Here is a 57,671-nt window from a genome sequence, read left to right on the forward strand (position 1 = left end):
CTCGGCGACATGCTCGGCGGCGACGACCCCGACTTCGAACAAGCCGAACTCCGCATCGCCCTCGGCCCCGCACTCGCCACCCTCGACGAACGCGAGCAGAAAATCCTCACCCTCCGCTTCTACGGCAACCTCACCCAATCCCAAATCGCCGACCAGATCGGCGTATCCCAAATGCACGTCTCCCGCCTACTCACCCGCGCACTCACCAAACTCCGCGGACAACTCAGCGAGACGTACTGAGCCTCGAGGGAGGGTCCGGTACAGCTAGACGCCGGATGTCAGGGGCCGGGCCAGTATTGGCCCGGCCCCTGACGCGTCGATTAGGACAGGTTGGCGGTGCCCCGGCGTAGGTCAGACAGCCAGCCGGAGGACGGTGTACGTAACCGCCGTCATCGGTCCCCGTCTGCCGTGATGCGTCGTTTGCGTGCCCGGGCGGCACGCAGGTTCGCGACGTTGCCGCACGTGGTGACGTCGTGCCAGACACCACTGCGATTACGCGAGGCGTCGTAGAACGCCGTACGGCAGTCCTCGTTGCGGCACAGCTTGATCCGCGACCAGGTGTCGGACTGCTGAGCGAGCAGCGTCTCCGACCAGAGGGCCGATGCCAGCCAGTCGGGGCCCCGCCCGGTCGGTACGGGTCGCACCACCCCGTCGGCTCCCGGCGCGAGCGTCACCGTGACTCCCGGCACCGCCTCCGCCGGAAGTTCTCCGCTGTCGACGAACCGCTCGAACGTCGCCCGCAGTCGACGCAGGGCGGCGGCGTCCTCGTCCGACAGCTCGCCTTGCGGCACGGCCACTCCCCGGACGGCCGCCCAGTGGCGGATGCTGCCGTCCCACCACTCCTGCGCGGACCCCCGCCCGGCCAACAGGTCCGGGGCGCCTTCCACGCTACGGGTATTGATCAACTCCTGGACCAGCGCGACGCCCGTATCGGCCGCGCGCAGCCCGTACCGGCCGGTCGCCATCCATGACATAAGCCAACCCTAGTTGGTTCTGTCGGTAGGTGCTACTGTTCTGACAGAACCAAACACATTTTGGTTCTGTCACGGCTGGGTGTCGATCTTCCGCACCCGATCCGTCCCGCGAAACCGCAAAGGAATCGACATGAAGATCCAGGACTCCGTGGTGTTCGTCACCGGTGGCAGCCGAGGCCTCGGCAAGGCGCTCGTCGACGAGGTGCTCGCGCGCGGCGCGGCCAAGGTCTACGCCACCGCACGGGACCCGAAGACGATCACCAACCCGAACGTCGTCCCGCTGCAGCTCGAGGTGAGCGACCCGGCCTCGGTGGCCGCCGCCACCGCACAGGCCCCGGACGTCAACCTCCTGATCAACAACGCCGGCGTCACCCTCGGCGCGGACTACCTCAACGGCGACCTGGCGGAGATCCGCCGGGAAATCGAGATCAACTTCTACGGACCGTTGCAGGTGACCCGGGCCCTCGCGCCCCGGCTGATCGCGAACGGTGGACACCTGCTCAACATCCACTCGGCGCTTTCCTGGTACGCGGCGTTCGGCGCGTACGGGGCGTCCAAGGCGGCGCTGTGGGCGATGACCAACGGCCTGCGGCAGGACCTGCACCCGCACGGTGTGGGCGTCACCGGGCTGCACGTCGGCTGGATCGACACCGACATGGCGACCCAGTGGGCGGCCCCGGACGCGCCCAGGTCCGCCCCGGCCGACGTGGCCCGGCAGGCGATCGACGGCGTCGAGGCGGGACTGCACGAGGTGCTCGCCGACGACTGGTCCCGTACGGTGAAGAGCGCCCTGGCGGCGGACATCACCACGCTCTACCCGCAGCTGGCCGAAAACGCGTGATCCGGGCGGTGCTCAACCCACTTGACGGCCGCTCGGGTAGTCGATGTCCAGTCGCCGCGCCACGTAGTCCCCCAACGAGGTCGCCCGGGGGATCTCCGGATCGTCGGTCGGCCCAGCGGGTGGATAACTCGTCACCCGCAGTTGCTCGACGAAGGCAGACAGCGGAGCGCCCGCCCGCAGACCCGCGGTGAGTGCGATGGACAGGGCCTCCGTCATGCCCGCCAGGGTGGAGCCCTGCTTGTCCACCGACAGGTGGACGTCGCTCAGCCGGCCGTCGGCGAGCACGGCCGTCACCAGATGCCCTTCGGTGCCGTCCACGACAAAACCGACGGTCGCTCCGGACCGTCGGCGCGGAACCCCCACCCTGGCGTCGAGCTGCACATCTGTCATGAAGTCCCCCTTGACGGCCCGCACGGGCTCGCGCCCGCCCCGATCCGCCAAACCGTAGGTGGCCCAGGGGCCGACCACCAGCACGACACGGCACCCATTCGTACGCGTGAACGAATGGGCGCCGTGTCTCGGGTCCACACCGGCGGTGCCGGGTACGGGCAATCCCGCCCCGTACCCGGCACCGGTCGGTCAGAGCTGCCGCACCCTGATGTTGCGGAACTCGATCAGGTCGTTGGTGCCGTGGTTCTGCAACCCGACGTAGCCGCTGAGGAACTGCCGCAGGTCGGTCGACGGGTCGCCCTGGCGGGACGACTGCTTGCCGGGTGTGTTGTCGAACTCGCTGATCACCACACCGTTGCGGATCATCGTGTAGTGCTGGCCGACCACGCGGACCTCGTAGTCGTTCCACTGGTTCTTCGGGGTCACACCGGCCTTGTCCAGCGTGTTCGGCGAGAAGTTGTAGACCGAGCCGGTCTTCTGCGGCTCACCGGTCTCGCCGTCGTAGATCTGGATCTCGTGACCGCAGTAGATCGCGACCCAGGCCTGCGAACTGCGGGCCGAGCCGACCGTGCCGCAGCTACCCGGCGGGCGCTGGTCCAGCGGCGTCCTCGGGTCCGGGAACCGGACGAAGATTCCGCTGTTGGCGCGGACGTTCTCCGGCGAGATGTCCCGGAACTGGACCTTGATCGAGTAGTCGGCGAGCTGCTGGTCCGCGTACCACAGCATGCCGAGGCCGCCGGAGCTGCGGATCGAGCCGTCAGGGCGCAGCGAGAACGACCCACTGGGTGCCTGACGCCAGCCGGCAAGCGACTTCGCCGAACCGTCGAAGATCGGCTCGTACCCGTTGGTGACACCGATCGGGGACTGCGCCCCGGCCCGGCGTAGCTTCGTCACCTCGCGGTTGTCGATGACATGCGCCGCGCTCAGCTCGGCGAGTACGCCGTCGAGGTGGCTGACGAACGCACCCTTGTTCGGCCAGGTGGTCTCGTCGTCGATCAGATCGTTGATCGTGCAGCCGCCGCCGGCCTGGCGGTTGGCCACCCCGGTGTCGGTGTCGAGCATCCAGACCGTCGGCCGGGCGTCGGCCGCGGCACAGCCGGCGTTGACGTCGATCTTCCCGGTGACGACCTCGCCGTCGGCGTAGGTCACCTTAACCGTCGCCTGGAAGGTGCCGTACCGCTTGTAGGTGTGCGTCGGGTGGGCCTGGGTCGACACCTTGCTGCCGTCGCCGAAGTCCCACTCCCAGGCCACGCCGCCGACCTTCGCGGCCGAGAACGCGACCGTACGGGGCTGGCTCGGCGTGACCGACTGCGCCGTGGCCAGGCTCGGGTTCGGGGTGGCCTGACCACCCTGGTAGGTGATCCGGATCAGCTTCTGGTTCTGGTGCAGGCTGAAGAAACCGCCGGCGTAGTCGAGCAGGTACAGGGCGCCGTCGGGGCCGAACTTCGCGTCCATCCAGGACTGGAGCTGGGTGGCGCCGCTACCGCCCTGGATGATGCTGCGCAGGTCCTCGGCGAAGGCCGGCGCACCCGCCTGTTCGACCTTGGTCGGGTCGACGGTGACGGCGATGCGGTTGTTGGAGTTGGACTGGTCACCGATGAACCACTTGTTGTCCCAGTACGCCGGCCACGCGACGCCACTGTTGACGTCGACCTTCGAACGCTGGTAGGTCGGACCGTCCATGATGGCCTGGCCGCCACCGCTCAGGTACGGCTGGGTGAAGGTCGACTGGTTGGCGACGTACGTCGGCAGGCCGCTGCCGTCGGTGCGCTTCGGGAAGACCGGGCCACCGCCCTGGGGCGAGTACCAGATCATGTTGTCCCGGGCCGGCGGGATGTTGACCAGACCGGTGTTGCGCGGCGACTCGTTCTTGAGGTTGTCGCAGTCGTACCAGCCGGTCAGTACCGTGGCGTCGGTGGTGCTGCGGTCCCGGTACGGCTGCCGGTTGCCCATGCAGTACGGCCAGCCCTGGTTGCCCGCCGAGGTGATGATCGTGGCGGTCTCGTACTTCGCCGGCCCAAGCTCCGGGCTCGGCGCACCCGCGTCCGGGCCGACCCACGCGGCGGTGAGCCAGTCGTTCACCGGGTCCCAGGCGATCCGGGCGATGTTGCGTACGCCCATCACGTAGATCTCCGGGCGGGTCTTGCCGCCGCCCTGCTCCTGGCCGGTGAAGAGGTTGCCCTCGGGGATCGAGTACGTCCCGTCGGCCTCCGGGTGGATACGGATGATCTTGCCGTTGAGGTCGTTCGTGTTACCCGAGGTACGGCGGGCGTCCTGGAACGAGGTGCCCTCGTACTCCTGGGTCCAGTTGTTGCCGGAGTAACCGTCCGAACCACCGGAGGAGTTGCTGTCACCGCTACCGATGTAGAGGTTGCCGGACTCGTCGAAGGTCATACCGCCACCGGCGTGGCAGCAGCTGTGGATCTGGGTGTCCCAGTGCAGCAGGTCCTTGCGGGTGCCCTGGTCGATCGACTGCTGGGCGTGGTTGTACGTGAACCGGGAAACCGTGCGCTGACCGATCCGCTTCACCCGGTCGATCGACTCGTGCGGCATCCAGTAGACGTAGAACCAGCCGTTGTCGGCGAAGTTGGGGTCGAGCGTGATGCCGACCAGGCCCTCCTCGTTCTTCACCAGTTCGCTGCCGCTGCCCCGGTTGCCCATCACCTTGAGCGTGGTCAGCAGCTTGACCTGCTTGTTCTTCGGGTCCCACTGGTGGATGGTGCCGCAGCCCAGGCCCACGTTCGGGTTGGCCCAGTCGGTGACCGGCCCGGTCGCGCAGGCGGCCTTGCCGATGTAGAAGACCTTGCCGTCGGGGGCGATGGTCAGGCCGTGCGGCTCGCCGATCTGGTCGAGCTGACCGGACTGGTTGGTCGCGGTCAGCCGCTCGATCTTGTAGTTCGAGGCGATGGTGGCCTGGCAGTCACCGCGTACCAGGCCGGTCGTCCACTGGAGGGCGCCGAGCAGGTGGCTGCGGAACTGCGTGTCGGTGGTGTAGCTGGCCTCGGTACGACCCATGCCGGTGTAGAACGACCGGCCGCCGTCGTAGTCGCGGCACCAGGAGATCGGGTGGAACGCGCCGTTGCCGGCCAGCCCCGGGTTGTACGACTTCTCCTGCACCTGGGCGATCGTGTGGACCCGACCGACCGGGCTCGGGTCCCAGTTCATCCACTGGTCGGACCGGGTCCAGTTCAGCGGCAGGCCCTTGTTGGCCGGGTGCTGCCGGTCGACCACGTCGACCACCGCCTGCTGCACGGTGTTCTCCGGTGCCGGACCCGCGTCCGGGCCGATCAGCCACAGCTCGGCGAGCTGGATCAGCGGCTCCCCGCTGTTCGCGGTGATGTTGAGCCGGTAGTACTGGTACGCCTGGGTGTTGGTGAACGTGTACTGCTTGGTCTGGAACCGTCCCTGGAACGTTTCACCAGTGCGGGTGTCCAGGTTCGTCCAGTTGTTTCCGTCCGCCGACCCCTGCAGGGTCCAGTCCTTCGGGTCGCGTCCCTGGAAGTCGTTCGCCGACGTCAGGGCGTACTGCGCGATCGGCTTGGGCGCGGCGAGCTTGGCCACGACCCAACCCGTCGGCGTACGGGTCAGCCACTTGGTGCCCGTCGAGCCGTCGATCAGGTTGCCCTCGCCCTCGTTGGGCGGGTTGGCTCCGCTGGCCGTGACGCTCTCGATGTCCTCGGCGTTCGGCAGGCTCGCCGCGGGGCGGGTGCCGATCAGGCCGGTGAACCACTCCGAGGTGGGCTGCGCGCGGGCGGCGTCGTGGATGCCGACGAAGCCGCCGCCACCCTTGACGTACGCCTGGAAGGCGGCCTCTTGCGCGTCGCTCAACGTGACCCCGTTGGCCGACAGGAACACCACGCTGCGGTAGCGGTCCAGGTTCTCGGGGGTGAAGACCGACGGGTCGTCGGAGTCGTGGACGAAGAAGCCGTTCTCGCTGCCCAGCTTGCGGATGGTGTTCACGGCCTTGGCGACCGGGTCGTCCTGCGACGCCGCCGGTCCGTGGAAGACCAGCACGTTGACCACCTGGCTACCCCAGGCGGGCGCCACCGCCGACCCGCCCACGCCCGGGTCGGGGGCCGCCGACACCGGTGTGGTCAGCAGGCCGAGCGTGAGCAGGGTGCCCGACGCGAGGGCGACCGCGCGACGGAACGGTCCGGCACCGAGACGCCGGGACCGCAGTACGCGGGCAGGTACGGGCAGGGGGTCGGCGGGGTCGGAACGGAGTCGTCCGACCGATCGGGACAGCTGGAAATGGCGTTGGGCCATTTCTCCTCCTCCAGAGGTACGGAAAGTCCTTCGGGTGGTGGGAAAGCTGGTCGGGGGTTGGGAACCGGTGCGACGGAGCCGCCGGTCAGCGGTGGTTGGTGTGGGCCGCCGGTGCGGCGGCACCCGGTGCTGGCGCGGCTGCGCCCTGCGCTGGCGCCGCGGGGGCACCCTGTGCCGGTGCGGTCGGCGTCGGGCCACCGTGCGGCGGCATCGCCCCGTTCTCGTCGAGAACGTGCAACATCGTCGCCATGCCCTGGTCCGAGTGGAACTGCATGTGGCAGTGCAGCATCCAGTGCCCCGGTCCGACCGAGTCACCGGCGACGATCTGCACACCGAAGGTGTCACCCGGGCCGAGTGTCTTGTTGTCGATCACCGGTATCGAGTCGACCAGGGCCTTGTTCTCCCCCGCGACCATGCCGGTACGGGTGTCCGCCCAGGAGTGCCCGTGCACATGGAACGTGTGCATGTCGTTGCCGAGGCCGATCACGATGAACTCGACCCGCTCACCGATCTTGGCGACCAGGCAGGTCGGGCCGGGCTGCGGGTTCACCGGATCACAGGTGTCCGCGTCCGCGCTGCGCCGCAGGTTGATGGTCTGCCGGTCACCGAAGGCCGTCACGTAGGTGCGGTCCGGCCTCGGATCACCCTGGCGGCGTACCACGAGACCGCCGAACAGCCCGGAGCTGAGGCCCTGGGTGCCGTGCGGTCCGCCGACCACGTGGTCGTGGTACCACCAGTAGCCGGCCGTGCCCTGCGAGGTGGCGCTGCGCGGCTTGGCGAACCAGATGTACGTACGCGAGCCGCCCGGCGGCACGAACGAGTTGCTGTGCGCCGTACCGTCGGACATCTGGGTGTACTTGACCCCGTGCACGTGCAACGAGACACCGATCGGATGCGCGGGATCGGTACGCAGTGCCTCCAGCGTCGCCGCCGGCACCTGGTTGTGCACGGTGATCGCCAGACACTCACCCTCGATCATCTCCATCGTCGGCCCCGGGTACGAGGCCGTCTCCGGCGTCAGTCCGTAGCCGAGCCGAACCTGGTTGGTCACCGGGTCCTTCGGCAGTTCCACCGCGTACATCTGGATCCGGCGGTCCGGCGCGATGCAGCCCTCGGGCCGCTCGGCCGACCGGGCGGCCGCACCGGCACCGGCACCGGCGGCCAGTTCGGTCGGCCGGGCGGTGGTGCCACCGGCGAGAGCCAGGCCACCGGCGCCGACGAGCGTCGCCACCAGGACTCCCACCACCATCACCGCCCGGCCCGCACTCGACCCGAGGAACCGGGTCGGCGACGCCGGACGGTCCTGCGGCGGATCGGCCGGTGGCGGCTGCACGAACTCACCTGTGTCGTTCAATTCCCTGTCCAAGGTCTTATCCAATCGCTGCGCCTACCACCGTCGACGGCGGCGGAAGGGGAGAGGACGGCTTGCGGTACCGGCGTCACGGGGTCAGCGGGGCGATCCGGATGTTGCGGAAGCTGGCGATGTCGGCAGCGCCGTGGTTCTGCAGGCCGACGTAGCCGGTCGCGTTCTGGCGTCCGGCACCGCCGGGATCGTCCGACCGCGGCGGGTCGAAAACGGCTCCGGGTACGTTGACGTACTCGTTGATCAGCACGCCGTTGCGGAACACGGAATAGTGCTGGCCGACGACCCGGATCTCGTAGTCGTTCCAGGTGCCCTTCGGGGTGACCTGTGCGCCGTCGAGGTCGACCCGGTCGAAGCCGTACACCGATCCGCTCTTGTACGCGTCGCCGTCGGTCCGGTCGTTGATCTGGAGTTCGTGGCCGTACTTGATGGCCACCCACTCCGGCCGGGACTCCGTCGGGTGCTGGTGCACCTGCGGGAAGCGGACGAAGACCCCGCTGTTGGCGCGGCCGTCACCCGGGGCGTCGTCGCGCCACTGCAGCTTGAGCGAGAAGTCGCCGTAGCTGCGGATGGGGAACCAGAGCATGCCCAGACCGTCGACGGAACGGCTGGTGATCGAGCCGTCGGCGTTGCGACCGAAGCCACCCGCGCCGACCTGCTCCCACTGCTTGAAGGAGGCGGCCGAGCGGTCGAGCAGCGGCTGGTAGCCCTGCTTGTCCTCGGCCTTGCCGACACCGGAGTCGCCGGCCGTGCGGATCAGCACGTTGTGTTCCTTGAGCAGGATGACGCCGCGGTGGTACAGGCGCTCGGCGATCGCGCGTACGTGGTCTACGAACTCGGCGTGCGTCGGCCAGGCCCGCTCGTCCTCGATCAGGTCGTTGATCGAGCAGCGGCCCTCGACGACCCGGTTGGCCACGCCGCTGTTCAGCGTGCCGGTCCAGACCGTCGGCCGGGTGTCGGTCACCTGGCAGACCGGCGCGGGCGGTGCGCTCTCCACGACCGTGAACGTGGTCGACGCGGTTCCCGAGGTGTTGCCCGCCCGGTCGGTGGCCCGGTAGCTGACCGTGTGCGCACCGACGGTGTTGACCGTGAGCGGCCCCGAGTAGACCGTGTAACCCCGCCCGTCGAGGGAGTACTCGAGGCGGTGGACACCGGACTCGGTGTCGGCGGCCGTGAGCGTGATAGTGGCACTGCCGACGTACGCCCAGCTTCCGTTCTGCTGACCGGTGATCGCGGCGTTCACCGTCGGCGCGGTGGTGTCCGGGTTCGGCGGCGTGACCACGGTGAACGCGACCGACTTCGGGGTGGAGGTGTTGCCGGCGACGTCCGTTGCCCGGTACGCGACCGTGTGCTGGCCGGGCTGGTTGACCGTCACGGGTGCGGTGTACTCCGCGTACGCCTGCCCGTCCAGGGAGAACTCGACCAGGTCGACGCCCGACTCGGCGTCGGTGGCGGTCACGGTCACCGTGGCGGCGCCGACGTAGGCGCCGGTGCCGTTCTGCGTACCGGTGACGGCGGCGGTCGCCTCCGGAGCGGTGGTGTCGGGGCTCGGCGCGCTGACCACCTGGAAAGCGGCGGACCCGACCGGTGAGGTGTTGCCCGCCACGTCGGTCGCCCGGTACGTGACCGTGTGCTGGCCCGGGGCGTTGACCGTCACCGGAGCGGTGTACTCGGCGTACGCCTGCCCGTCGACGGCGTACTCGATCAGCTCGACGCCGGACTGGGTGTCGGTGGCGGAGATGGTCACGGTCGCGGCACCGATGTAGGCACCGTTGCCGTCGCGGTCACCGGTGACACCGGCGCTCACGGTCGGCGCGGTGGTGTCCGGGTCCGACGTGCCGGCGACCTCGAAGGCGACGGACTGCGCGGCCGAGGTGTTGCCCGCCCGGTCGGTGGCCCGGTAGCTGACCGTGTGCTCACCCGGCTGGTGCACCATGACCGGCGCGTTGTACGCGGCGTACGGTGCGCCGTCGAGCGAGTACTCGACCAGTTCGACACCGGACTCGGCGTCGGTGGCCGACAGGGTCACCGTGGCCATGCCGACGTACGCGCCGTCCTCGTCCCGGTCACCGGTCACCGCGGCGGTCACCGTCGGTGCGGTGGTGTCCGGGTCCGGCGTGCCGACCACGGTGAACGCGGCGGACTGGACCGGGGAGGTGTTACCCGCCACGTCGGTCGCCCGGTACGTGACCGTGTGCTGGCCGACCGCGCTCACCGCGACCGGCGCGGTGTACGTGGCGTACGCCTGCCCGTCGAGGGAGTACTCGATCCGCTCGACGCCGGACTCGGTGTCGGTGGCCGACAGGGTCACCGTGGCCGTGCCGACGTACGCGCCGTCCTCGTCCCGGTCACCGGTCACCGCGGCGGTCACCGTCGGCGCGGTGGTGTCCGGGTCCGGCGGTGCCACCACCTCGAAGGCCGTGGACTGCACCGGGGAGGTGTTGCCCGCCACGTCGGTGGCGCGGTAGCTGACCGTGTGCTCGCCCGGGGCGTTGACCGTCACCGGAGCCGAGTACGTCCCGTACGGGCCTCCGTCGAGCGAGTACTCCACCCGACCGACGCCCGAGCCGCTGTCGCTGGCCGACAGGGTCACCGTGGCGGCGCCGACGTACGCGCCGTCCTCGTCGCGTTCACCCGTCACCGCGGCGGTCACCGTCGGCGGGGTCGTGTCCTCGCTGCCGCCGGTCACCACGAGCAGGCCGGTCATCGCACCGTGCCCGGGGATGGCGCAGAAGTACCGGTACGTGCCGGGGGTGAGCGTCACGTCGACGGTCCACCGGCCCTGGTTGCTGTCGAACGGGTCGGCCAGGATGTTCACGTTGACGTCGCTGTTGTACGCCGGGTTGCCGGTGTCGAACGTCAGGGTGTGCTGCATGCCGGTGGTGTTGCCGGTCGCGGCGCTGTTCTCGAAGACGAGCGTGGTCGCACCCGCGACGGCGGTGGTGGGTACGGAGGCATAGGCCTGGAAGTTGTTGTTCGCCGTCCAGGTGAGCACCTGCGCCTGTAGTTGCGGGGCCGACGCGGGCGTACCGGGCGTGCCCGAGGCGGTGTCGACCGGTTGGGCGTTCACCGGTACCGACGCCAGTGTGGAGCTGACGAGGAGGACGGCCGCTGCCGCAAGCACCGTCATCGGGCGGCGGAGCCGACCCGTGGTACGCCGGGTGAGCCGGCGCAGGCGACTTGGCGAACCACGTCGCACAGGGATAGTTGGCATGTCGCGTTTGCCTTTCGCGAGTCTTCCGTGAACGTGCGGGTGTTCCCGTCGGGGTTTCCGCGAGGGTCGATGGATGCCATGGCGGCAGACGGCAGCCTCGTCCGGCCCGCACTGCTGGAACCGGCGTGGCTGATGCCACCCGGTCCGACATGTGGACAGACGGGGTCTGAGGTCTGGGACGAAGTGGACGTTGAGCGAGGTCGGACCCGCGACCGGCCCAGGGCCGTCCGCGTGTCACCGGGCGTGGAGGTATGGCGTGGTAGCGGGCATGGCGCGCGCCGCCGCGCCGGTTCGGTCTGCGGGCAACACCGACCCCGGGGATTGCCTCTCCCCTGGTCGGACGGTGAGCTAACCGCGCCGCCGGTTACCTCGACGAAACATCTTGATGTTGACCGACACTAACGGGCTTAGCATCAACGTGTCTACATCTTTCGACAGGATTGGCCGCACTTTCATCCGCTGCGACAAAAGACCCTGGTTGATCACCTGCGCCCCACCGCCCGACCGCGCACCGCGAGCCTCGGATCACCGCGCGCGACGGCCAGCCGCTTGCGGGGGTCCGGGCGGCGGGTTCAGAAATACGTGTGCAAGACGTCCACGATGGTGTGTCCATCGTCGACGACCGGGATGGACCGCCACTTGTCGAACGCCGTACACGGGTGGGAGATGCCGAAGCAGATCAGGTCTCCGGGGGCGACCTGCGCGCCGGGCGCCACGTCGAGGTAGGCGTGGTGGTCGTTGAGGCGGGTCACGCTCAATCCGGCGGCGGGGTCGACCACGCCGGCACGGCGCCGGATCCGCAGCGGCACCGGCAACCCCTCGTCGTACGGGGCGTCGCGCTTGCCCATGCCGACGATCGCCAGCCCCGGCTCCGGGGTGGAGGTCACCTGCGCCCAGAGCTCCAACGCCGGTTTCAGAGCGGTGTCGCCCGGCAACCGGTGGAACGGGGTGTGGTCGGCGTAGAAGCCGTGGTCGTGGGTGACCGAGGCGCCGCTGCGCAGCACCACCCGGAGCTGGTGACCGGGTAACCAGTCACCGCCGAGCCGATCCGCCACCACGTCGAAGTACGCGCTGCCACCGGCGCTGACGATCACCTCTTCGGCGAGCAGGCCCCGGCCGGCCAGCTCGGTGACCGCCTCCCGGGTCCGGTCCAGGTACGCCGCCACGGCGGTCACGTCCGGCAGGCCACCCTCGTACGCGGTCACGCCGTCGAGCCGTACCCGAGGTGCCGCGGCGGCCGCCTCGGCGACCTCGACGAGCTGCTCGACCGTGCGGCAGCCCGTACGTCCGCCGGGGTGTCCGAGTTCGACCAGCACGCGCAGGGGTGTCCGACCGGGGTGGTCGGCGAGCGCGTCGCCGATCGCCTCGACACCGGCGACCGAGTCCACGAAGATCAGCGCCTCGAAACCGCGGTCGAGTTCACCGGCCAGCCAGCGCAGCGGCACCGGGTCCAGTAGCTGGTTGGCCAGGAGGACCCGGGGCAGCCCGAAGGCGCGGCCGGCGAGCAGTTGGTTGGCGGTGGCCAGGGTGACCGCCCAGGCGCCGGCGGCGAGCTGCGCGGCGAACAGGGACGGTGCCATGGTGGTCTTGCCGTGCGGCGCGAACAGGAAGCCGTGCCGGGCGCAGAAGGCTGCCATCGTCGCGATGTTGTGCGTGACCGCGTCCCGCCTTGCGACCAGTACCGGCCAGGTGACCGCGCCGCCGAAGAGGTGGTGACCGGCCGCGGCGAACTCGGTGTCGGGTACGGGCGGGCCGGGTTGCCAGAACCCCTTCGCCCGCCAGTCGATGACTCGCTCGTCGAACGGGTCGTGCCGCACGGGCCCTCCCACAGGTTCGGATGTGGCTCGCTGATGGACGCACAGCCTGCCCGATCAGGTGCGCGTCGTCAACGGCTTGACGGGAGCGAGGCAGAGACAGCAGGCTATCGGCGCCCCTGTCTCAACGAGCTACTTCCGAACCTGGAGGACCGATGGTGATCGGTCTCGTCATCCACACCAGCCACCGTGCCGTGTTCGAGGACGCCGCGCGCACGCTGGCCGGGGTGAACCTCGAGTGGGTCGTCTACGAACACGAGGACGAGGTCCGCGTACGTGTCGACCGGCTGCTCTCCAGCCAGCCTGTCGACGGGCTGCTGCTCGGCCCCGTCCCGTACGCGAAATGCCGCCACCTGCTCCCCGCGGACCTGCCGGTGGCCATCCTGCGCTCGGCCGGCCTCGACCTGTCGCTGGCCCTGTTCAAGGCGGTCGCCCGGGGGTGGCGCCCCACCCCGGTCAGCATCGACACCTTCGACGCGCAGACGGTGGACGAGGTCACCCGGGCGTTGGACCTGGACCCCGCCCAGGTGAGCTGCCTGCCGTACGACCCGGAGCAGAGCGTGGCGGGCATCGTCGCGTTCCACCGCGAAGCCCTGGCCCGCACCGGAGCCGACTACGTGATCAGCCTGCGTACGGCGGTAGCGGCACAGCTTGGCGGGGATACGCCCGTGCTCGGTGGCCTGCCCGGACCGGCGACGCTCCGCGCCCAACTGCACGAGCTGGCATTGCGGGTGCAGTCCAAACAGGCCAGCGCGCTGCGTTTCGCCGCCGGTGTTTTCCTGGTCGCCAAGGCCGGGCCGCAACTCGACCTGGACCGCGCCCGGGTGGGCCTGATGAACCTGCTGCTGAACACCCCGGAATTCGCCGACGCGTGGATCGAGAACCGGGGCCGGCGGGGCGTGGTGGTCTTCGCCCACCAGGCGCTGTTCGAGAAGGCGACCAGCAGCTGGGTGTCGCTGCCGGCGCTGAGCCAGGCCCTCGAGACACTCGGGATCCGGGTCGCCGCCGGCTTCGGTGTCGGTGCGTCCGCGCGCAGCTGCGTGCACCTGGCCGAGCGGGCGGCCAACCGGGCCGAACAGGAGGAGTCGCCGAGCGCGTACCTGATCGAGGACGGTGGCGTCATCATCGGCCCGATGAGCCCGGCCGGCGCGGCACTGACCTTCACCTACCGGGAGCACGGCGAGGAGTTGGAACGGCTGGCCGGCGAGGTCGGGCTCAGCGCGGCGACCCTGTCCCGGCTGGCCGCCATCGAGCGCGGCCAGATGGGCCGGGCCATCTCCCCCAGCGACCTCGCCCAGCAGCTCGGCATCACCGACCCGAGCGGCCGGCGCCTGATCCGCAAGCTCGGCGACTCCGGACTGGTCGAGGTGGAGGGCAGCACGCAGGTGCACCGCAAGGGCCGTCCCGCCCGGCTCTACCGGCTGCGCATCGGCGCCGCGATCGAGCGCCCATGAGCGGGCCCCTGCGCTGGGATCTGCTGCTCACCGGCGGGGATCTGCTCGATCCGGGTAGCGGCCGCAGCGGTCGGTACGACATCGCCGTACGGGACGGGCGGGTCGCGGAGGTGGGCGTCTCGCTGCCGAGCGCGGGTGCCGCCGAGGTGGTCGACGTGACCGGCCGGCTCGTCACACCGGGGCTGGTCGACCTGCACACGCACGTGCATGGGGGCGCGACGTACTGGGGCATCGACCCGGACCCGGTCGCCTGGCACTGCGGGGTGACCACCTGGGTCGACGCCGGCTCGGCCGGTGCCTACTCGTTCCCGGCGCTGGCGACCGCCACCGCCGGGTACGCGGTACGGGTGCCCGCGCTGCTGAACATCTCCGCCGTGGGGCTGATCGCACCGGTCGGCGAGTCGCGCGAGCTGGCGAACTGCGATGTCGAGCTGGCCGTGGCGACCGTGCGGGCGTACCGGGGAACGATCGTCGGGATCAAGGTACGGATGGACCGGCACAACGTCGGCGTCCACGGCACCGAGCCGCTGCGCCGGGCGGTGGAGGTGGCTCGGGAGTGCGGGCTGCCGGTGATGGTCCACATCGGAGCGGCGCCGCCGTCGATCGCGCAGATGCTGCCGCTGCTGCGGCCGGGTGACCTTCTCACGCACTGCGCCAGCGGGATCGCCGCCGGTCCGACCGGGCTCGATCCGGCGGCGAAGGAGGCGTACGAGACCGGGGTCCTGTTCGACGTCGGGCACGGCTCCGGCGGGTTCGCGTTCGACGTGCTGGAGGCGCAACTGGCCGCCGGCATGCCGCCGCACACCGTCTCCACCGACCTGCACAGCCGTTCGCTGCACGGGCCGGCGTTCGACCTGCCCACCACCATGGCCAAGATGTTCGCCGCCGGTCTGCCGCTGGAGCAGGTGGTGGCGGCGACGACGATCGGGCCGGCCCGCGCGCTCGGCCTGACCGATGGTGTCGGCACGCTCGCGCCGGGCGCGCCCGCGGACATCGGGGTGTTCACCGTGGAGCACGGCCGCTTCGAACTCGTCGACGTGCACGGGCAGCGCCGTACGTCGCCGCTGCGCCTGGTGAACGAGGCGACGTACCGGGCCGGTCGGGTGCTGCCACCGCGCCTGCCGGCGCCCGTACCGCCGTGGGTTCCGCTCACCGGCGCCCAGCGGGAGGCCCTGCGCCACCGCGAACGCGCGGTACGCCAACTGCTGACCTCGCCCCTGGTGGGTCCGGACGGGCTCGCCGAACAGTTCCCCCGACACGGAGGTTGATCGATGCCGAAGAAGGTGATCGTGGCTGACCGGGCTGCTCCGCCCGGCGGTCCGTACTCGCATGCGGTGGTGGCGGGTGACTTCGCGTACCTCGCCGGTGCCTGCCCGGTGCACCCGGACGGAACCTGGGTCACCGGCGACTTCGTCGAGCAGGCACGGGCCGCGTTCACGAACCTGGCCAGGGTGGCCGAGGCGGCCGGCGGCACCCTCAGCGACGCCGTACGGGTCGGGGTCTACCTGCGCGACTTCGCCGACTTCCCGGCGATGAACGAGATCTACGTGGAGTTCTTCGGCACCGAGAACCTGCCGGCGCGTACCACCCTGCCGGTGGCGTTGCAGGGGTTCGACATCGAGATCGACGCGGTGCTGTACCTGGGCGAGTGATCCCCGGTCCCCCACAGCCGCCGCCCCCGCAGCCGCCGGGCGGCCTGGTCAGCATGCCCGTAGACCCGCTTTCACCTGCGAAAACGTGGCTTGACGGAACACCTCGGGGAGCCCAACCTAGGGGACATCGATACCGACCTAATTACGAACCTGGCTCGTTATTCGAGGGGAGAGAGTCTGTGCGGAAACCCCTGGCACTCACCGCGCTGCTCGCGGTGGCCCTGAGCACCGCCGCCTGCGCACCGTCGACCGGCACACCCACGGACAGCGCCGACGCCAAGACCGGCACGTTGCGGGTCTGGCTGTTCGACGAGGCGAACCGCGCCGCCAAGGAGGCGGTGGTGAAGGAGGCGGTCGCCGAGTTCACCGCCGCCCACTCCGGGGTGACGGTCGACGTCAGCTACCTGGCGACCGACACCCGGGCGGAGAAGTACAAGGGAGCGCTCAACGATCCGGCGAGCGCCCCGGACGTGACCGAGGTAGGCAACACCGACCTGGCCGGCTTTGTCGCCTCGAACGGCATGGCCGACGTCAGCGCCGACCTGAAGACCTGGCCCGAGGCCACCGACCTGCCCGCCGACCTGGTCAGCACGGTGACGGTCGGCGACAAGGCGTACGGCGTACCGTGGTGGATCGGCGTACGGGCGCTGTACTACCGCACCGACGTCTTCACCGAACTCGGCCTGACACCACCCACCTCGTACGCCGAACTGGTCACCACGGCGAAGAAGATCCGAGCCGAACGCAAGGACATGCTCGGCATCGCGGTCGGCGGGCTCTACGTCTTCGGCGCCCTGCCGTTCGTCTGGGATGCCGGTGGTGACATCGCCACGGGTTCCGCCGGCGGTTACACGGCCACCATCGACTCGGCCGCTTCCAAGGCCGGCATCACCGCGTACACCAGCCTGTTCGCCGACGACATCTGCCCGGCCCAGCAGTGCGTCGACCTGACCGGCGGCGGCACCGTCGAGGCGTTCGCCGCCGGCCGCGCCGGCATGGGCATCCTGGGCAACTTCAACCGCTCCGCGGTCGAGGCCGGCGCGGTCAAGGGCAGGTACGCCGTCGTACCGCTGCCCGGCGCGAAGCCCGGCTCGATCGCTCCCGCCTTCGCCGGTGGCAGCAGCCTGGGCGTCTTCCGCTCCACCGGCCACCGCAGCCTCGCGGTCGAGTTCATGCAACTGCTCGCCAGCCGCAAGTACACGCTGAAGCTCTACGACGCGATGGGCTTCGTGCCCGCGATGAAGTCCGCCCGGACCGAGGTCATCACGAAGGACCCGCAGCTCAAGCCGTTCGTCGACACGATGGAGGCCGGAACCAGGTTCGTGCCGGTGGACAAGGCCTGGACCACCATCGACGCCGAGAAGATCCTGCCGACCCTGCTCCAGAAGGTGATCACCAAACAGGCGACCGTGGACGCGGCGGCGGCCGAGGCGAACACCCGGATAACCGCGGCGCTCGGCAAATAATGACGGTCTCCGCAACGATCCGCCGGCAGCCGCTGACCCCACTGTGGCTGCTGCTGCCGGCGCTCGCCGTACTGGTGCCGATGTTCGCGTACCCGCTCTACCAACTGGGCCTGCTCTCCCTGTTCGAGTACGGGCAACCGCAGGTGAGCGGGGGCGAACCGGCCCGGTTCGTGGGCGTCGGCAACTTCCGGGCGCTGTTCGACGACCCGACGTTCTGGACCGTACTCGGCCAGACCGTGGTCTTCGCGACCGGCTGCGTGGTGGTGACACTCGCGGTCGGCGCGGCGCTGGCCGTACTGCTGACCCGGATCGGCCGGGTCGCGCGGGCGGCGCTGTCGTTCGCCGCACTGACCGCCTGGGCCGCACCGGCGATGACCGGCTCGGTGGTCTGGTCGTTCCTGTTCGACAGCAACCTCGGCCTGGTCAACGAGGTGCTCGGGCTCGACGGCTACAACTGGTTCTACGACCGCAGCGTGGCGTTCGCGCTGGTCGGTGCCGTGGTGGTCTGGCACTCGTTCCCGTTCGTCATGATCACCCTGTACGCCGGCATCCAGGCGGTCCCCGCCTCGGTGCTGGAGGCCGCCGCACTGGACGGCGCGAGCGCGTTCACCACGTTCCGCCGGGTCACCGCGCCGATCCTGCGACCGCTGATCATCATCGTGGTGATCCAGTCGATCATCTGGGATTTCAAGGTGTTCACCCAGATCTACGTGATGACCGGTGGCGGTGGCATCGCCGGGCAGAACCTGGTGCTCAACGTGTACGCGTACCAGAAGGCCTTCGCCTCGTCCCAGTACGGCCTCGGCTCCGCGATCGGCATCGTGATGACGGTGATCCTGCTCGTGGTGACCCTGTTCTACCTGCGGGCGCTGCGCCGTACCGGGGAGGTCCTGTGATCCGCCGCCGGGTCGCGGACGCCGTCGCGATCGTGGTCGCGGCCGTGACGGTGTTCCCGATCTACTGGATGGTGCTGTCGGCGCTCAAGCCGACCGGCGAGATCCGGTCCGCCGATCCCCGACCCTGGACCCTGCACCCCACCCTGGAACACTTCGGTTCCGCGCTGGGCGTCAGCGGGTTCGGGCGCTACTTCCTCAACAGCGCGGTGGTCGCGCTGACCGTGGTCGCGCTGAGCGCGCTGATCTCGTTCCTGGCCGCGGTCGCGCTGACCCGCTACCGGTTCCGCACCCGGACCACCATCCTGGTGTTGTTCCTGGTCGCGCAGATGGTGCCGGTGGAGGCGCTGAGCATCCCGCTCTTCTTCCAGATCCGCGACCTCGGCCGTACGGTGCCCGGCGTCGGGCTGAACACGCTCGGCTCGCTGATCCTGGTGCAGCTGGCGTTCAGCCTGCCGTTCGCGATCTGGATGCTGCGCGGTTTTGTCGCGGCGGTGCCGCAGGAGATCGAGGAGGCGGCCACCCTCGACGGCGCCGGCCGCTTCACGATCCTGTGGCGGATCCTGTTCCCCCTGGTCGCACCCGGTCTGGCGGCGACCGGGGTGTTCTCCTTCATCACCGCGTGGAACGACTTCCTGTTCGCCAAGACGTTCATCATCAGCGCCACCGAGAACCAGACCCTGCCGGCCGCGCTGCTGGTGTTCTTCAAACCGGACGAGAACGACTGGGGCGGGATCATGGCCGCCTCCACCCTGATGACCATCCCGGTGCTGGTCTTCTTCATCCTGGTCCGGCGTCGGCTGGTCTCCGGGCTCGGCGGGGCGGTGAAGGACTGATGCTTCCGCTGCCGGTCCACGCCCGTACCCTCGCCGGCTCGTTCACCCTCACCGAGGCCACGACGATCGGCTGGGAACCGGCCTGCGCCGGGGTCGGCCGCTGGCTGACCGGGGCGCTGTCCCGCCCGACCGGACTTCCGCTGCCGACGGCCGCCGACGCCGCCATCCACCTCGCCGTCGACACCGCCCTGCACCACGAGGGATACCACCTTCGGGTACGCCCCGACCAGGTCACCATCACCGGCGGCTCCCCCGCTGGGGTCTTCTACGGAGCCCAGAGCCTGCGACAGCTACTGCCGCCCGCGGTCTACCGCCATGCGCCGGTTACCACCGGGCCGTGGACCGTGCCCGCCGTGGAGATCTCCGACCGGCCGCGTTTCGGCTGGCGGGGCTGCATGCTCGACGTGGCCCGGCACTTCATGCCGGTCGCCGGTGTGCTGCGCCTGATCGACCTGCTCGCCGTACACAAGCTCAACGTGCTGCACCTGCACCTGACCGACGACCAGGGCTGGCGGCTGCAGATCCGGCGCTATCCCCGGCTGACCGAGGTCGGCGGGTGGCGGCACGAGTCGATGATCGGGTCCCGCCAACACGAGCGCTTCAACGGCCGCCCGCACGGCGGCTACTACAGCCAGGACGACATCCGCGAGATCGTCGCGTACGCGGCCGAGCGGTTCGTCACCGTGGTACCCGAGGTCGACCTGCCCGGCCACACCCAGGCGGCCATCGCGGCGTACCCCGAGTTGGGCAACAACCCCGACGAACCGGTACGCGTCTCGACCCGCTGGGGTGTCTCGCGGCGCGTACTCAACGTCTCCGACGAGACCGTCTCGTTCTTCCGGCACGTGCTGGACGAGGTGATGGAACTCTTCCCCAGCAGGCACATCGGCATCGGCGGCGACGAGTGCAGCAAGGACGAGTGGCGGGCCAGCCCGACCGCCCGGCACCGCATGCGCGAACTCGGCCTGCGCGACGCCGACGAGTTGCAGAGCTGGTTCGTGGCGCAGTTCCAGCGTCACCTGAGCGCGAACGGCCGTACCCTGTTCGGCTGGGACGAGATCCTGGAGGGTCACCTGCCGGCCGGTGCGACGGTGGCCGCCTGGCGCGGCCCCGCGCTGGCCGTCGCGGCGGCGCGTGCCGGCCACGACGTGGTCGCCTGCTGGGACAGTTCCGCCTACCTGGACTACCGTCAGTCCGACGACCCGGAGGAACCGATCCCGGTCGGTACGGTGCTCACCGTCGCCGACGTGCGCGCCTTCGACCCGGAACCGGCCGCACTCCCGGCCGAGCTTCGGCACCGCGTCCTCGGCGCGCAGTGCAACATCTGGACCGAGCACGCCGACCAAGCGCGGGCGGTCGACTACCTGGCCTTCCCGCGCCTGTCGGCGTTCGCCGAGGCGATCTGGTCTCCGGCGAGTCAGCCACCCTGGAACGGTTTCGACCAGCGGCTCGGGGAGCACCTGGGGCGCCTCGACGCGCTGGGCGTCGAGTACCGGCCGCCCGGCGGGCCACAACCCTGGCAGCGGCGACCGGATGCACCTGGCTGGCCGCGTACCCGCACCGACCGCGATGCCGAACTCAGCGCGCTCACCGAAAACGTGCTGCCGCCGACAGACGGGTGACGGGCTGAGCGTCGGCTCCGGTGACACGGGCCTGACGCCGGGCGGCGGCCAGACCGACCCGATCGGAGGGCACGGCCCTGGCCATACATCGGCCACCATGGATGCATGTGGCGCCCTTTCCTTCGCTGTGGCGCCGTACGGGGAAGTGAGAAATCCATGGTCGAGACCCGCCACCGAACACCCCGAACCGCCCGCCGCCCCGGCCGCGTACCGATGTCCCTGCTGGTAGCCGTCGCCGCGGCCGCGACGCTGGTCCTCCCGGTCGCCACGGCTCGGGCCGCCGCGGCCGACACCCAGCCGCCAACCGTGCCCGGCCCGATCGAGATCGTCGACCTCGGCACCACGTCGGTCACCCTGACCTGGGTCCCCTCGACCGACGACGTCGGCGTCCAGCAGTACGTGGTGTACCACCGCGAAACCGACATGATTTTCAGCGAGAGCACGCCGACGAACAGCATCACCTGGTCCGGGCTACAGCCGTCCCGGACCTACTACTTCAGCGTCGCCGCCCGGGACGCGGCGGGCAACAGGTCACCGAGTACCGCCGAGTTCAGGGTCACCATGGCACCGGGCGACGCCCAGCCGCCGACGGTGCCGGGGCCGGCGGTCGTGACCAACCTGGCGGACACGTCGTTGACCCTGTCCTGGGGTCGCTCCACCGACAACATCACCCTGGGCAGGTACGAGGTGCTCTCCCTCACCCCCGCCGGCATCGAGGTGCTGGCCGTCGTCCCGCAGGTGGTGCCGTACGGGCCACGGACCACCACCACGGTGTACGGGCTGACCCCCGACACCTCGTACGCCCTTGCCGTACGGGCCGGTGACGAGGCGGGCAACTACTCGGCGCCCTCGGATTCGGTGACCGTGACCACCCTGCCCCCGGACCGTACGCCGCCGACCGCGCCCGGCACACCGGTGGCGGCGACGCTCAGCCCGAGCGAGGTCATGCTCACCTGGGACCCGTCGACGGACGTGGGCGGTGTGGTCCGCTACATCGTCTTCGACCAGGCCGCGCCCGGTGGACCGGCGGAGGTTGGTCGCGCCTCCACCAACTGGGACTACATCCCCCTGGTGTCGGGGCGGTCGTACACCTTCGTTGTCTACGCGGAGGACACCGCCGGCAACCGGTCGGGCGGCTCCGAGCCCTTCACCCTCACCGCACCCGACGAACCGCCAGCGACCTGCCGGGTGGAGTACCGGATCCTCGGACAGTGGCCGGGCGCCTTCCAGGCCGAGGTGACGGTGCACAACCTCACCCCGTCGGTGGTCGACGGTTGGACCCTCCACTGGATCTTCCCGGCCACCGGCCAGGGCGTACGCCAGATCTGGAACGCGGTGGCCGACCCGCAGACCGACGCCACCCTGACCGTACGCAACGCCCACTGGAACGGCCGGATCGCGCCGAACGGCAGCGCGGCGTTCGGCTTCGTCGGCTCCCGGGCCGGCGACAATCCCGCACCCGAGATGGTCACTCTCAACGGCACCCGCTGCGACTTCACCTCGGCCTGAGAATCGCGGACCCCTTCCGGTCGCCGTCGGCACCGGAGGGGGCCCAGCGGCCGACCGATCAGCGCGGGCCGGAACGCGCGAGGCGGAACCCCACGTCGTCGATCTGGTACGTCGGGTGGCTGCGCCGCCGCACCGAGGCGCGGCAGCTCCAGTGCTCGTCGAACCACCCGCCACCGCGCAGCACCCGGTAGGTGCCGTAGACCTCGGCGTCGTAGATGTCCCAACACCAGTCCCAGACGTTGCCCAGCATGTCGTAGAAGCCCCAGGCGTTGGGACGCTTGCCGCCGACGTCGTGGATCCGCTCGTCCGAGTTGCCGCGGTACCAGGCGATCTCGTCGAGCGGCCCGTAACGTGGGCCGGTCGTGCCGGCGCGGCAGGCGTACTCCCATTCGGCCTCGGTCGGCAGCCGATACCCGTCGGCGGTGCGGTCCCACTCGATGCTCTCGTCGTCGCCGTCGCCGCCGGCTTGGAACCGGTACGCCGACGCCAACCCCTCACGCTGCGACAGGGCGTTGCAGAACCGGACCGCGTCCCACCAGGTGACCTCCTCGACCGGCAGCCGATCCCCCGCTGTGCGCCCCGGTCGCTCACCGGTGACCAGCGCGTACTGGGCCTGGGTGACCGGGAACGCCGCGAGCTGGTACGGCGCGAGCTCGACCGGCCAGCTACGCTGGGTACGCCGGTCCGACAGGGTCACCCGTCCCGCCGGGATGTCCACCATCGCCGTCCCCACGTCCGCGTCCATGGGATGCGACCCTACCGGTCAGCGTTCCCCGGGAGCGCGGGCATTGCGCTGTTCCGGCCTGGTCGGCCCCACCTTGCGCTCGATGCGCAGCTCCCGTTCGAGATCGGCCACCAGATCCCGCAGGTCGTCGAGGCGCTGGGCGATCGCGATGCGGTCGACCTCGTCCGGTACGCCGTCGCCGTCCTCGTCGTAGCCGTCGGCCAGGCGCTCGGTCGCCTCCAACCGACGCGCCTCCTCCATCGAGTTGACGATGACGGCGATGAGGATGTTGAGCAGGAGGTTCGCGGTGATCAGTACGTAGCTCACGTAGTAGACCAGGGTCCAGGGCGACACCTCGATGCCCTGCGCGATCAGGTCCGGCAGGTTCTCCTGGGAGAGGAGCACGAAGAGGGTGAGCAACGCCCGCCCGATCGTGCCGTACTGCTCGGGTTGCTCCTTGGCGAAGATCAACCAACCGGCCATGCCGTAGACGTACAGGGTGACCATGGCGAGGGCGAGGAAACCACCGACGCCAGGGAGACTGCGCAGCAGCGCGGTCACGATCGTGCGGAGCCCCGGCGAGAAGCGCACCAGTCGCAGAACCCGCGCGATGCGTATCACGCGCAGGGCGGTGGTGTCGCCGTGCAGGCCGGGGACGAACACCGCCGCGATGACCACGAAATCGAAGACGTTCCAGCCCTGGCGGAAGAAGTCCAGCGGTCGGCGGCCGTACGCCAGCACCCGAATCACGATCTCGAGTACGAAGACGCCGCGGAAGAACCATTCCAACGCATGCAGCAGCGGCCCGGCCGACCCCAGGTGCTCGTACGTCTCGATGCCGAGCACGACGGCGTTGGCCCCGATCACGACGATGATCACCACGTCGAAAGCCCGTGACTCGGCGATCCGCGTACATCGACGCGCCAGCGGCGAGGGTTGGGGCGGAGATCCCACCGGGACGGCCCGCTGGGTAGGCACCGACCGTCCGGTCACAACTTGTACGGGACCGAGGAGCGGCAGCCACCGCGAGCGACGCGGTCGTGGGTACGCGCTCTCCCATCATCGACACCGCTCGGGTCCGATCCGACGGGACGCGACACGGCACGGTACTTCGGCTCGGCTGATCTCATTTGTGGATGGTAGCCACGCGACCCGACCACCGGTCGCCGTCAGCCAGCCATGCCAGCGGTTCACCCAGGTCACCGCCGCACGACGGCTGACTTGGTGGCGTTTCGGGGTAATTCGCACCCATCGGTTGCCGTAGATATTGACAGACCGGTCATCTGTTCGCAACATATGGGAGAGCGCTCTCCAACGTGGCACCCGCGCCACCGGTTCCCTCGACGGCACCGGCGACGCGTGCCCCCGCACGCCGTCGCGACCCCCCGCCTGCGACGGCTCCCGTCCAATCCTGGGAGTTCCGTTGAGAACACCACACGCACCCAGAACCCGGCTCCGGCGACTCACCACCCCGTACGGCGTCGCCGGGGTCATCATGTCCATGCTCGTCGCGTCCATGCTCGTCGGCGCGATCGAACTCCAGGCTGCCGGCGCTGCCGTCGGCACCCCGCTCTCGCAGGGCCGACCGGCGCTTGCCTCCTCGACCGAACTCGGCGAGTCACCGGCAGCGGCGGCGTTCGACGGCAACGGCACCACCCGCTGGGGCAGCTCCTGGAGCGATCCGCAGTGGCTCCGGGTGGACCTCGGCGCAACCGCCACCATCTCCGAGGTGGTCCTGCAGTGGGAGGCCGCGTACGCCAGGGCGTTCCAGATCCAGACCTCACCCGACAGCAACATCTGGACCACCATCTACAGCACCACCAACGCCACCGGCGGCACGCAGAACCTCACCGTCTCCGGCAGCGGACGCTACGTCCGGATGTACGGTACCCAGCGCGGCACCGGCTACGGCTACTCGCTGTACGAGTTCAAGGTCTACGGCACGCTGAGCACCACTCCCCCGCCGACGGGCGGCCCCGGTTACGTACCGGCCAATCCGCCGGTCACCGGCGTGGTGCCGTCCACGGCGACGCCGCCGCCGACGAACCCGCCGACGACCCACCACGAGTTCCAGGCGAACTGCTCGGTGAGCCGCAGCAACCTCAACGACGACCCGATCGTGTTCTTCGGGCTGCCCGGCGCGTCGCACTCGCACACCTTCATGGGCAACACCACCACCAACGCCAACACCACCCTGCCGTCGTTGCAGGCCGGAGGCACCTCCTGCATCACACCGGGCGACAAGACCGGCTACTGGATGCCGACGCTCTACAACGGCGACGTGGCCGTCCAGCCGGTCGGCCGCCAGGTGATCTACTACAAGAGCGGGGTCATCGACTACCGCAGCGTCCGACCGTTCCCCGCCGGCCTGCGGTACGTCGTCGGCAGCCCGTCGGCCACGCTGGACGACTTCCGCAACTCACCCGGCGCCGTCGAGGGCTTCGAGTGTGGCGACAGCGTCCGCAACTGGGACATCCCGGCGAACTGTGTCGCCGGCAGTCAGCTCAATCTCCGCTTCCAAGCCCCTAGCTGCTGGGACGGCCGGTACCTGGACACCCCGGACCACAAGTCGCACATGGCCTACCCGGTCATCGGGGTCTGCCCGTCGTCGCACCCGGTGGCCGTACCGATGATCGAGTTCAAGATGGCCTGGCCGGTCAGCGGCAACATGGCCAACGTCCGCTTCGCCAGCGGGCGCGGATACTCGTTCCACTACGACGTCTACAACGCGTGGGACCCGCCCACCCTGGCCGCGCTCTCGTCGCACTGCATCAACGGCGGCCTGCAGTGTGACCCCCGAGGCTTCGACCAGTACAAGCCGAACCGAGGTGCGGCGCTCAACGAGAACTACGTCCTGCCGTAGTGCGAACACCGGGGCCGGTCCACCGCTGATCGACCCTGGCATCGTCAAACGGATGCGTCTCGCCGGTGCCCGGCAGCGGGCACCGGCGAGACGAACAGTCCCGAACGAACCCGAACACCGTGGTACGCCGTGGTGCCGTCGCCCGCTGGATACGGTCTGGTTTCGACGGACCGAGGAGGACGGCGGTGACCGAGCGCCCCGCGACGTACGCGCAGGTGTTTGCCGTACGCGAGTACCGGTACCTGTTCGGGGCGTACCTGTTGTCCCTGCTCGGCGACCAGCTCACGGCGATCACGGTCGCGTACCTCGTCTACACCGGCACCGGCTCGGCGGCGCTGGCGGCGGCGGCCTTCGGCAGTTCCTACCTGGCCTGGCTCACCGGCGGCCCGCTGCTGTCCGGCCTCGCCGACCGGGTGCCCCGCCGTCGACTGATGATCGGCTGCGACCTGGCCCGGGCGCTGCTCATCCCGCTGGCGGCGCTGCCCGACCTCGGTGCGCCCGCCCTGGTCGCGCTGCTGTTCGTGGTGAACCTGCTGCGGCCGCCGTTCGTGGCCGCACGGGCCGCGCTGATGCCCGAGGTGCTCGACGGTGACCGCTACCCGGTGGCGAACGGCGTCGACAACATCAGCGCCCAGATCGTCCAGGTGGTCGGCTTCGCCGCCGGGGGAAGCCTGGTCGCGGTGCTGTCGCTGCGGGGTGCGCTGCTGGTCGACGCCGCGACGTTCCTGGTCTCCGCGCTGCTCATCCTCGTCGGCGTACGCGCCCGCCCGGTGCCCACCCGACCGACCGGTCCGGGACGGCTCGACTCCACCACCGGACTGCGGGTCATCTTCACCGACCACCGGCTGCGCGCGTACGTGCTCGTGCTCTGGCTGGCCAGCGCGTTCACGTACGCCGCCGAGGGCCTGATGGCACCGCTGGCCGTCCAGTACGGCGGCGGGCCGGGCACGGTCGGACTCCTGCTGGCGGCGGCACCGCTGGGCATGGCGGTCGGCGGGGTGGCCTTCACCCGGTTCTGTCCACCGGACGTGCGTCCCCGGCTCGTCCTGCCGCTGGCGGCGTCGTCCGGCACGGTCCTGGTCGTCGTCTGGACCTCGCCGCCACTGTGGGCGGTGCTGGCCCTGCTCGTGCTGGCCGGTGCCGGCAGTGCCTTCGCCATCCCGCTGAACGCGCTGTTCGGCCGGGCCGTACCGAGCGAGTACCGCGGGCGGGCCTTCGGCGTCGCGATCACCGGACTGGCCGGGTTGCAGGGCCTGGCCATACTCCTCGCCGGTCTGGCCGCCGATCACTGGGCCCCGACGACGGTGATCGGGGTCAGTGGCCTGCTCGGTGCCGTCGCGGTGCTCGCCCTGGTTCCGCTCTGGCCACGGCGAGCACCGACCACGGAGGTGCCCGGTGCGCCTCTCGAACAACCTCGAACGACCTCGACCGCCGCCGAGCCTTCCGCCGAACCGGCCCACCAGTCGACTCTGGGATGACGGGGCGGGTACGGGACCGCCTCCCGCGAAGGAGAGGAGATGCTCATGCGCAGCGTTTGCAAGCGTGGAATCAGCTGGACCTGATCCTCGTACTCGGAGCGTCGCCCCGAGGTCATCCCGCCCCGGGGCGGCGCGCCGGTCACGGTTCCCGACTGCCTTCGTCCCCCACCGAAAGGTGGCTCTCCGGGTGGGCGTCGCCGCCCGCCGTCGTGTGCAATTCGTTGCAGTGGACACCGACCGAAGTACCGTGCCAGCCCCGATTCCGGACGTCGACCCGACGGCCGCGTCGAGTGCCGCGCAGTACGTCGCACTCCTGCGCCAGGTCCGGGACCAGTCGGGTCTCGCCTACCGCGTGATCGCACGACGGGCCCGGGCCAACGGTGACGTCCTGCCGGCCAGCACCCTCGCCACCATGTTCGGGCGGGCGACGTTGCCCCGCCGGGAGTTGGTGGTGGCGCTGCTGCGGGCCTGCGACGTGCCGGCGACCCGGATGACAACCTGGTTGACGGCCTGGCAGCGCCTGGCCGCCGACCGCGATGTGCGTCCGAACCCGCTCCGGCTGCTCCCACCGGCCGAGTCTGCTGCCCTGGTCGACTCGCCTCCCCGGGTGGCCGGCGGGGTTCCGTTCCAACTGCCACCGCCACCGATGGTGATCGTGGGTCGTGGCGACGAAACTCGACGGTTGCTCGGCACGATGGGCGGCGACGGTGCGGTGTGTCTCGTGGCGGGAGCCGGCGGTGTCGGCAAGTCCGCGCTCGTACTGCACCTCGCGCACCGGGTCGCCGCGCGGTATCCCGGTGGTTGCCTCTATGTCGACCTGCACGGCGCCAGCGCCGGGATCGCACCGACCGAGCCCGCGGAGGTGCTGGCCCGCTTCCTGCGCGCGCTGGGCGCGCCCACCGTTCCGCCCTCGGTGGAGGAGGCGAGCACCCTGCTGCGGACCATGACCGCCGCGGGTGGCGTACTGATGGTCCTCGACAATGCCGCGTCGGCCGCGCAGGTACGTCCGCTGCTGCTCAGCGGTGCGGGCTGCACCACCGTGGTGACCAGCAGGTGGATGCTGCTCGACCTGGACGCGACCGCCCGGATCTCGCTCGACCCGCTTCCGGACGGCGTCGCGCTCGACCTGCTGCGGCGGATCGGCGGCGCACGCCTCGACGCGGAACCCGCGGCCGCGGCGACGATCGTACGTCGCTGCGGCGGCCTGCCGTTGGCGTTGCGGATCGTGGGAGCCCGCGCGGCGGCGCGACCGAACGCGAGCCTGGTCGGGCTCGCCGATCGGATCGACGACGAGCACCGGCGTCTCGACGTGTTCGAGGCCGGGGACCTTTCCGTACGCGCCAGCCTGCACCTGGGCTACCGGGCGTTCGACGAGTCCGAACAGCACGAGCGTCGGTTGGCGGCCCACCTGTTCCGGCTCGCCAGCCTGCCGGACTGGTCCGACGCCTCGGCGCCGGCCGTCGCCGCCCTGGTGGACCTGCCGCTGCCGCAGGTCGAGCGGATGCTCGAACAGCTCCTGGACGCGCACCTGCTGGAGCCGTCCGGCGACGTGCGGTACGGATTCCACGACATCGTCCGCCTCTTCGCCCGAGAACGCGCCGAGGCGGTGGAACCGCCACCGGTACGTGCGGCCGCGCTGGCGCGTCTGACCGGGTACCTGTTCACCACGACCATGTCGGCGGCCCGACTCCTCCACCCGTACGACCGTTTCCCGGACCGCGACCCGGCGCGGCCGGACGGACCCGGCCACCCGCTCGACGGCACGGCGGACGCCTGGGCCTGGTTCGAACGCGAACACACCAACCTGCTGGTCGTCGCCCGGCAGCGGCTGGCCGCCGGGCACGATCCCGCCGAGGTACGCGACCTCGTGCTGGTCGTCATCGAATTCCTCCACCACGCGGGGTACGTCACCGAGCAGGTGCGGTTCGGCGACCTGGGGGGCGAGGCGGCTCGCGCCCGGCAGGCGCTGGCCGTCTGCCGGGAGTTCGACCACCGACGTGGCATGGGGCTCGCCCAGCAGGTACTGGGTGACGTCCACGCAGCCCTTGGGCGTAACGGCGACGCGGAACGTGTGGACGGGGCGGCGCGGGACCGCACTGCCTCATAGGCTGCGCCGGGCCGGACAACGGGTCGGGCCGGGTGCTCCCGTCAGGCCGGCGGCCAGTTGCGCAGTACGGCGTCGAGGGCGTCCAGGGCCCTGGACCAGGAGACGTCCACCTCGCGCGGGCTGTAGCGGAACCCACCCACCTTCTCCAGGCTCACGTACCCGTGGAACGTGCTGTGCAGCAGCCGTACGCAATCGGTTTGATCGGGCTCGGACAGTTCGTAGCCGCGCAGGATCGCCCGGGTCATCTCCGCGTGCCGGCCCGCCGCGCTGCTGACCGCCGTCGCCGGGTCGAGCTCGACCTGCATCGCGGCGTACCTGCCCGGATGCTCCTTCGCGTAGGTCCGGTACGCGTTCGCGAAGGCCACCAGCGCGTCCTTGCCCTCGCGACCGGCCAGGGCGGCGGCGACCCGGTCGGCGAGTTCCGCCAGGGCGAGTACCGCCACCCTCACCCGCAGGTCGTGCAGGTTCCTGATGTGCGAGTAGAGGCTGGCGTCCTTGACGCCGAACCCGCGCGCGAGCGCCGAGACGGTGACGTTCTCGAAGCCGACCTCGTCGGCCAGGTCCGCCGCCGCCTGTGCCAGCCGTTCGGCGGTCACTCCCGCGCGTGCCATGCGCCCCCTTCTCAAACCTAGACCCTCTAGGCTATTACTTATTGGTTCGCTGAATTTCTCTAGCGAGTGTAGCTTTCTGCCCATGGAACCCCTGACCGAGCGGGAGATCCGCACGTCGTTCGTCAACTGCACCAAGGGCGAGGTCAAGCGCCTGGCCATGCCCAGGGACCTGGCCGAGCGCCCCTGGGACCACCTGGACTTCCTCGGCTGGCGCGACCCCGCGGCACCCCAGCGGGCGTACCTGGTCGCCGAGTCGGCGGACGGGCCGGTGGGAGTGGCGCTGCGGTTGGCGGCACCGCACGCCGGGCAGGCACGACGCAGCATGTGCTCGCTGTGCCTGACCACACACCCGGGCGGCGGCGTCTCGCTGATGACCGCACGCAAGGCGGGGCCGAGCGGGCAGCAGGGCAACTCGGTGGGCATCTACATCTGCGCCGACCTGGCCTGCTCGCTCTACCTGCGCGGGAAGAAGTCGGCCGCGCCCGGCGGACGGCTGCACGAATCGCTCACCCAGCAGGAGCAGATCGAACGGACCTCGGCCAACCTGGCCGGATTCCTGGACCGGGTGGTCGCATGACCACGGGAGCCGAGCACCGACCCGCACCTCGCCGACGATCGGAAGACGGCAGGCCCGTCGGTGGCGAGGTCTCCGCAGTGCCGTACCTCCGATCCACGGATCGGTTGGATGTCGTAGGCCCGCGGTAACGTTCCCGAACGCCGAGTTCGCACACGGACAGGTTCTCGCTGGGGCACGAGCGATTCCAACCCGTGGCGGCGCCTCGTCCGAGGACACGCTCGGGACTCGACCGAGGAGGGCTCTTGATGACCACGTCCGCCCGCCGTACCCGGGTCGCCATGGCGCCCGACGTGGAAGCCGAACGGCTCGGTCTGGCCGACCTCCTCGACACCCTCGACGAGCACGAGTGGCGGACGCCGTCCCTCTGCGCCGGCTGGTCGGTACGCGACGTCGTCGCCCACCTCACCCTCGCCGACCGCGAGTTCACCACCACCATGCTGCGGCTGATTCGAGCCCGTGGGGACTTCGACCGGGTGACCGCCGACATGGCCCGCGAGCGCGCCCTCCGATACAGCCCGGCGGAACTCGTCGCGCAGCTACGGGAAACGGCCGGCCAGCCCCGACGCTTCCCCATGAGCAGCCCACTGGACCCGCTGACCGACATCCTGGTGCACGGACAGGACATCACCCGGCCGTTGGGACACGAGCGTCCGCCGCCCGCCGAGCGGGCACTCCCGGTGCTGCGACACGTCTGGACGAGCTTCTTCTACGGCAACCGGAAGCGCTTCGCCGGGCTGCGGCTCGTCGCCACCGACGCCGACTGGTCGGCGGGCGACGGCCCACGGCAGGTAAGCGGACCAGCCGGCGACCTGCTCCTCGTCCTCACCGGACGGCGCGCGGGGCTGACCGGGCTGACCGGTGACGGGCGAGCCGAGGTCGCGACCAGGCTGAAGTAGCTCCAGGGGGCCGTGCACGAGGCGGTTGCGGCACCGCCGCCCGAGGCCCTAGCGGTAGTAGCCGTCGACCGGGACGCTCGCCTCGTCGAGGAGCGCCGGCCCCTCGTACGGCACCGACGCGAAGCCGCCGGACGGCTTCAGCGCCAGGAGTTGTTCGGTGGACAGCGCGTACACGACGCGGCCGAGTCCAGCGCGTTCGATCGCACCGGTGCACATGTTGCACGGCTCGCAACTGGTGTACATGGTCGTGCCCGCCGCCGTGTCGGTGGCGAGTTCCCGGGCCGCCCACCTGGCCAGTTTCAGCTCCGGGTGGGCCGTGATGTCGGCGTCGGTCACCGAACTGTTGCGTTCCTCGGCCAGGACCATGCCGTCGGGGCCGACCAGCAGCGATCCGAACGGCGGGTTGCCGCCCGCTCTCGCCTCGGCGGCAAGTTCGATCGCCCGGCGCAGATGCCGTTCACTGTCATGGCTCATCGTTGCTCCACTGTCGACTGGACGAATCCACGGGTCACCGCGACCGGCCTGGCCATGGTGATCAGGACATTGCCGGCCCGGCGATGGCTCCGAAAGCCTATCCAGGCGGGACAGGCAAATGAAGAGACTCTTCACGGCGTACGGGAGGATCAGCCGTGGATCTGGCGGTACTCTGGCCCGATGGCCGAGAATATCGACGCAACCGACTGGTCGATCCTGACGGAGCTGCAACGCGACGGCCGCATCCCGCTCACCGAACTGGGGCGACGGGTGAGCCTGAGCGCCTCCGCGACCACCGAACGGGTCAAGCGACTGGAGACCGCCGGGGTGATCACCGGCTACCGAGCCGAGGTCGACCTGGTGAAGGCCGGCTTCCCGATCCTCGCCGTGGTACGCCTGAAGTACCCGGGCAGCCAGCACCAGCCACTGCACCGGTTACTCGACGAACGCCACGAGTTCCTCGAGTGCCTACGCACCACCGGCGACGACTGTTACGTACTGAAGGCGACCGCGACCTCGATGGCCCATCTCGAACAACTCATCGACGAATTGGCCCAGTTCGGCAGCACCACCACGAACCTCGTCTACAGCCAGCCCCTGCCGTACCGCGGACCACAGGCACCGTCGTGACGCAGCCGCGACGACCTGCCACCCCCATCCGCCAGACCACGTCCACGGGCCCGTGGCCCGGCAGACGCGAGTGGCCCGGACCACCTGGGCCCGGGCCACTTCGTGGTGCTGACAGCGTTACCGGGCCTGGCTGCCGACCGGGGTGTTCACGAAGACGAGGGCGTCACCGACGCCCCGCTGGCTGCCGCCGCTCGGCTGGTTGACCAGTTCGCCCTCGACCGACATGGTGGTGGAGCCGCCACCGTCGAGGTTCATCGCGTCGCGCAGACCCAACGCGTCGGCGACCACCGCCGTCTCGGCCATCGTGGTGCCGACACTGGAGGTCATCCGGCCGTCGATCGTCGCGAGCACGATCTTGCCGTCGCGGGTCGTCCCGACGATGGTGCGGGGGTTACGCGCGAAGAAGCTGTCCGAGGGCGATCCGACCGGCACCACGATCTCCCCACCGGCCGTGAGCCGGTAGCGGCCGTTGACCCCGAACAGTCCCGGGCGCAGGTTGAGCTTGTTGCCCTTCTCGTTGATCAGGGTGTTGGTCTGCTTCACGCAGCCGTTCGCGACGTTGAGCAGGGTCAGGGCATCCTGGCCGGTCGCCTGGAGGGACGTCTGCGCCGGCGCCAGGGCCGTACCACGGGTGGTCGACGTGCGCACCACGCAGCCGCGGTCGTCGAGGACCACCTCGACGCCGGGCCCGGACGGGGTCGTGGCGGCGAACTCCGGGGTGAACTGGACCACGTCCCCGGGCAGGGTGCACTGGGTCTGGTCGGTCAGCGCCGCGCAACCTGCCGGGATCACCGGCGGGTGGTTGATGAACTCCAGTGCCAGCGTGGCCTTGGTCCGTACGTTCTTGACGCTGCCGGTCCACTGCAGCCGGCCCATCAGGACGACCTTGTTGGTGTTGGCGTCCACGACGACGTCGACCTCGGCGGCGTCGGTACCCGGCTCGCTGAGCAGCTTGCCGTCGAAGAGCCCCAGACCCACCGGGTCGCCGGGGTACTGCGGGTTCGCGGTGAAGGTGAAGAAGGATGCGTTGACGCCCGCCAGGGCGCCGGCTGAGCGGACCAGGTCGGTCGTCGTCTCGACACCGGCCAGGTCCGGCCCGTACGTCGCGGCCAGGTGCCCGCTGGTCTTCTTCGGATCGATGGTGAGGACGTTGACGACCCAGGGGCCACGGGTGGTGGTGTTGATCTGGTCGGCCGGAGCCGGCTCGGTCCCCCGTACGATGTGGGTCAGCGTGACGCCGCTGGTCAACGGCTTGATGACGCGTGTCTCGGTGAGATTCGTATCGCCCAGCGGTAGGACGTCACTGCTGGCCATGGCTTGACTGCCCGGAACCAGACCGAAGCTGACAGCCGCGACAACGGTCGCCGCGATAGCTCCGACCCGGCGGTACGGGGATGCCGAGGGGTTGTACGAAGTCATGATCATGATCTTTCTGTGCCAACCCGACGTCGCTCCTTCACGGCCGTTGGCCAGTGAGCCAACTCTGGGTGACAAAACACTTCATCCCCGAGGAAGCTCCCGAGGGAGACCATCCGCCAGCTGCTGGGCTTCCTCAGGTAGCGCGCCCCGCTCGCCACGATCCGTGGTGATGCATCGACAAACGCCACTACACTGTCAGCGGTGTTGGTGGTCCAGGTGCTTGGCCGCTTACGCGTGTGGCACGGTGACCGGGAATTGGACGCCGGTCCACCCGCACGCCGTCTCGTGCTGGGCGTCCTGGCGCTCAACGCCGGGCGGCTCACGACCCGGCGCGAGCTGATCGAATCACTGTGGGGCGAGCGGCCGCCGTCGAGTGCCGTCAACGTGCTGCACACCCACGCCAAGCACCTGCGCCGGCTGCTGGACCCGCAGCGCAGCCCGCGCGGCCAGGACGGTGTGCTGTCGACCGTGGGCGACGGGTACCTGTTGCGCCTGCCAGACGACGCCCTGGACCTGCATCGCTTCCGCCGGATGGTGCGCACCGCACAAGCCGCCGAAGGCGACGGTGACCCGGCCCGAGCGACCGACCTGCTCCGGGAGGCGTTGCGGCTGTGGGAGGACGACCCGCTCTGCGACGTACCCGCACTCGAAAGCCACCCGGAGGTCGCGGGTCTCAAGGCGGAGCGTCGCCGGGCCCAGCTCTCGTACTGGAACCTGATGCTCCACACGGGCAACGCGGCCGAGATCGTCACGGCGTTGGCGGTGGAGGGCGCGGCCCACCCGCTCGACGAGACCGTGCAGGCCACGCTGATCCGGGCGTACCAGGCCACCGGTCAACGGACGATCGCGTTCGAGCACTACGAGGCGACCCGCCGCGCGCTCGCCGACGGGCTGGGCGTGGATCCGGGGCCGGAGCTGGCGCAGGCTCACCGTGAGCTGCTGGCGGAACCGGTGGACCGCCCCGCGTCGGTGGTTCCGCACCAGCTTCCGGCGCCGGTCCCGGACTTTGTCGGCCGTACGCGGGAACTCGCCCTGCTCGACGCCGCGTACGGCGCCCGCCCTCCCGGTGTCGTCGTGGTCTGCGGCACGGCCGGTGTGGGCAAGACCGCGCTCGTCGTGCACTGGAACCACCTCTACCGCGATCGTTTCCCCGACGGCCAGATCTACCTCGACCTGCGGGGCGACGACGCCGAACAGGCCACCTCCGCACAGGACGCGCTGGGCCGCCTGCTCACCGCCGTCGCGGTGCCCGGTCACGACATCCCGGCCGACCTGGAGTCACGCGCCGCCCGTTGGCGCACCGAGACCGCCGGCCGCCGGATGCTCGTGCTCCTGGACAACGCGGCCTCGACGGAGCAGATCCGACCACTGCTACCCGGCAGCCACGACGCCCTGGTGGTGATCACCAGCCGCGACAGCCAGGCCCCGCTGGTTGCCCTGCACGGCGCCCGCCGCATCGAGCTCGACCTGCTCCCGCCACCGGACGCGGCCCAACTGCTCGGCCGGCTGCTGGGCGAACGGGCCATGGCGGACCCGGACAGCATCGACTCGCTCGCCGCCATCTGCGCCCGGCTCCCCCTCGCGCTACGGCTGGCCGCCGAGTACGCAGGCGCGCAGTCGCACCTTCCGCTGGCCGGCGTCGTATCCCGGATACGGCGGTCCGGTCCCCTGGACCTGTTGGACGAGGCGGGAGGCAGCGCGGCGATCCGGCACGTCTTCGGCTGCTCGTACGAGCGCCTGGGCGCCGAGGCGCAGCGCCTGTTCCGGCTGCTGAGCCTGAACCCCGCGCCGTACTCCACCCTGGCCTGCGCCGCCGCGCTCGCCGGCCTGGACGACATCGCGGCGGCTCGGCTGCTCGACCGGCTGACCCGCGCACACCTGGTGGGGTGCGACTCGTCGGGCCGGTACGCGCTCCACGACCTGCTGCGCGCGTACGCAGCCGAGCTGAGTGCGGCCGTGGACAGTGAGTCCGAGCGTACGGCCACGGTCGACCGGTTGCTGGAGCACTATCTGGGGACGGCCACCGCCACGAGCGACGTTCTCTACCCGGGGTGGAGCGCCAGCTGGCAGCAGGCCGGGCTCGCCCTCAAACCCGGTGACACGCCGATCACCCCGGCCGCGGCACTGTCATGGCTGGACGGCGAGCTTTCGTCGTTCGCGACGATCTGCCAGTTCGCCCTGAAGAACGGGCGACCGGAGTACGCGGTCAACATCGCCGCCGCCCTCTACCGGTATCTGGAGGCGGGCCACGGCATCGAGGCCGAATCGATCCACCACCACGCCATCCAGGCCGCCAGGGAAATGGGCGACCCGGCCGCCGAGGCGCACCTGCGTACAAACGCCGGGGTCATCCAACGCCTGCTCGGGCGGTATCCCGCGGCGACGTCGGAGCTCGGCCAGGCGCTGGCGCTGTACGGGCGTACCGACAACCGGCACGGCCAGGCGCGGTCGCTGTCCAATCTGGGCATCATCGAGGAACGGACGGGTGACTTCGCCTCGTCGGTTGCTCGGCACACCAGGGCGATCGCGCTCTACCAGGAGATCGACGACCTCTTCGGTCAGGCCGCGGCGCTGACCAACCTCGGCAACGTCGAGTCGGCGATCGGCGAGCACACCCGAGCGGCGCAACGGTTCCTGGCCGCTCACGACCTCTTCGAAGCGCTGGGCGAACGCGCGGGGCAGGCCATCGCGCTCACGAACCTCGGCGGGATCCACACCACCCTCGGCGATGCTGCCCTCGCCACCGGGGCACTGGCGCAGGCGCTGAGCCTGTTCCGCCAGATCGACCACCGCGACGGCGAGGCGACGGCGCTGAGCAACCTCGGGACCGCGTTGAGCCAGCAGGGGCTGCACCAGGAATCCATCGGATATCTCGACGAGGCCCTCGCGATCTTCCGCGGTATCAAGCATCGTTACGGCGAGGCGAGTGTCCTGAACGCCATGGGGGAAGCGCTGCGCGCCATGGGCCGCGACGAGGAGGCGCTCGAGCGGCACAGGTCGGCCCTGACGATCGCCACCGAGACGGGTGACGAGGACGAGCGGGGCCGTGCCACGGCGGCGCTCGCGAGTCTCGGCCGGGGCCACCCGCCAGGCCAGTGACGCCTGCTCGACCAGCCGGCCGAACGGCACCTGCGACGCGACGGGTGCCGGTGAGCGGCCATTGCCCACGCGGGTGCACGGCTCGACGGCCGGGCGGCCCGGGTGGGCCGCCCGGCCGGGCGCTCAGGCCACGACCTGGAACACGTCGTTGTCGATCACACGGTTGCTCTCGTAGAAGCGGTTGAGCTCGTTGCCCCCGCTGCTGTTCTCGAACGCCGGGATGTAACAGACGTTCCACCCGCCGTTGTCGCCGGGTTGCCGGATCTGCACCCAGTCGATCTGGCAGCCGGCGAACGTACGCCCGTAGGAGTGCCCACCGGTGAAGGCACCCTGCAAGGTGGAGCGGAACGGGTACTCGTCGCAGCTGTATCCATCTGGCGCGGTGTACATGCCGGGGCAGGCCCGGTTGTGGTTCTGGGTCTGGTTGAAGGGGTCGGTCATCCGGGTCAGGGTCCCGGTCACACCGTGGTTGAGCGCCATCCGGATGTGCTGCACGTAGCTGCCATTGGCCGGGCTGGGCCGGTACACCGGCCGGATCGACGGGTAGACGCAGCCCGGCTGGTTGAACCCGGGTACGGCGTTGTCGCAGCGGAACTCCAGGCTCGACGCGCCGACCACGTTCGACTCGGGCGGTGTCCAGGTGGCGTTGAGGAACCAGAAGCCCAGCTTCATCCGGGCCTGGTGGACGGCGCCGGGAGCGGTCGCGGTCGTGCCGGCGTTGAGGATGAAGTTCGCCTGCGCCCCGACGTAGTCGAAGCGCTGGAGCCCGCCGCCGGTGAACCCGTTGCAGCCGTACTCGCAGAAGCCCTCGTGCGATACGTAGGTCCCGATGACCTGGCCCAGCAGGGTGGTTGCCCGCACGGTGACGTTGTACCGTGGCCGCCCGTCGATCGATCCCAGGTCGGCCATGAACGTCGCCGTCATGTCGATGATGCCGATCAGCTGCCCCGACGGGATGAGGTAGACGTACAGGGTGAGCGGTACCGTGGCGCAGGCCCCGAACCGCTCGACCGCCCACGCTCCGTTGCCGCAGGTGACGGCCGTGCCGGCACCGTCCGGTGCGGCTTGCGCGGGGGTTGTGGTGCGGGTGGGCTTGCCCATCTCGGCACAGGTCGCGGTGCCGCCCTTACCCGCGGTCTTCTGTACCGCCGCCGCGAGCACCGGTGCGCAGGCGGCGGGCAGCGCGCGTTGCGACAGGGTGAGCGCGGCGGGATCGTCGGGCGCCGCGGCGGCCGGCTGCGCGGGCAGCAGGGCCACGGCGCACGTCACGGCCGCGGCCAGCGCGAGCAGGCCCCTTCGTACGTTGGAATCGGGCACGTGTCCTCCTCCGGAGTCGGTGACGGTCGCCCGTCGGGAGAGTCGGGAGACCGGCTGGCCGGAACCTAACGAGGTGCACTGGACGACCACTGGCGCCCGGCTGGACGGACCGTGGCCGGGTACGCGCCCTCCGACACCGCCCGTACCGCCCGCGGTGAAGCCGGCGCGCCGACCAGGGCGGGCGTCAGACGCGGGGCCGCCGCCGGGCGCGCACCGCGCGGCGGGCCGGACCCGCCGGGGGTGCTCAGCCGCCGAGGGTACGCAGGATGCGGGCGAGTTGTTCCCGGTCGGCGTCGTCGAGGTCGGCGAAGAGCCGTTCCGCCTCGGTCTGCCGGGCGGCCCGGATGGCGGCGCCGACGCGACCGCCCTCCCCGGTCAGCGCGACCAGCGTGGCGCGTCGGTCGCCCGGATCGGGGCGACGTTCGACCAGGCCGCGGGCCTGGAGGTCGTCGACCACCTCGGTGGCCGAGCGCGGCGCGATCCGCAGGTGTTCGGCGAGGGCGCTGAGCCGCAGCATGCCGTGTCGGGCGAGGACCCCGATGGCGCGGGCCTGGCTCGGGGTGATGTCCCACGGTTCCAGCGCCTCCCGGCTGCGTCGCCGTAGCCGGCGCGCGACGCCCCAGAACGCCTCCGCCAGGGACTCGTCGTCGCCGTTCACCCCGGTCACACGAGTCTCGCCGTTCTCCCCTGGCACGGGAGTTTCGCCGTTCACCCCGGTCACGGGAGTTTCGCCGTCCGCCTCGGTCACGGGAATACGGTAGCAGGGGGTACGGTTGTTACCTCATGATGAGGTAACCTCAGCAATATTGCCGACGAAAGACAGGTACCCCCTTGGAACCCACCCCCTCTGGCCGCGACCGCGGCCACCGCACCGTCAGCGCCGCCGAGAAAACGCAGGCCAGCCAGGTTTCGCTGCGCCGCATCGCCAGGCTGTTCACCCGGCACCGGGCCGCGCTCGCCATGGTCACCGCGATCATCGTGGCCTCCTCGGTCATCGCGATGGCCTCGCCCTTCCTGCTCCAGCACGTGATCGACCGAGCCCTGCCGGAACGCAACCTGACCCTGCTCGTCTGGCTGGTCCTCGGCATGGTCGCAGTGGCCGCCGTCACCGCGATCCTCGGCGTCCTGCAGACCTGGATCTCCACCCGGGTCGGGCAGGAGGTCCTGCACCAGCTCCGCACCGACGTGTTCGGCCACCTCCAGCGGCAGTCACTGAGCTTCTTCACCCGGACCCGCAGCGGCGAGGTGCAGTCCCGGATCACCAACGACATCGGCGGCATGCAATCGGTGGTCACCTCCACCGCCACCGGCATCGCGTCCAACCTGACCACGGTTGTCGCCACCGCGGTCGCCATGGTGGCGCTCTCCTGGCGACTCTCCCTGGTCTCGCTGTTCGTGCTTCCCCCCGCGATCTGGCTGACCCGCCGGGTCGCCCGGCTGCGCCGCGAGATCACCGCACAGCGCCAGCGCGAACTGGCCGACCTCAACGTCACCGTCGAGGAGGGGCTGTCGATCAGCGGCGTACAGCTTGCCAAGACCCTCGGAACCGGCCCGTCGCTGATCGAGCGGTTCAACGCCTCCTCTGCCCGCCTGGTCGACCTGGAGCTACGCAGCGAACTCGCCGGCCGGTGGCGGATGGCCTCGATGAGCGTCATCTTCGCCGCCATCCCGGCCGTCATCTACCTCAGCGCCGGCCTGCCCGGCACCGCCGGCACGCTGAGCATCGGCACCCTGGTCGCCTTCACCGCGTTGCAGGGCGGGCTGTTCCGCCCACTGATGGGCCTGCTCAACGTGGGCGTCTCGCTGACCGCGTCACTGGCGCTGTTCGCCCGGATCTTCGAGTACCTGGACCTCCCGGTCGAGGTGGCCGACCCGTCCGAGCCGGTCGACATCGACCCACGCCAAGTCCGCGGCCACCTGCGTCTGGACGAGGTCAGCTTCAGCTACCAGGGCAGCGACGTCGCCGCGGTCACCGGAGTCACCCTGGACGTACCCGCCGGCACCAGCCTGGCCCTGGTCGGTGAGACCGGCTCCGGCAAGAGCACCCTCGCCGCCCTGGTCAGCCGTCTGCACGACCCGGGCAGCGGTCGGGTCACGGTCGACGGCGTGGACCTACGCGACCTGCGCCTGACCGACCTGGCCGCGATCGTCGGTGTGGTCAGCCAGGAGACGTACCTGCTGCACACCACCGTGCGGGAGAACCTGCGCTACGCCCGCCCGGAGGCCACCGACGCCGAGATCGAGGCCGCCGCCCGCGCCGCGCAGATCCACGACCTGATCGCCGGCCTGCCCGACGGGTACGACACCATGGTCGGCTCGCGGGGACACCGCTTCTCCGGCGGCGAGAAGCAGCGCCTGGCCATCGCCCGCACACTCCTGCGCGACCCGCGGGTCCTGGTCCTCGACGAGGCGACCAGCGCTCTGGACACCGAGACCGAACGGGCCGTGCAGCGTGCTTTCGACGTCCTCGCCGAGGGACGCACGACGATCACCATCGCGCACCGGCTCTCCACCGTGCGCGGCGCCGACCAGATCGCCGTACTCGACCACGGGCGGATCGTGGAGCGCGGCACCCACGACACCCTGATCGACGACAACGGCCGGTACGCCATGCTCGCCGCGTGACGGGCGTACCGCGTCAAGGATGCCGACGCCCTCGGGGTGGGGCCCCTCCACAGGGCCCCACCCCGACCCGTCAGCGCAGCCCGAAGGCCCTGGTGATGCGCTGGTCGACACTGTTGCCCGCCGCGTCGCGGGCGATGGCGCGCACGGTGACGAACCGTGCCGTACGCGGGGCGTCGAGACTGGTCCGCCAGCCGTCACCGCTGCGGTGGAGCTTCGCGTGGCGCCAGGTGGCGCCGTCGTCGTAGGAGACGTCGAGTGTCACCGTACGGATGGCGGGCGCCTGCGCCGCCGATGGTAGATGCAGTGCGGTGACGGTGAGGTCGGCGTTGCGTTTCGTCTTACCGTCGACGTCGGTGTCCACGGCGTAGTCGAGCTGGATCAGCGACGGGTTCCACACCATGCCCTGGCTGACCGCGCCGGAGGTGAAGCCCCACTCCGTACGTGTGGCGGTGGAGTACGGCCCAGCCCAGCCGTCACGCTTGTTCTCCGACACCAACCGGTACGGCAGCGGCTGCGAATTCAGCAGACCGACGGACAGCATCCGCTGGTACCGGTCGGTCTCCTGCAGGAGCGTGTTGCCCTGGTAGAGGCGCAGCACGTTGTCGGCGGCGTAGTTGTCGTAGGTGTCGCCCTCGTGGGCGGTGCCCGAGTCACCCCAGCCGGGGATCCAGGCGGAGATGCCGCCGTCCTCGCGGAAGACGCCGTAGTTGTTCAACAGGCGGGGACGCTGCACCGGGCCGAACCAGCGTTCCTCGTGGACCGAGCCGGCCCGGTACGCGGTGAGAGCGGTCTGCTGGCCCTGCTCGCCGGGGATCGTGACCTGCGCGGTCCACGGCTCGCCGGCAGTGACCCAGTCGGTGCGCTCGCCTCGCGCCGGGATCTCGACGAAGTCGAGAATGCTCGACGCTCCCGACGGCGTCAGGTCACCGCGCGCTTCGAGCGCCCGCGCGGGCCGCCAGTTGCGCAACGACATGTCGACCCGGGCCAGGTCCCGCTGGGTGAACCGGTGGGTGAGGTTGGCCGGCACGGCGCCGATGTAGTCGTGGACCAGGTCGTAGACGTATTCGGTCTCCGGGTGGGAGGTGACGTCGAGCCGGACCCGCCGCTCGTGGCCGATCCGGCCGATCAGCTGCTCACCCTCGTCGCGGGTGAGGGTCGCCACGGTCACCGGCGGCGGGTCGCGTGGATCCCACACCGAGCCGACCCACGGTTTGAGGCGCCCGGTGCCGTCGTTGACCACGAGCAGCAGCCGGGCACCGGCAGACGCCGCCGCGGCAGCCTGCTCCTCGACCGGAACGCTGTCGTCGCGGCGTACGACGACGGCCTTGCCCCGCGCGTTCACCGGGGCGTACGCGTCGCTGCCCCCGGTGCCGGCGAACACCGCGTCGAGGTGGTGCACCTCGGACGGCAGCGGGGTCTTGGCGCGCTGCACCCGCAGGTCGTCGTAGCCCCGGCCGCCGGTGGCCACGGTCAGCGCGGGCTGGGCCGTGCGCCAGCGGGCGCCGATGGAGAAGGTGCCGGTCACGACCTTCGGGCCGGTCGGCAGCACCCAGACACTGTCGTACTCGGCACCCGGGTACCAGGCGGAGACCCAGGGGTTTCCGCCGAGGTCGCGGAGCAACTCGAACCGCGAACCGTCCACCGTCGACGGCTGCGGGGTGGCCACGGTGACCCGGCGGGCCCCGGTGGCGTCGAAGACGACGGTACGGTCCCGGTCGAGCGTGATCTCGGGCAGCGGCAGCAGGGCGAACCCCCGCGAGTGGGGCCCGTTGACGCCTTCGACGTCGGTCTTCAGCCAGGCCGCGTACGTGCCCCCGGTCAGCCGCAGGTCCAGGGTGCCGGTGTCGTCGATCTGCTGCACCGGCAGGGCGCCCTCCTTACCCAGCAGGACCAGCTCTCCCCCGACCGGCCTGCCGCTGCGGTCCTTGGCCTTCAGGGTGAGCTGGTGGCGTACGCCCTCACGGCCGACGGCGACCGAGGTGTGGGTGCGGACGGCGCCGGAGGTGTCGGTCGCCGTCAGGAAGCCCGACGTGAGGCGGTCGGCTGGCACCCGGTCGAAGTCCGTGGTCAGGGTCACCGTGGCGGTGCCGTGCGCCGGAACGGTGACCTGCCGGGCCGACACGGCGACCAGGTCCGCCGGGCCGCCGTCGAGGGCCGTGGCGAGGTCGAGGGTGACGGGGCTGTCGGCGATGTTCGTGTAGCGGACCTCCCGGTCGACCGGGCCCTCGGGAGCCGTCGGCCAGTCCGGGTATCCGAAGTCGGCGCTGGTGGTGGCGAAGACGGTCGCGGCCGTGGTCGCGGCGATGTCCAGCCGGCCGTTGCCGCCCTGGAACGGGGTGATCTGCGGGGTCGCCTTGGTGGTGCTCACCAACGCTTCCTTGAGTTGCTTGCCGGTGAAGTCCGGGTGCTGGGCGGCCAGCAGGGCGGCGGCACCCGCGACGTGCGGGGTGGCCATCGAGGTTCCGTCGCCGAGCCGGTACAGGCCCTCGCCGTCGGAATACTGGGACCGGGCGGCGAGGATGCCCACGCCGGGGGCGGTGAGGTCGGGCTTGATGGCTTTGTCGCCGACCCGCGGCCCCTGGCTGGAGAAGTAGGCGAGGACGTCCGCGCCGTCGACCGCGCCGACGGTCAGCGCGGCGTCCGCGGCACCGGGCGTGCCCACCGTGTACGGGCTGGGGCCGCTGTTCCCGGCCGCGACGACGAACAGCGCGCCGGTTTCCTCGCTGAGCTCGTTGAGGGCCACGCTCATCGGGTCGGTGCCGTCGGTGGGATCGGCGCCGAGGCTCATGTTGACGACCTTGGCACGCTGGTCACGGACGGCCCACTCCATGCCGCTGATGATCCACGACTCCTGGCCGGAGTTGTTGTCGTTGAGAACCTTGCCCACGTGCAGCCGCGCGCCCGGGGCGACGCCCTTCTCCTTGCCGTCGGAAGCGGCCCCGGTCCCGGCGATGGTGGAGGCGACGTGCGTGCCGTGCCCGAAGACGTCCTTCACCGTCTCACCCGGGACGAAGGACTCGGCGGCGGCGATCTGACCCGCGAAGTCGGGGTGGGTCGTGTCGATACCGCTGTCCAGGACGGCGACGTCGACGCCCTTGCCGATGTTCCCGGACTTCCACACCTCGGGCGCGCCGATCTGCGCGGTGCTGTCCGCGAGAGTGGCCTCGACCTTGCCGTCCAGCCACACCTTGGCGATACCGCCGGCAAGCGCGAGCCTCCCACCCGTGGAACGCTCGGCCACACCCCCGCCCGTGGTGATCGAGGACCAGAACGCGTCGGAGCGGTCCACGTCCAGCGCCGCGCCCTGGATGCTGTCCAACACCCGCACCGTACGGGCACCCTCGGGCGCCGCGGTCCGGCGTGCAGCCGCCCCGGCATCGGTGTAGGTGACGATCAGCGGAATCCGGTCACGATGTGCGTCGTCGTAGCCGTCCGCCAACAGTTCGGTGATGTTGAACAGTTGCTCGTCGAGCAGCCCGGCGGACACGTACGGCAGCGCCCCGTGCGGGTAGACGTAGGTGTCCGTCCCTTTCCGGTGCGAGGTGTACCCGGTCAACCGACCGGCGGTGTCCCGTACCTCGGGGCTCAACCCACCGTCGGCCATCCTGGTCGCGGTGACCTTCTCACCGGTGATCAGCGTGACGGTGTACGTGGACACGGAAGCAGCCGGCGCGACCGACCCGACGGAGGATGACGGAGGGTCGGCGGGCGCGGCCGAAGCCGGGGCGGGCGACGAGGCGAGCACCGCGGTAGCGGTGAACAGCGCCAGCAGCCGACGTCCGCAAAGACGTGAGAGCAGCACAGGATTCCCCAGGTTGATCATCAGACGGATGGCACATGGTAATCCGTCGATCGTTTCGGCAAGAGTGCTTTGCTGTTGCGCGGCTGGTACGAACACGCGGGCCAGGCCGCGGCGTGGAGCCGCAATTTCCAGCCGACGAGCCCGACATGGGCGCCGTGCGAGAATGCGTGGATGCCGACCGATGGACGGGCCCTGGTTCTCGGTGGCGGTGGCGTGACCGGCGTCGCGTGGGAGGTCGGCCTGCTGCACGGCCTCGCCCAGTACGGTGTCGACCTCACCGTCGCGGACACCGTCATCGGCACCTCCGCGGGCGCGGTGGTCGCCGCGCAACTCACCGGGGCCACTCCCCTGGCGGACATCTACGCGGCCCAGATCAACAGCGGTCCCGGTGAGACCCCCGCCCGGATCGGTGCAGGACTCGTGGTCCGTCTCCTGGTCGCGGCGGCCTGGCCGGGCGACCGGCGGCGCGGACGAGCCTGGCTCGGGCGAGCAGCATTACGGGCGAGGACCATGCCCGAAGCGGAACGGCGAGCGGTCATCGAACGGCGGGTACCCGACCGGCAATGGCCCGACCGTCGGCTCCTGGTGACCGCCGTCGACGCCGAAACCGGCGCGGACGTCGTCTTCGGTGGCGACAGCGGCGTGCCCCTGATCGACGCGGTAGCGGCCAGTTGCGCCGTCCCGCTGGTCTGGCCACCCGTCACTATCGACGGACGGCGGTACATGGACGGCGGCGTACGCTCGGTCGCCAACGTCGACCTGGCGACCGGTCACGGCCGGGTGGTCGTGATCGCACCCACCACCTCGGCCCTGCGCCGCTCGGACCGCCCCCAGACGCAGGCGGCAGCACTCGGCGTGCCGAGCATCGTCGTGACACCGGACGCCGCAGCACGCACCGCGATCGGCCCCAACATGCTCGACCCCGCCCGACGCCGGGCGGCAGCCCACGCCGGACACGACCAGGCCGCATCGATCGCGGACCAGATCCGCGCGATCTGGCGATAACGGACGGACCGGGTCCGGAGGCAGCGATCGACCTTCGGGCTGTCCACATCGTCAACGCGCGATCGTGCAACCCATCCTGGCCCTACACCACGTCGAGAACCCGGCCCACGACAGTTGACGCGCTCACTAGACCGGGACGAAGGTGGCGGCCAACACCCGCCAGTTGCCGTCCTCACGCACCCACAGCCGGGTGTAGCGCAACCGCGCGGACATAACCGCACCGCCCTGGACGGCATCCACCGCAGCGACCGTGCGGGTCACCCCGGTCTCACCGTCTTCCTGGACGTCGAGCGACTCCTCCACCAAGTTGGTGATTCGCAGGGCCCCAGAGCGGTAGCTTTCCAGGTCGTCTTCCTTCGTAAAGATCTTGCCGTCCGGTCCAGCAGCCACGACCTGGGGGTGCAGAAGCGCGTCGAGGGACTCGACATCGGCGGCGCGCTGAGCTGCTTGGAGTTGACGTTCGGCGGTATGGAGATCCATCCGCCGATCCTCTACAGCGCCCCGCTACAAGACAAGCCGGTTCGCTCGCGGCAGAACGACTTTGACGCGCTTAGAGCACACGAGGCTAGAGGTTGGCCCGTTCAGGCCGCGCCACCACCAGAGCCGCCGTGTCTCGCCTGGAGAATCGCCCGGGGACGTTGAGCCCCGACCGAGCTGCGAAGTGGAAGCTGTTCAGAGCAGTAATCCACTTGTCGGCGACAGCGAACCAAGCCTCCTCGTCCAGCTTCACTCCCTGCCGAGCTGGATGCTCAAGCTCCCATACAGCGTGATTCAGCTCGTGAGCAGCCTCAATGGTGGGGCCATCGGCCAGAAGGGGTAGCACCTCGAAGAGATCGGCCCTGCGTACCTCAAATTCTTCGAGTTGCCGGAGCAGGACATCAAGATCGTCCTCCGATGCGCCACCGATGCGCCGCTTATGAACTTGATTCGCGACAATGCCGGCCGACTTCACCGCGGAGATGTAGGCGACGTAGGCGTCCAGTCGGCGTTGATCCCACCGGATTTGCAGCTCCCTGGTGAACCTCTCCCGGTCCCCGAGTCTGCCGACGACGTATGTTCCGGCCGCCCCTACGAGTACGGCACCCAGGGTCGCCAGCGCCGTGATTGCTTGCCCCATCTCCAACGCATCCCTCCGACCTTGCGGCTATGCACAGCAAGGTAGTGACATGCGTCAAGCGCCACAGGCATCCTGGACCGGATCGCAGCTCGACGACAGGCCCTGGGGCGATCGGCGTCAGCTACTACGCGATCGACTTCATCTCGCCGTTCGGCCCGCTGAAGGCCGACGGCCGCGAGTACGACCCCGAGGGTCTGAGCGGCTATCTGGACTACAAGTCCATCTACACCAGTGCCGGTCGGCTGCCCTCCTAACCGAACCAGCCCGACAGGTTGCCAGCCCGAGCGTGTTGCCTGTCGGGCTGGCGATCAGACGCGGTGGCTGAGTGGGTTTCATTTGGTGGCGTGACCTCGACGCGGCGACCCCACCGGTCGGTAGGGTCGTCCGTATGGATCTGGACGACACCGCCGCCCGGCTGGGGGTACCCGTCGAGGAAGTCGACCGTGTGCGCCGGCTCGCCGGTGACCGGCCGTCGGCTCCGCTGCCCGCCAAGGCCGACGCACCGGCGATCCTCGACCGGCTCGCGGTCCGGCCGGACGACGCCGCCGAGATCATGGCGGGCTGGCCGGACCCCGGCTCCCCGCTGTGGACCTCGGAGCTTCGCTGGCTGCTCGACCGCTCGATCGCCCTGGTCCGCGCCGATCTCGGGGGTCACAGCTGGCTGTCGCCCGGTCCGGCACTGCCGCGCGAACGGGGTCCCGCCTGGCGGCATCTCTACGTGTACGCGTACCTGGCCCTGGTCGACGTCGTCACGGAGTACCACCGCGACCACGGCATCGCCGACGCCGTGTCGTGGTCGACCCTCGCGGACCTGGGCCGCAACCTGGCGATCGACCGGCGGATGCACCGCGAGGGCTGGCCGGTCATGCAGAGCTGGCTGACGCTGCACGCGCGCGGCGGCATCTACGAGCTGGGCCGGCTGCAGCACCAGCGCGGCGGCACCGCCATCGACCTGCACATCCCTGAATCGGGGCCGTTGACCCCGGAGGCGGTCGAGGCGTCGCTCGACGAGGCCCGCGCGTTCTTCCCTCGCCACTTTCCCGACGAGCGCTACACAGCATTCTCCTGCGGCTCTTGGCTGCTCGACCCGCAACTGCTGGAATACCTGCCCGGTGACTCCAACATCGCGCGATTTCAGCGGAGGTTCGAGCTGGAGCCCTATGAGGAGCCGGAAGGGCTGGACGCCGACGTCGAGGTGCTGCGGTTCGTGTTCCGCACCCTGACCACGCCGCTCGACCAGCTGCCGCGCCGCAACGTGCTCCAGCGCGCAGTCGTCGACCACCTGGGGGCTGGCCGCCACTGGCGCTGGCGCCGCGGTCGCTTCCCCATCTAGTGCCTCGTTGTTGCCCGAGCGGGTGGTCGAGAGTGCGGATCCAACAGTGCTTTCGGCCCGATCAGCGCTGATCCATGATCGGCCCGCCACCGGGTAGGTGGCGGGCCGATCACGGTCACGGGCGTACACGTCCGACGCGGCGATCGGGCCTGCCGGATCGGCCCTGATCGACGAGGGCTAGACCGAGGCTAGACCAGGAGGCATTCGGCGAGGTCGTCCGGTGTCACCACCGAGTGGGTCACGTCGGGTGGTGTCGGGGCACCCTTCTTCACCACGTCGACCCAGAACGGGTCGGACTCGAGAATGCGGTTGACGCGGTACCAGCCGTTGAGCTTGCCGCCGGCGCTGCAGTTGTCGCTAAGTTCCACAATGGCGGCGGAGAAGTGGATCCCCGAGCTTGCGCCGCCCTGGTGGGTGGAGGCGAATGGGTATTCGTCGCAGGACGGCCTGGTGTAGCCGGCCTTGTCGAGCGGCTTGCACTCCTTTTTCGCGCGTTGGTAGTTCTGGTACGACACGCTGCCTTTCGTCTTGCGGTTTGACGTGGTCCGGGTCAGGCAGCCGGTAGCGCTCGCGCAGCCCAGGTCCGACAGGTTGATTTTCCCCGGGATTCGCTTGATCTTGCCGGGGGCCAGTGGTGTGGTTGTCTGGGGATCGTAGAGCGCACCCCAGATGTGCTCGGCGGTCTGCTCCGACTTTTCCTCGTTGCCGTTGAGGACCCACGTCGGCCGTACCGACCACACCACACAGCCGCCCTTGTATCCCTTGTAGAAGGTCGAGCTGTCACACCGGAAATCGAGCCGTGTGTTGTCGAGCCAGCCGTGCCGGCGATCGCCATCGGACTCCGGATAGAACAGCGATGGCTGTATCCCACAGAACGCCTTGTAGTCCGGCAGCGCGGTGCCCTGGGGGGAGGTGAGAGTGATCGTCTGGTCCGGGGCGTTGATCCACTGACCGATGCTCTTCTGGATGCCGAGAGGTGTGTCCGAGTTGCAGCTCGAGGAGTTGTTGGCGAGGAAGGTCACCGGCCGGGTGATGGACGTGGGCCACAAGGTCGGCAGGTACTTGCTCACCCGTACGTATATCTTGATCTGCCTGCTGGTGGCCGACGGCAGGCCCCGTGCGGTGCCGTTGAGGTCACCGACGAACGAGTGCACGACGACGGAGATCTGCGCGATCCACTTCGGGCCCGTCGGGGTGTCCTGGGCGTTCGTCTCGATCTCCCCGATCTTGCCCGTGTAGCACACCGAGTAGGAACTTGGGATGTACCGGAACGTGCCATTTCCTCCGAGCTTCTTCTCGCAGTCCTCGTGCTCCAGGTGCTCGTACGGGTGCTCGTCGGCGAGCGCGGCCTGGGCCCGGGCAGCCGACGCGGCCGGCGCGACCCGGGTGACCGGGGTGACCGGGGTGACCGGGGCGTTCATGTCCGCCTGTACCTGTTCGACGGTCTGGGCCCGGTTGTAGATCCGGACCTCGTCGATCGCCCCCTGGAAGAACTCGCCCCAGATGCCGTTGCCACCGATGTGCAGGTCACCGTCGTCGACCACCAGGTCACGTGTCCTCGGCAGCGAAGCGACCTCGGCTCCGTTGACCAGGAGCCGAACCGTGGATCCGTCGTAGGTCGTGGCCAGGTGGCTCCACGTGTTCACCGGCAGGGGCTGCTCGCCGTCGACGATGGTGTGTTCCTCCTCCTCGCCGTTGAGCAACCAGGTCGACGGGGTGAACCCGTTCGAGGCGTAGAGCCCGTACGCGGAGCCGTACAGGCCGTCCTTCATCACCGCCGTACGCCAACTAGCCACACTCGTCGGGCGTACCCAGGCGGAGATTGTCATGCCGTCGGTCAGCCTGAGCGACGGGCTGTCCGGGATGGTCACCCAGCTCTCGTCGGCGCCGTCGAACGACAGTGCCCGGCCGAACTTGCCCGCCCGCCACGTCAGACCCGTCGCAGTGCCGGTGTTGGCGTTGCCGGACCGGTCGCCGACCGTCGTGCCCGAGCCTTCGTCCATCCCGTACGCGGCCACCAGGCCGACCGGAGCCGGGGTCGACTCGTCGGTGGTGAAGGACCACCCGTGCGGCGCGGCCATGACGTTGTCGTCGACGTCCTTCGCGCCGCTCACCTGCGCCGAGTAGGTGGTTCCGGCGGTCAACGGCTGCGCCGGTGTGAAGGTCACGGTGGTCCCCTCCTCGGCCACCGAGCCGGCAACCGCGGCACCGGCCCCGTCCGTCACCGTGAGCGCCGCTCCGGTGACGATCTCGTCGAACGTCGCCGTCACCGGCGTGTCCAGCGGCACGTCGCCGGCCCCGGTGCCCGGCACGGTGGACACCACCACCGGTGGGCTGGTGTCCGGCTCCGGTTCCCAACCGCCCGAGGGCAGGTCGAGGTCGGTGAGCCATTCCTCGCGCGACATGTCGGCGGGCGGGTACAACCCGTACGCGGAATCCTGCTTGATCGCGGCGGCTGCGTTCTGCCGCAGGGCCAGCGCCTCCTGCTCGCTCAGTACGGGCAGAGTCGGCGCCCGGTCCGTCCCGATCCGGTGGGCCATCATGTCCGCGACCGTCGGAGCGGGATCCTCCGCGCGGCTCGGGATGAAGAACGGCTCGACCTTGTTCGGCTCCGGAGCCTCGTACTCCACGAACAGCACCGGTCCGCGACCGTCGACGCCGGACCACTCGGAGGAGAGGTACTCGCGGTAGTTGGAGCCGCCACTGCTGTCGTTGTTCGCGGCGACCTGCAGGCCGTAGTTCGGCGAGCCGTCCGCCCAGGACTGGACGATGCTCTCGATGGAGTAGTACAACTCCTGCGCGGGCTGACTGCAGTTCTGGTAGGAGCCGTTGCGCTTGAGGATGCGACCCACCCCGGTGCCCAGGAGGGTCTGCCCGGATGTGGTGACGGCCGGTTGGTTGTCCCAGCGCAGGTCGACGGGGCTACTCGCGTTCAACGCCCAATCGCTGGTCACCCTACGTACCGCGATGTTGCCAGCCGAGGCGCCGCAGGCGGTGGTGATGTAGTTCCACGGCCGCATGTCGGCGTTCAGGATGGGTCGGCCGAAGAACGGCGCGCCGGTCAGGTTGAACTTCAGGTAGCTGCGGTAGACGTAGTAGGTCGACACCGCCCCGTCGAAGTTGTTCCGCCCGGCCAGCAACTCCTGTCGGAACTGCGTGGACCGACCGGTGCTGAACCTGCTATCGGTCGCCACGAACGCATCGGTGGGGAACCCCGGTCCGAACCAGGGCGTCGGGTCGCCAGCGAGGACCACCGGGTACGCGGTGGCGGGGTCGTTCAGGAACGTCGCGCTCGGTGTGTAGGTCAGCTCGGTGCCCTGGGAGTTCACCCCGACGGTCACCTCGCCGGTACGACCGGCCACCGGTGACCGGTCGGCGGCGGCATCCAGCAGAAGTGGTGGGACCAGGTCCGCCACCTTCACCCCGTCGTCGGCCACCTCACCCGCCCGGTAGCGCACACCTTTCGCGGCAGCGACCGTTAGTCCGAACGCGACCGATTTCGCGGGCCGGCGGTGCAGGACGATCCGGTGGCGGATGCCTTCCGGCGTGACCCGCACGACGAGGTCGACGTCCGGTCCGTAGGCGGCGGGATAGGTCGCGGTGTCACCGGACAGCACCGGTTTGGGCAGCGGCGTCGGCGTCGACAGCTTCGCCTCCCCGGTCCCGGTCTTCACCGACAGCAGCGCGGTGTCGCCGCCGGCAGACAGCCGTACCTCGTCCTTGGCGGACTTCGGCCGGATCGAACCGCCGTCGGCGACCAGTGTCAGGTCCGTCGCCCGCCAGCCGCCGTCGCGGGCGAACCGTACGGGGTAGGCGTGCACGGTGGTGGCGAGCGTCTTGCCGCCGGGGTTGGCGACCGTGGTCGAATTCTCGGTGTGCAGGCTGGGAACCTCGACCGGCTGGCGTCGCCGGTCTGCCTCGGCCAACGCCAACCGGACCGGATCGGGCGGGCTCGACGTTGCTTCGGTCGGGGTGGCGGGTTCGGTGGTGACGGTCGGCTCGGGTGCGGCGGTAGCGGGCACGGTAACCACCAGGGACGCAGCCATACCGACCACGACACTGATCGCGATTTGTCTTCGGTCCATCACGGCCTTCTCGCTCGGCTAGTGGGACTCTCCGTCGGTAGTCCCTGCCGCTCAGGAGGAGGCCTGGTCCATGCAGAACGCTGAATGCCGGCTGAACACGTCACACAGCCCGGCGGGCCTCGTCGGGCACTCCAGGCGCATCGAACCCGTCGATCACCGCGCGCCACGACAATACCGCGCTGGTTTGACCGGTCGAAGTTCTGGGAGGATGCCTCGACACATAGACGTCCGACGAACGGGGGGATCGGGTCGTGGAAGATGGTCGGGCAGAGCAGGGGTTGGACACCTCCGTACCGCACTCGGCACGGTTGTGGAACTACTGGCTCGGTGGCGGGGACAACTTCGCCTCGGACCGGGCGGCCGGTGACGAGATCGCCAGGCGTCTGCCACAGATCATCGACCTCGCCGTCGAGGACCGTGCCTTCCTGCGCCGGATGGTCGGTCACCTCGTCGCCGAACGGGGCATCCGCCAGATCCTGGACATCGGCACCGGCCTACCCACGGCGGACAACACCCACCAGGTAGCACAGTCTATCGCCCCGGAGTCACGCATCGTCTACGTCGACAACGACCCACTCGTCCTCGTACACGCCCGTGCCCTGCTAACCGGCACCGCCGAAGGCCTCACCGACTACATCGAGGCCGACCTGCGCGACCCGGACACGATCCTGCGTGCAGCCCGGCGCACCCTCGACTTGGACAAGCCGGTGGCGATCACCCTGCTGGGGATCCTGCACTTCATCCTCGACGACGATGAGGCACGAGATGTCGTGCGGCGGCTTGTCGACGCGGTGCCGTCGGGCAGCTACCTGGCCATCGCGCACGGCTGTCACGACATCAACCGGGCCGAAGCCGACGACATCGTCGGGTTCTGGAACGAGCACGGCACGCCGAAGATCGGCTACCGCAGTTCCACCGAGATCGCACGCTTCTTCGACGGCCTCGAGTTGCTTCCGCCCGGCGTCGTGTCCTGCTCACGATGGCGTCCCGGACCAGACACCCGCGACATCGACGTCAACCAGTATTGCGGTGTGGCCCGCAAGCCGTAGGACGGCCGCGCGGTCGGTCAACGGCGGAGCGTACGGACCGTCAGCGCCGGGTCGCTGGCGATCTCGGCCGGGGTGAACCGTTCGGTGACCCACCGCTTCGCGGCGTACCGGCGGGCCTGGTCCGTGCGGTACGGCGAGCCCACGTTGCCGGACTGGCCGTACGTGAGCAGCGTTCGGGTGCGCGGCCCGGCCGCGGTGAGCTCGACGGCCATGATGAAAGTCGACCCGTGCGCCACGTCCGGCAGCGACTCGCCCGCAGTCGGCTCCCACTCGTCGGTGATGACGTTGAAACACCCGTCGGCGCAACCGTGGAGCGGCACCCCCGCGTAGTGCTGCTGGCTGCCCATGGCCACGTCGACCGGCACACCGGCCAGACCGAAGAGCCGCACCGTCTCCGCGAACACGGACCTCACCTCCGGCCGGTCCGCTGCCACGCCCCGGGGCGTACGCGCCGGATCGGCCGGGTCGAACGGCACGGCGTACAGGTCGGCACCCCGGAACGTGGCGCGCTGGACGAACTTCTGCCAGAGGTACGCTCCCCGGCTGTCGAGGTCACCCCGCCCGTCCCAGGCGGCGAGGGTGGCACACGCTCCGCGTACGTCGACCGGGTCTCCGTCGGGATCCGGCAGGATCGGGTTGGTCCGGCACATCGCCACGACCGCCGCGCGGCCCTCTTCCGCGACGAGGTTGCGGTTGCCCAGCATCGTGGCTTGGAGGGAGGCGAGGGTGAAGCCGGGCGGGCCGAGGCCGTCGCTGCCGTCCAGCCGGTCGGCGATCATGTCGAGACCCAACCGGGTACGCGCGATGCGTTCGGTGCCGACGTCCCCGACGATCGAGGGGTAACCGGTGATCGGCGCTGCCGGGTTGGTCAACCAGGGGCTGTCGTTCATGTTGCTGACCGTGTCGGTACGGATCAGCGTCGGCAGCCGGCCCGGGCCGAAGAGGCCGGGGGCCAGCGCGTCCGCGTCGCTGCCCCAACCGCAGGAGGAGCGGCTGCCGTCGAGGACGATTTCGCCGTACTCGGTCCTGCTGCCGCAACGGCCGATCAGCTCGTCGCTGACGTGCGGAACAACCTGCACCCCGCTGAAATACGCGGCACCGTCGGCGTCGGCGGCGATCGTGTTCGCCCACGGGATGCCGAGGTGCCGGGTCAACGACCGGTGCAACCGTGTCACGTCGCGGGAACGGCCGATGTCCAACGTCTGGTCGAGGACGCGCAGATTGCCGGCGTTCGCGTCGCGCATCGCGTACGCGTGCTCCTCCGACCAGGGCACCGACCCGCCGGCGACGATCGGGCCGTCCGGTGTTCGGTAGATCCGGTGGCCGACGTGACCGAGCTGTCCGTCGGCCTGCCGCACGGCGACCCTGACCGTGGTCTGTTCCATCCGACGCGGCTGGCCGTCCACGAGGTAGCTGGTCGGGTCGCCGGGAACGAGCGTGAGCCGGGCCATCGTCGTGGTCTGCGCGGTCGACGCGGTATGACTCCAGGCCAGCCGGTCGTTGTGGCCCATGTTCACCACCGGCAGACCGTAGAACCCGGCACCGCTGACGTCGAGCTCGCCGGGAATGGTGAGATGCTGTTGGTACAGGCGCAGGTCACCGTTCCATGGCAGGTGCGGATTGGCCAGCAGCAGCCCGGTACGGCCGGCCGACGCCGCCCGGCCGACCCCGATGGCGTTGCTGGCCAACCCTGCCGTGGTGCGGGGCGAAGACGGTGCACCCGCCGCGCTGCGCGGCCAGAGCGACGCACCCGCCGCCGGCCGGACGGCACGGTCGACCGCGGTGCCGGGTGGCGCGGCGTTCGCGATCGCGTAGCTGGCGGCCTCGCCGCCGTTGAGCTCCGCGATCTGGTACGCCCGACGCCACACGTCCAGATCCGTGATCGGACGTACCCACCCCGCCCCACGGCAGGCGGCATCCGGCAACCCCGCCACCGTCCGCTCGGCCAGGTACCGGTTGTAGCCTGCGGCGTACCCCCGGACCAGTTCCCGGGCCTGCGACGATGGCCCGATCGGCGGTGGGCCGGCCAGTAGCCGCTCCACCGTTCGGGACTGGTTGACCCAGGTGTGGTAGATGTCGCTGGCGAGATTGCCGTCGTCGGAGCCGAACCAGCGCGACCGCTGACCGGACAGGGTCAGCACGTTGTCGGCGAAGGCACACAGGTTGTCCTCGGCGAATGCGAACCCCGCCCCCAGTCCGAGTCCGCGGTAGTCGCGGGCGACGATGTGCGGGATACCGTGCTCGGTCCGGCGTACCACCGCCCCGCCCGGCGGGGGATCTCCGCTCTCCCCCGCCGCCGAAGCACCGGCCGAGGTCTGGCCCACTCCGCCGAGCCCCGCCAGGGCCAGCACCAACGCGACGGTCCGCCATCCGTAGCGGCCGCACCGGGCACGTGGTTCGACTGTCTCCGTCATGGCCAGAACGGTCACATGGGATCGCGTGGCCGCGCGTCAGTCCGCGGAACCCAACCCAGATCGGCCGGCATACCGTGGACGTACGCCCACAGGATATGCAGCGAGCTCGATTAGGGGGCGATCGATGCCCAGCAGGCTCGGTTATCGGCTCACGGACGGGTGATCGCTTGCTCGAGCAGGTCCTGAAGGACTCGCTGCTGTTGGGAGGTGAGCGCACCTGCGCAGAAAACACGTTTGGCGGATCACGGCGGCCGCTGCTAGCTTTTCGGAGGCCGTGCGAGAGACCGAGGAGGTGGTACCCGTGAACGTTTCGACATGGGTGCTCCCCTCTGGGGTCACGGTCGGACGATAGGTCGTCCGGGAGCGCCGTTCACGAGCACTCCCGAAAGGCACGACCATGCGATTCACAACCGAGCAGCGCCTCGATGACGGCGTCCTCGAACGCGAATTCACCCTCGGCGACATCCCCGGCATCCTGTGGACGCCCGGATCCGCGACCGCACCGGTCCCGCTGATCCTGCTCGGCCACCCCCCGCTCGGACTGCGCAAGATGTACCCCCGTCTGGCGGCTCGGGCCCGGCGCTCCGTAGCGGATGGCTTCGCCGCCGCCACCATCGAGCTCCCCGGCAGCGGTGACCGGCCCCGTTGGGCCGCCATCGAGGAGGCCCGCGCCGACCTGCGCCGGGCGTTGGAGGCCGGCGAGCCGGTCAGCGCCGAGATCGTCGACGCCCTCGTCCTCCCGCTCGTCGACAGGGCGGTCCCGGAATCGCAGGCCGCCCTGGATGCCCTATTGTCGCTGCCCGGGATCGGCGGCCCGGTCGGGTACTCGGGGGGAGTGATCTCCGTGGGCATCCGGCTCGCGGTGGTCGAGCCGCGCATCGTGGCGGCCGGCTTCTTCGCCGGAAGTTTCGTGCCCCGCACCATGTTCGAGGAGGCCCGACAGGTCACCATTCCGCTGCATGTCCTGCTCCAATGGGATGACGAAGGCAACGACCGGCAGGCGGCCCTGGACCTGTTCGACGCCTTCGGCTCCAAGGAGAAAACGCTGCACGCCAACATGGGCGGACACACCGGTGTCCCGCAGTTCGCTGGGGAGGACGCGGCCGGGTTCTTCGCCCGGCATCTGCGCTAGCCGCGGGCCGGGGCCTCGCCGCCAGGACAGCAGCAAGCAATAGGCGGCGAGGGCCGGCGCCGGCCCTTCCTCGCTGACACCGGCCAGCGAGATCCACAACCGCTGGACTTTTGGTTCCCGCCGGTAGCGGTCGACCGCGGTGATGTCCCCAGCGCTGCTGCTGACTCGGGTCGAGCCGGGTCGCCAGCGTAAGCGCGTCGTCGAACCGGTCCGCCGCGACGAACGCGGCGACGAGCCGCTCACCGTCGACCATGTTGACGGTCCCTCTATTCGCTGGGCTACGAAGACGCGGAAGCTCCTGCCACCCGACTCACGATTGATCACCGCCGCCCGACACACCGGGTGACAAGATTGCGGGAGACGGACGGGAGTCCTGCGCGGGGATCAGCGGACCGCGGCCCAGCGCCCGGAGTCCGATCAGGTCGTCTGGCGTGGCGTCGGGACCGTCGTCGACGAGTTGGGGCAGCCTGGTGCCCAGCGCCGTCACCGCCAGCAGCATGATGGCTATCGCGAGCAGTACGTACAGCAGCGCGATTCCCCGTCCCTGCCCGGTGCCGATCACCGCGCCGGCGGTCAGGGCGAGCGCGCCGCCCGGGGACAGCAACGGTTCGAGAAGCTTC

Annotated in this window: 42 protein-coding genes (1 of these 42 running past the window's edge); 23 read left to right on the top strand and 19 right to left on the bottom strand. The window is 70.1% G+C overall.

The window, feature by feature from the left end; translation table 11 throughout:
• The coding region (locus AB0J90_RS24665; protein WP_363599534.1) for a sigma-70 family RNA polymerase sigma factor at positions 1-240 on the top strand (240 nt) is incomplete at its 5' end.
• A 149-nt stretch (positions 241-389) separates the two neighbouring features.
• Here the strand turns inward: AB0J90_RS24665 and AB0J90_RS24670 are convergent.
• Positions 390-974 carry a CGNR zinc finger domain-containing protein gene (locus AB0J90_RS24670; RefSeq protein WP_363599536.1) on the bottom strand — a complete coding sequence of 195 codons (585 nt, stop codon included), beginning with the start codon at positions 972-974 and terminating at the stop codon, positions 390-392.
• Between the two features lie 130 nt (positions 975-1,104).
• Here AB0J90_RS24670 and AB0J90_RS24675 point away from each other — a divergent pair, with 130 nt between their 5' ends.
• Positions 1,105-1,815: an SDR family oxidoreductase gene (locus AB0J90_RS24675; RefSeq protein ID WP_363599538.1), complete on the top strand. Its 711-nt coding sequence runs from the start codon at positions 1,105-1,107 to the stop codon at positions 1,813-1,815.
• A 12-nt stretch (positions 1,816-1,827) separates the two neighbouring features.
• On the opposite strand, the gene AB0J90_RS24680 is transcribed toward AB0J90_RS24675, so the two are convergent.
• From AB0J90_RS24680 to AB0J90_RS24700, 5 genes are all read right to left on the bottom strand, one after another.
• On the bottom strand, positions 1,828-2,205 hold the full coding sequence (locus AB0J90_RS24680; protein WP_363599540.1) for a hypothetical protein: 378 nt from the start codon (positions 2,203-2,205) through the stop codon (positions 1,828-1,830).
• Positions 2,206-2,394: 189 nt separating this feature from the next.
• The gene (locus AB0J90_RS24685; protein ID WP_363599542.1) at positions 2,395-6,471 is read right to left on the bottom strand and encodes a ThuA domain-containing protein; all 4,077 of its coding nucleotides are present in this window, start codon (positions 6,469-6,471) and stop codon (positions 2,395-2,397) included.
• A gap of 85 nt (positions 6,472-6,556) precedes the next feature.
• Positions 6,557-7,804: a multicopper oxidase domain-containing protein gene (locus AB0J90_RS24690; protein ID WP_363599544.1), complete on the bottom strand. Its 1,248-nt coding sequence runs from the start codon at positions 7,802-7,804 to the stop codon at positions 6,557-6,559.
• A gap of 106 nt (positions 7,805-7,910) precedes the next feature.
• Positions 7,911-10,904, bottom strand: coding sequence for a family 16 glycoside hydrolase (locus AB0J90_RS24695; RefSeq protein ID WP_363599546.1), 2,994 nt, complete (start codon positions 10,902-10,904; stop codon positions 7,911-7,913).
• 716 nt (positions 10,905-11,620) lie between these two features.
• The gene (locus tag AB0J90_RS24700) at positions 11,621-12,865 is read right to left on the bottom strand and encodes an alanine racemase (protein WP_363599548.1); all 1,245 of its coding nucleotides are present in this window, start codon (positions 12,863-12,865) and stop codon (positions 11,621-11,623) included.
• 152 nt (positions 12,866-13,017) lie between these two features.
• On the opposite strand from AB0J90_RS24700, the gene AB0J90_RS24705 reads away from it, so the two are divergent.
• The 8 genes from AB0J90_RS24705 to AB0J90_RS24740 all read left to right on the top strand — a co-directional run bounded on the left by AB0J90_RS24705 (position 13,018) and on the right by AB0J90_RS24740 (position 22,294).
• Complete coding sequence (locus tag AB0J90_RS24705; RefSeq protein ID WP_363599550.1) at positions 13,018-14,316, top strand: helix-turn-helix domain-containing protein; 1,299 nt, start codon at positions 13,018-13,020, stop codon at positions 14,314-14,316.
• Positions 14,313-15,584: an amidohydrolase/deacetylase family metallohydrolase gene (locus tag AB0J90_RS24710; RefSeq protein WP_363599552.1), complete on the top strand. Its 1,272-nt coding sequence runs from the start codon at positions 14,313-14,315 to the stop codon at positions 15,582-15,584. The genes AB0J90_RS24705 and AB0J90_RS24710 overlap by 4 nt, the downstream gene beginning before the upstream one ends.
• Before the next feature lie 3 nt (positions 15,585-15,587).
• Positions 15,588-15,968 (top strand): RidA family protein, encoded by a 381-nt coding sequence (locus tag AB0J90_RS24715; RefSeq protein ID WP_363599554.1) that lies wholly within the window; start codon positions 15,588-15,590, stop codon positions 15,966-15,968.
• A 179-nt stretch (positions 15,969-16,147) separates the two neighbouring features.
• The gene (locus AB0J90_RS24720) at positions 16,148-17,434 is read left to right on the top strand and encodes an extracellular solute-binding protein (RefSeq protein ID WP_363599556.1); all 1,287 of its coding nucleotides are present in this window, start codon (positions 16,148-16,150) and stop codon (positions 17,432-17,434) included.
• Positions 17,434-18,330, top strand: coding sequence for a sugar ABC transporter permease (locus tag AB0J90_RS24725; protein WP_363599558.1), 897 nt, complete (start codon positions 17,434-17,436; stop codon positions 18,328-18,330). The genes AB0J90_RS24720 and AB0J90_RS24725 overlap by 1 nt, the downstream gene beginning before the upstream one ends.
• The gene (locus tag AB0J90_RS24730) at positions 18,330-19,163 is read left to right on the top strand and encodes a carbohydrate ABC transporter permease (RefSeq protein ID WP_363599747.1); all 834 of its coding nucleotides are present in this window, start codon (positions 18,330-18,332) and stop codon (positions 19,161-19,163) included. The genes AB0J90_RS24725 and AB0J90_RS24730 overlap by 1 nt, the downstream gene beginning before the upstream one ends.
• Entirely contained in the window at positions 19,163-20,785 is a 1,623-nt protein-coding gene (locus AB0J90_RS24735) for a beta-N-acetylhexosaminidase (RefSeq protein ID WP_363599560.1), read from the top strand. Before AB0J90_RS24730 ends, AB0J90_RS24735 begins: the two co-directional genes overlap by 1 nt.
• 156 nt (positions 20,786-20,941) lie before the next feature.
• On the top strand, positions 20,942-22,294 hold the full coding sequence (locus AB0J90_RS24740; protein ID WP_363599562.1) for a cellulose binding domain-containing protein: 1,353 nt from the start codon (positions 20,942-20,944) through the stop codon (positions 22,292-22,294).
• A gap of 58 nt (positions 22,295-22,352) precedes the next feature.
• Here the strand turns inward: AB0J90_RS24740 and AB0J90_RS24745 are convergent, their stop codons facing one another.
• Together AB0J90_RS24745 and AB0J90_RS24750 are read right to left on the bottom strand one after the other, a co-directional pair.
• Positions 22,353-23,039 carry a formylglycine-generating enzyme family protein gene (locus AB0J90_RS24745; RefSeq protein ID WP_363599564.1) on the bottom strand — a complete coding sequence of 229 codons (687 nt, stop codon included), beginning with the start codon at positions 23,037-23,039 and terminating at the stop codon, positions 22,353-22,355.
• 18 nt (positions 23,040-23,057) lie between these two features.
• Positions 23,058-23,900 (bottom strand): ion transporter, encoded by an 843-nt coding sequence (locus tag AB0J90_RS24750; protein WP_363599566.1) that lies wholly within the window; start codon positions 23,898-23,900, stop codon positions 23,058-23,060.
• Positions 23,901-24,534: 634 nt separating this feature from the next.
• Here AB0J90_RS24750 and AB0J90_RS24755 point away from each other — a divergent pair.
• The 3 genes from AB0J90_RS24755 to AB0J90_RS24765 all read left to right on the top strand — a co-directional run bounded on the left by AB0J90_RS24755 (position 24,535) and on the right by AB0J90_RS24765 (position 29,466).
• Complete coding sequence (locus AB0J90_RS24755; RefSeq protein ID WP_363599749.1) at positions 24,535-25,881, top strand: DUF1996 domain-containing protein; 1,347 nt, start codon at positions 24,535-24,537, stop codon at positions 25,879-25,881.
• Between the two features lie 185 nt (positions 25,882-26,066).
• Positions 26,067-27,359, top strand: a complete 1,293-nt coding sequence (locus tag AB0J90_RS24760; RefSeq protein ID WP_363599568.1) for an MFS transporter — start codon at positions 26,067-26,069, stop codon at positions 27,357-27,359.
• A gap of 247 nt (positions 27,360-27,606) precedes the next feature.
• Entirely contained in the window at positions 27,607-29,466 is a 1,860-nt protein-coding gene (locus tag AB0J90_RS24765) for a hypothetical protein (protein WP_363599570.1), read from the top strand.
• Positions 29,467-29,507: 41 nt separating this feature from the next.
• On the opposite strand, the gene AB0J90_RS24770 is transcribed toward AB0J90_RS24765, so the two are convergent.
• Positions 29,508-30,077 (bottom strand): TetR-like C-terminal domain-containing protein, encoded by a 570-nt coding sequence (locus AB0J90_RS24770; protein ID WP_363599572.1) that lies wholly within the window; start codon positions 30,075-30,077, stop codon positions 29,508-29,510.
• An 82-nt stretch (positions 30,078-30,159) separates the two neighbouring features.
• Between AB0J90_RS24770 and AB0J90_RS24775 the strand changes: the two genes are divergently transcribed.
• On the top strand, positions 30,160-30,654 hold the full coding sequence (locus tag AB0J90_RS24775) for an FBP domain-containing protein (protein WP_363599574.1): 495 nt from the start codon (positions 30,160-30,162) through the stop codon (positions 30,652-30,654).
• Between the two features lie 245 nt (positions 30,655-30,899).
• Complete coding sequence (locus tag AB0J90_RS24780) at positions 30,900-31,550, top strand: maleylpyruvate isomerase family mycothiol-dependent enzyme (protein WP_363599576.1); 651 nt, start codon at positions 30,900-30,902, stop codon at positions 31,548-31,550.
• Positions 31,551-31,598: 48 nt separating this feature from the next.
• Here AB0J90_RS24780 and AB0J90_RS24785 read toward each other — a convergent pair whose 3' ends face one another.
• Positions 31,599-32,024, bottom strand: a complete 426-nt coding sequence (locus tag AB0J90_RS24785) for a nucleoside deaminase (protein WP_363599578.1) — start codon at positions 32,022-32,024, stop codon at positions 31,599-31,601.
• A gap of 180 nt (positions 32,025-32,204) precedes the next feature.
• Here AB0J90_RS24785 and AB0J90_RS24790 point away from each other — a divergent pair, with 180 nt between their 5' ends.
• Positions 32,205-32,654 carry an Lrp/AsnC family transcriptional regulator gene (locus AB0J90_RS24790; RefSeq protein ID WP_363599580.1) on the top strand — a complete coding sequence of 150 codons (450 nt, stop codon included), beginning with the start codon at positions 32,205-32,207 and terminating at the stop codon, positions 32,652-32,654.
• 117 nt (positions 32,655-32,771) lie between these two features.
• On the opposite strand, the gene AB0J90_RS24795 is transcribed toward AB0J90_RS24790, so the two are convergent.
• Positions 32,772-33,968, bottom strand: coding sequence for a phosphodiester glycosidase family protein (locus AB0J90_RS24795; RefSeq protein WP_363599582.1), 1,197 nt, complete (start codon positions 33,966-33,968; stop codon positions 32,772-32,774).
• A gap of 306 nt (positions 33,969-34,274) precedes the next feature.
• Between AB0J90_RS24795 and AB0J90_RS24800 the strand changes: the two genes are divergently transcribed.
• The gene (locus AB0J90_RS24800; protein WP_363599584.1) at positions 34,275-37,172 is read left to right on the top strand and encodes a tetratricopeptide repeat protein; all 2,898 of its coding nucleotides are present in this window, start codon (positions 34,275-34,277) and stop codon (positions 37,170-37,172) included.
• 123 nt (positions 37,173-37,295) lie between these two features.
• Here AB0J90_RS24800 and AB0J90_RS24805 read toward each other — a convergent pair whose 3' ends face one another.
• Both AB0J90_RS24805 and AB0J90_RS24810 read right to left on the bottom strand, forming a co-directional pair.
• Entirely contained in the window at positions 37,296-38,489 is a 1,194-nt protein-coding gene (locus tag AB0J90_RS24805; RefSeq protein WP_363599586.1) for a hypothetical protein, read from the bottom strand.
• Positions 38,490-38,733: 244 nt separating this feature from the next.
• Positions 38,734-39,147 (bottom strand): MarR family transcriptional regulator, encoded by a 414-nt coding sequence (locus AB0J90_RS24810; RefSeq protein WP_363599751.1) that lies wholly within the window; start codon positions 39,145-39,147, stop codon positions 38,734-38,736.
• Between the two features lie 173 nt (positions 39,148-39,320).
• Between AB0J90_RS24810 and AB0J90_RS24815 the strand changes: the two genes are divergently transcribed.
• Positions 39,321-41,114, top strand: coding sequence for an ABC transporter ATP-binding protein (locus AB0J90_RS24815; protein WP_363599588.1), 1,794 nt, complete (start codon positions 39,321-39,323; stop codon positions 41,112-41,114).
• 70 nt (positions 41,115-41,184) lie between these two features.
• On the opposite strand, the gene AB0J90_RS24820 is transcribed toward AB0J90_RS24815, so the two are convergent.
• Entirely contained in the window at positions 41,185-44,772 is a 3,588-nt protein-coding gene (locus tag AB0J90_RS24820) for a S8 family serine peptidase (RefSeq protein WP_363599590.1), read from the bottom strand.
• Between the two features lie 315 nt (positions 44,773-45,087).
• Here AB0J90_RS24820 and AB0J90_RS24825 point away from each other — a divergent pair, with 315 nt between their 5' ends.
• A complete protein-coding gene (locus AB0J90_RS24825) occupies positions 45,088-45,921 on the top strand; it encodes a patatin-like phospholipase family protein (RefSeq protein WP_363599592.1) in 834 nt (277 codons plus the stop codon).
• A 126-nt stretch (positions 45,922-46,047) separates the two neighbouring features.
• Here the strand turns inward: AB0J90_RS24825 and AB0J90_RS24830 are convergent, their stop codons facing one another.
• Positions 46,048-46,401 carry a nuclear transport factor 2 family protein gene (locus tag AB0J90_RS24830; RefSeq protein ID WP_363599594.1) on the bottom strand — a complete coding sequence of 118 codons (354 nt, stop codon included), beginning with the start codon at positions 46,399-46,401 and terminating at the stop codon, positions 46,048-46,050.
• 85 nt (positions 46,402-46,486) lie between these two features.
• The gene (locus tag AB0J90_RS24835) at positions 46,487-47,038 is read right to left on the bottom strand and encodes a hypothetical protein (protein WP_363599596.1); all 552 of its coding nucleotides are present in this window, start codon (positions 47,036-47,038) and stop codon (positions 46,487-46,489) included.
• Between the two features lie 29 nt (positions 47,039-47,067).
• Between AB0J90_RS24835 and AB0J90_RS24840 the strand changes: the two genes are divergently transcribed.
• Both AB0J90_RS24840 and AB0J90_RS24845 read left to right on the top strand, forming a co-directional pair.
• Positions 47,068-47,292 carry a hypothetical protein gene (locus AB0J90_RS24840; RefSeq protein WP_363599598.1) on the top strand — a complete coding sequence of 75 codons (225 nt, stop codon included), beginning with the start codon at positions 47,068-47,070 and terminating at the stop codon, positions 47,290-47,292.
• A gap of 134 nt (positions 47,293-47,426) precedes the next feature.
• A complete protein-coding gene (locus AB0J90_RS24845) occupies positions 47,427-48,371 on the top strand; it encodes an acyltransferase domain-containing protein (RefSeq protein ID WP_363599600.1) in 945 nt (314 codons plus the stop codon).
• A gap of 188 nt (positions 48,372-48,559) precedes the next feature.
• Here AB0J90_RS24845 and AB0J90_RS24850 read toward each other — a convergent pair whose 3' ends face one another.
• Entirely contained in the window at positions 48,560-52,456 is a 3,897-nt protein-coding gene (locus AB0J90_RS24850) for a LamG-like jellyroll fold domain-containing protein (RefSeq protein WP_363599602.1), read from the bottom strand.
• A gap of 251 nt (positions 52,457-52,707) precedes the next feature.
• Between AB0J90_RS24850 and AB0J90_RS24855 the strand changes: the two genes are divergently transcribed.
• Positions 52,708-53,505: an SAM-dependent methyltransferase gene (locus AB0J90_RS24855; RefSeq protein ID WP_363599604.1), complete on the top strand. Its 798-nt coding sequence runs from the start codon at positions 52,708-52,710 to the stop codon at positions 53,503-53,505.
• 17 nt (positions 53,506-53,522) lie between these two features.
• On the opposite strand, the gene AB0J90_RS24860 is transcribed toward AB0J90_RS24855, so the two are convergent.
• A complete protein-coding gene (locus AB0J90_RS24860) occupies positions 53,523-55,919 on the bottom strand; it encodes a penicillin acylase family protein (protein ID WP_363599606.1) in 2,397 nt (798 codons plus the stop codon).
• Between the two features lie 397 nt (positions 55,920-56,316).
• Here AB0J90_RS24860 and AB0J90_RS24865 point away from each other — a divergent pair, with 397 nt between their 5' ends.
• Positions 56,317-57,051 (top strand): alpha/beta hydrolase, encoded by a 735-nt coding sequence (locus AB0J90_RS24865; RefSeq protein WP_363599608.1) that lies wholly within the window; start codon positions 56,317-56,319, stop codon positions 57,049-57,051.
• Positions 57,052-57,361: 310 nt separating this feature from the next.
• On the opposite strand, the gene AB0J90_RS24870 is transcribed toward AB0J90_RS24865, so the two are convergent.
• On the bottom strand, positions 57,362-57,671 hold the 3' portion of the coding sequence (locus tag AB0J90_RS24870) for an amino acid adenylation domain-containing protein (protein ID WP_363599609.1). The gene runs 5,132 nt beyond the window's last position; only the last 310 of its 5,442 coding nucleotides appear in the window; the start codon falls outside the window, past its right edge; it ends in the stop codon at positions 57,362-57,364.

This window comes from Micromonospora sp. NPDC049523, assembly GCF_040676775.1.
Classification (GTDB): domain Bacteria; phylum Actinomycetota; class Actinomycetes; order Mycobacteriales; family Micromonosporaceae; genus Micromonospora_G.

Coding starts and splice junctions, on each gene's coding strand:
- AB0J90_RS24670 (WP_363599536.1), bottom strand. CDS start 974: ATGTCATGGATGGCGACCGGCCGGTACGGGCTGCGCGCGGCCGATACG.
- AB0J90_RS24675 (WP_363599538.1), top strand. CDS start 1,105: ATGAAGATCCAGGACTCCGTGGTGTTCGTCACCGGTGGCAGCCGAGGC.
- AB0J90_RS24680 (WP_363599540.1), bottom strand. CDS start 2,205: ATGACAGATGTGCAGCTCGACGCCAGGGTGGGGGTTCCGCGCCGACGG.
- AB0J90_RS24685 (WP_363599542.1), bottom strand. CDS start 6,471: ATGGCCCAACGCCATTTCCAGCTGTCCCGATCGGTCGGACGACTCCGT.
- AB0J90_RS24705 (WP_363599550.1), top strand. CDS start 13,018: ATGGTGATCGGTCTCGTCATCCACACCAGCCACCGTGCCGTGTTCGAG.
- AB0J90_RS24710 (WP_363599552.1), top strand. CDS start 14,313: ATGAGCGGGCCCCTGCGCTGGGATCTGCTGCTCACCGGCGGGGATCTG.
- AB0J90_RS24715 (WP_363599554.1), top strand. CDS start 15,588: ATGCCGAAGAAGGTGATCGTGGCTGACCGGGCTGCTCCGCCCGGCGGT.
- AB0J90_RS24725 (WP_363599558.1), top strand. CDS start 17,434: ATGACGGTCTCCGCAACGATCCGCCGGCAGCCGCTGACCCCACTGTGG.
- AB0J90_RS24735 (WP_363599560.1), top strand. CDS start 19,163: ATGCTTCCGCTGCCGGTCCACGCCCGTACCCTCGCCGGCTCGTTCACC.
- AB0J90_RS24740 (WP_363599562.1), top strand. CDS start 20,942: ATGGTCGAGACCCGCCACCGAACACCCCGAACCGCCCGCCGCCCCGGC.
- AB0J90_RS24745 (WP_363599564.1), bottom strand. CDS start 23,039: ATGGACGCGGACGTGGGGACGGCGATGGTGGACATCCCGGCGGGACGG.
- AB0J90_RS24755 (WP_363599749.1), top strand. CDS start 24,535: ATGCTCGTCGGCGCGATCGAACTCCAGGCTGCCGGCGCTGCCGTCGGC.
- AB0J90_RS24770 (WP_363599572.1), bottom strand. CDS start 30,077: ATGGCACGCGCGGGAGTGACCGCCGAACGGCTGGCACAGGCGGCGGCG.
- AB0J90_RS24775 (WP_363599574.1), top strand. CDS start 30,160: ATGGAACCCCTGACCGAGCGGGAGATCCGCACGTCGTTCGTCAACTGC.
- AB0J90_RS24780 (WP_363599576.1), top strand. CDS start 30,900: ATGACCACGTCCGCCCGCCGTACCCGGGTCGCCATGGCGCCCGACGTG.
- AB0J90_RS24785 (WP_363599578.1), bottom strand. CDS start 32,024: ATGAGCCATGACAGTGAACGGCATCTGCGCCGGGCGATCGAACTTGCC.
- AB0J90_RS24790 (WP_363599580.1), top strand. CDS start 32,205: ATGGCCGAGAATATCGACGCAACCGACTGGTCGATCCTGACGGAGCTG.
- AB0J90_RS24795 (WP_363599582.1), bottom strand. CDS start 33,968: ATGGCCAGCAGTGACGTCCTACCGCTGGGCGATACGAATCTCACCGAG.
- AB0J90_RS24825 (WP_363599592.1), top strand. CDS start 45,088: ATGCCGACCGATGGACGGGCCCTGGTTCTCGGTGGCGGTGGCGTGACC.
- AB0J90_RS24830 (WP_363599594.1), bottom strand. CDS start 46,401: ATGGATCTCCATACCGCCGAACGTCAACTCCAAGCAGCTCAGCGCGCC.
- AB0J90_RS24835 (WP_363599596.1), bottom strand. CDS start 47,038: ATGGGGCAAGCAATCACGGCGCTGGCGACCCTGGGTGCCGTACTCGTA.
- AB0J90_RS24840 (WP_363599598.1), top strand. CDS start 47,068: ATGCACAGCAAGGTAGTGACATGCGTCAAGCGCCACAGGCATCCTGGA.
- AB0J90_RS24845 (WP_363599600.1), top strand. CDS start 47,427: ATGGATCTGGACGACACCGCCGCCCGGCTGGGGGTACCCGTCGAGGAA.
- AB0J90_RS24850 (WP_363599602.1), bottom strand. CDS start 52,456: ATGGACCGAAGACAAATCGCGATCAGTGTCGTGGTCGGTATGGCTGCG.
- AB0J90_RS24860 (WP_363599606.1), bottom strand. CDS start 55,919: ATGACGGAGACAGTCGAACCACGTGCCCGGTGCGGCCGCTACGGATGG.
- AB0J90_RS24865 (WP_363599608.1), top strand. CDS start 56,317: ATGCGATTCACAACCGAGCAGCGCCTCGATGACGGCGTCCTCGAACGC.